The organism is Streptomyces sp. NPDC088923, from assembly GCF_044749745.1.
GTDB lineage: Bacteria > Actinomycetota > Actinomycetes > Streptomycetales > Streptomycetaceae > Streptomyces.
Genome location: NZ_JBIVIO010000001.1, coordinates 1 through 57,671 on the forward strand (window position 1 = coordinate 1; position 57,671 = coordinate 57,671).

Genomic DNA, 57,671 nt, shown 5'->3' on the forward strand with positions numbered 1-57,671 from the left:
CGCCGTCGGTGTTGTTCTGGAGGGCGAAGAGGACCTGGAAGAGCGGGTGACGGCCAAGCGACCGGGCCGGGTTCACCTCCTCGACAACCCTCTCGAAGGGAACGTCCTGGTGCGCGTACGCCCCCAGCGACGCCTCCCGCGTCCGCTCCAGCACCTCCAGGAACGTCGGCTCACCCGAGAGATCGTTCCGCACCACCAGCGTGTTCACGAAGAAACCCACCAACGCGTCCAGCGCCTCATCCGTACGCCCCGCGATCGGCGTCCCCACCGGCACGTCGTCCCCGGCGCCCATACGCGACAACAACACCGCGAACGCACTCTCCAGCACCATGAACAACGTGGTACCCGTCCGCCCCGCCAACTCCCGCAAACCAGCGTGCGTCACCGCATCCAGCTCCACCGCGAGATGATCCCCACGAAAAGTCGCCGCCGCCGGACGCACCCGGTCCACCGGCAACGTCACCTCCTGCGGCAGCCCCCCCAACACCCCCCGCCAATACGACAACTGCCGCACCTGCCGACTACCCGGATCATCCTCCGACCCCAGCAACTCCCGCTGCCACAACGCGTAATCCGCGTACTGCACCGGCAACGGCTCCCACCCCGGAACCCCACCGGCCAACCGCGCCTGATACGCCGCCGAAAGATCACCCAGCAACGGACCGACCGACCACCCATCACTCACGATGTGATGAGCCACCAGAGCCAACGTCCACTCCCCCGGCCCCACCACGAACAACACCGCCCTGAACGGCGGCTCCGCCACCAGATCGAACGGCGCCCGCGCGATCTCCGCAAGTCGGGCGTCGAGCTGGTGTGCCGCACAGGTGACGGTACGCAGTACACCGCCCGTCGTCCGCTCGGGCAGCACCCGCTGCTCGGCCTCTGACCCGTCCTGCGTGGGCACCAGGACCGTACGCAGCGCCTCGTGCCTGTTCAGTACATCGGTGAGCGCCGCGTCGAGCGCGCCCACGTCCAGTTGTCCGGACATCCGCACGGCAAAGGGCACGTTGTATGTGGCGCTGGGGCCTTCCAGCCGGTCGATCACCCACATCCGGCGCTGGGCGAAGGACAGCGGCACCGTGTCGCCGCGTTCGGCGGTCGTGAGGCGGGGCCGGGCGAGGCCCGCGTCCGTCTGGCGCGCGAGGGCGGCGACGGTCGGGTGGTCGAAGACGTCGCGCAGGGAAAGTTCGGCGCCGAAGGTGCCCCGTATCCGGCTCAGCAGCCGGGTCGCCAGCAGCGAATGACCGCCCAGCGCGAAGAAATCGTCATCAATGGTGACCGAGGCCAGCCCCAGCAGATCCGCGAACAACCCGCACAACACCGCCTCCCGCTCACTGCGCGGGGCACGACCCGCCGACAGCCCAGCGAAATCCGGAACCGGCAAAGCCCTCCGGTCCAGCTTCCCGTTCCCCGTCAACGGCAACGCGTCCAGAACCACGAACGCCGCGGGCACCATGTACTCCGGCAACACCCCCGCCACAGCAACCCGCGCCCGGAGAGGCCCGGCGAAGTTCTCGTCGCCGACGACGTAGGCGACCAGTTGCTTCTGGCCAGGGCGGTCCTCCCGTACCACCACGGCGGCGCGGACGACGCCCCGAAGCCGCGCGACGGCGGCCTCCACCTCGCCGGGTTCGATACGGAAGCCGCGGATCTTGACCTGGTCGTCGACCCGGCCCAGGCACTCCAACGCCCCGTCCCCGGTCCAGCGGCCGAGGTCCCCCGTGCGGTACATCCGCTCGCCCGGCGCCCCGAACGGGCAGGCCACGAACCGCTCCGCGGTCAGCCCCGACTGGCCCACATAGCCGTGCGCCAGCCCCTCGCCCGCAAGGTAGATCTCGCCGCTGCGGCCCGGCGCGACCGGCCGCAGTCGCGCGTCCAGCACATACGCCCGTTTACCGGCGATCGCGGCCCCCACGGGGACGGAGGCGCCTTCCGCCTCGCGCGCGCTGACCGGGTGACGCGTCGCGAAGATCATCGCCTCGGCCGGCGCGTACCCGTGGACGAGCCGCAGGCCAGGGCGCGCGGCCAGCAGCCGGGCCAGGTGGGCGGTGGACGGCGCCTCTCCACCGGTCAGCACCCTGCGGACCGTGCCGAACGTCTCCGGGTGCGTATCGACCAGATGGTTGAGCAGGCTCGCGGAGGCGTACATCGTCGTCACCGCGTGCTCTGCCGAGAGCGAGGCGATCAGCTCGGGTTCCGGCCGGGGGCCGGGCTGGAGCACCGCGACGGCTCCGGACAGGAGCGGGCCGAACAGCTCCAGCAGAAAAGCGTCCCAGGAGACGGGCGAAGACTGCAACCACACCTCATCGGGCCCTGGCGCGACGAAGTCCTGGCCGGTCACCGTCGCCGTGATCGCGCGGTGCGGGGCCACCATCCCCTTGGGGGCGCCGGTGGAGCCCGAGGTGAACATGAGGACTGCGGGGTCGTCGGGACGCACGCGGGGCAGAGGCGTCCTCTGCCGCCCGGCGGCGCCTTCTCCCTCGTCCGGGACGGCGGAGGAGTCGACGAGGAGGGGGCCGGGGATGTCCGGCCACCGCCCGGCCAGCTTCGCGTCGGTGACGGTCGCCCGTACCCCGGCCAGTGCGGCCACCGTCGCGAGCCGCTCCGGCGGGTGCTGGAGGTCCAGCATCGTGAACGCCGAGCCCGCCTTCAGTACGGCGAGCACCGCCACGACCAGATCGGTGCCACGGTGCAAGTGGATACCGGTCACAGTGCCGGGGCCGACGCCGTGGCCGACCAGCCGACGCGCGAGCCGGTCCGCCCGGGCGTCCAGTTCCCCGTACGACATCCGCCGGGAACCCGCGACGAGTGCGGTGGCCGCGGGGTACGCGGTCGCCCGCTCCGCGAACAGCTCGTGAACACAGGCACCGGCGACCGCGCGCGTCATTCCCACCATCTCCCCAGGGCTTCAAGGCTTCGTCTCGACTGCCGACCAGCCTGGTACCCGAGGCCGCGCACCAAGGGCAGTCGGCTGGGCAGGACACCGGCAACTTCCGGGCCCCGCCGGGGACACACCCCGCCCGGGACACACCGGGCCCTGGACCGGCGCCGGTCCAGGGCGGTGCCGCTCACCAGCGGCGGGTCTCCCCGAAGAAGTCCGGCATCATCTGGAGCCTGCCGGTCGCCCGGGCCCGTTCCAGTAGCAGATGGCCGACCGCGAGGTCCAGCACGCCAAGGCCGAACGGGGAGAACACCGTCGCCCGACCCGGGTCCGGCGTCACCGCGCCGTTGATCACCTGGGCCAGCGTCCCGGTCACGAAGTCCCGCCCACCGGTGAGTCGTTCGGCGAGGTGCGGCGAGGTCTCGGCCTTCATGCAGTGCTCGATGTCGTCGAAGACGTTGTTCACGTGGAGCAGCAGCTCGGGCGCCAGATCCCGCAGCGAGATGTTCAGCACGAGTTGCCCCGGCCGCAGGGTGGTCCCGGGGCCGATATAAGGCCGCGGCGCGGTCGTCGCCAGGACGAGCAGGTCGGCGTCGAGCGCCTGCTCCAGCGTCGCGGGCGCGGCCCGCGAGCCGTACCGCTCCGCCAGATGCCCGCTGAGCGCGGTGGCGGAAGCCTCGTCCAAGTCGTGGCAGTGCACCCGGGCGAGGGGCACCCCGGCCGCGACCAGGTAGCGACAGATCGTACGGGCGATCACCCCGCCTCCGACCACGCCGACCGAGGCCGGCGCGCGCCCGCCCAGGGCCGTCGCGGCCAGCGCCGCCGAGGCCGCCGTGCGAGCCGCGCTGACCCCGGCGGCCTCCATCATGGCAAGCGGATACCCGGTCTCGTAGTCGTTGAGGATCAGGACCGCCGACGCCCGGGGCAGGCCCGATGCCACGTTCCCGGGAAAGCTCGCGATCCACTTGATACCCGCGCGCCGCACCTCGCCGCCCAGGAAGGCGGGCAGCGCGATGATGCGGCTCTCCGGCTTCTCCTTGAAGCGCAGGAAGTAGCTGTCGGGGTTGACGCTGTCGCCGGACTCATGGGTCAAGTAGGCGCGTTCGACGCAGTCGATGACCTCGCGTTCGCGGCCGTCGAGCAGCGTGACGACATCCTTGCCGCCGAGCACGGAAAAATCTGGCATGGTGGGATTCCTGCCGTCGTAGGGAAACAGAGGCGTTGTTCCACGGGGAACAACGCTCAGACGGCCGCCGTCACCGGCCGGTCGAGAGCGGCGAGAGCGGCGGAGCCGAAGTGCTCCCTGACCCAGTGGTCGTCGTAGATGGAGTCCAGGTAGCCGTCCCCCATGTCGGGGGAGATCGCCAGCACGCGGCTGCCGGAAGCGATGCGGCCGGCGTAACGCTCCACCGCGGCCAGCACCGTCCCCGAGGAGCCACCGAGCAGCAACCCGTACCGGCGCGCGACCGCGCGGCACAGACGTACCGTGTCCGCCTCGTCGATCAGCACCTTGTCGAAGGAGCCGTCGTCGCGGTAGATCTCCGGCCTGCGGCTCGCGCCGAGGCCGGGGATGAAGCGCCGCCCCGGCGGCCCCCCGAAGGTGATCGAGCCCTTGGTGTCCACCGCGACGACAGCCGTGGGCGCCTGTCGCGCGCGCAGATGGGCGAGGAGTCCCATCAAGGTCCCTGAGGTTCCCGTACCGACGAAGAGCCAGTCCGGCGCGCCGAATTCGTCGAGGATCTCCGGCCCGGTGTGCTTGGCGTGCGCGGCGGAGTTGGCGGGATTGCTGTACTGGTTGAGCCAAAGCAGCCGGGGGTCCTCCATCAGCCGCTCCAGGATGTACTCGATCCGAGAGCGCAGGAACCCTCCGCTGCCGTCCCTCCGGTCGACGACGACGAGATCCGCGCCCAGCGCTCTGATGTACTTGACCGTGCGGGCATTGGCATTGGGATCGGTGACCAGAGTGAGCGGATATCCTCGCGCGGCACAGATCGTGGCGAGAGCGATACCGAGATTCCCCGAAGTGGACTCGATGAGGCGGGTGTCGGGGCCGATCCTGCCCGCGGCCTCCGCGCTGTCGATCAGTTCCCTGGCCGGCTTCACCTTGATGGAACCGGCGGGATTGAGCCCTTCGAGCTTCACATAGGTGTCGAAACTCGACTGGAAACCGGGCAGTTCGAGAAAGGAAAGACCTCCGGTGATGTCGGAGATTCGTTCGGCTATCAATGGTTGTCTCCGGTGTCGGCACATTCCGGTGTGACCGGTGGAAAGACCGACCCTGCCAGGGAACCCACCCTCGCCAGGGCAGTCCTCCCGGCAGTAACTCGGCGTCTTACTAGGCCACTTGCTCCATCAAACTGCCTCCTCACCGCCTCGACCCGCGTCCTCCCGCGCTCATAACGTTCGGGCCAACGGCGTTCCGGCCGCACGGCCACCGCGCCGAGAACCGTCAGAACATCCGACCTGAAAAGGGAGACAGCCATGACCGAGTCCCACGCCATCGAGAACACGCAGAGCACCGGGCCCACCGAGAGCGAGACGTTCGAGGCCCTGGTACACAACGAGTACGACCGTCCGCAGACCTGCCTCCTCCCCACCACCCGCTGAGCCGGAGGCCCGCTCCCATGCGCCTGCGCATATCGCCGCTATGCGTCTTCACCTGGCGCGACGGCCAAATGGTCTGCGACGACCCGGTACAGCGCAAGCAGCTGGCTCTGAGCCCGGCTGCCCAGCGGGTACTGCCTCATTTCGCGGACTGGGCGGAGGCGGGCGACGCCGCGGATTCGGTCTCGGTACCGAATCCGCGGCTGGTCCGCGACCTCCACAAGGCCCGCATCCTCGTCGAGGAAGGCTCGCCCGAGCACCGCCTCGCGGATTCGCTCGGCCCCTGGGAGCAATGGGGTACCGCGGCCACCTATTACCACCTGTCGACCAGGACCGCCCGCGATGAGCACTTCCTCACCGCGGCGGAGGACACCGACTGGCTGGTCGGCACCCTGCCGGACCGCCCGCAGCCCCCGGCACTCAAGGAGTACCCGGACGCCGCGCGCCATGTACTGCCGCCCGTGGACCGGCTGAAGCTCGCCGCCGGCGGGCTGAGGTCCGACGGGCTCGTGCCGGACGGGAGCGGGGCTGACAGGACCGCCTCCGACAGGCTCGCGTCCGTCCTGCGGGCCCGCCGCACCACTCGCGCCTTCGACGCCCACCGCGCCATGAGCGAGGAGGAGTTGTCGGTACTGCTGCACTGGGTGGCCGCCCCCCAGCACGAGGTCGGCTCGGCGACGCTGCGGCCCTCGCTGCTGCGGACCAGCCCCTCCGGAGGCGCCCGGCACTCGCTGGAGGTCTACCCGGTCGTCCTCGGCATCGACGGCGTACCGTCCGGGGTCTACCACTACCACCCCACCGCGCACGCCCTCGAACGCCTCGGCGAAGGACCGGTGACCGGCGCGGACGCCGCGGCGTGGTGCGGCGACCAGAGTTACGTGCGCGGTGCCGGAGTTCTGCTCTTCTACACCTCCGTACTGGACCGGGTGGCGTGGAAGTACCGCATGGCACGCACCTACCGGACGCTTTACATGGAGCTGGGCCACTTCAGCCAGACCACCTACCTGGTGGGGACGGCCCTGGGCCTCGGGGTCTTCTTCACCGCGGCCACCCGGGACGCGGCCGTCGAGGAGCTCCTCGGCCTGGACTGGCGCGAGGAGATCTTCCTCGGCCTCAACGGTGTCGGCGTGCCGAGCCCGGAGGAATCCCGGCGCCAGCGCGCGATGCTGGACGGGGGCCCGGCCGCGTTCTCCTTCGCCCGAGACGACTGGGACGGACTGGGCACATGACCCCCTCTTCCACCTCCGCTTCCACCCCCGCCCGGGCTATGAGAGGCGATACCCCGGGCACGGGCGCCCCCGGGATCGAGGCGCGGCTCGACCTCGCCCGGCTGGACCGCAACCTCGCGCGGCTGCACGGACGGGCCGCCGCCCGCGGCGTTCACGTACGGGCTCACGTGAAGGGCCACCGCACCGCCGAGATCGCCCGACGCCAAGTGGCAGCGGGCGCGACCGGGATCGCCGTCACCCAACTCGCCCAGGCTCGCGCGTACGTCGCCGCCGGTATCGACGACGTGGTCATCGCGCACCCCTGGCCCGAGCCATGGCGCTGGGAACTGATCGGCATGCTCGCACGGCACTGCCGCGCGAGCACGCACGTGAACAGCGTCGCGGCCGTGCACGGTCTCGCCGATGCCGCCGAACGGGCCGACGCCGTCCTCGGCGTACGGGTGCAGCTGGGCACCGGGTACGACGCCACGGCGACACCCGACGCCGAGCTCCTGGACATCGCCCGTGCGGTGACCGCGCGCCCGGCGCTGCGTCTCGACGGCGTCACCGCCTACCAAGCGCTCCTCACCGCGGAAGCGGCCAAGGAGCCGGCCGCCACCGGTCGCTCCACCGCCGCGTACGCCGTGCGGACCGCGCGGCTGCTGCGCGCCGCCGGGCTGCCCTGCCCGACGGTCACGGTCGGCGGGACGCCCACCGCCGGCGGCGCCCTCTCGGTGCCCGGGGTCACGGAGATCTGCTCGGGGGCGTACGCCCTGAACGACCTGGGCATGGTGGCTGTCGGCGCCTGCGCGCCCGACGATGTGGCCCTGACGCTGACGGTCACCGATCCGCAGCGGTGCGGGGAGGCGGCCCGGCTCCTCGACGCGCACCCCTACCCCTGGCAGTCCGCGCCGGACCCCTACCGGCCGGCGAGCGCGGTACCGCCCCATCGCCCGCTGAGCCCGCCCCACATCTGCGCGGTGACCCCGGGACTCGCGGCGATGACGGTGTACGCGGACGAGGCGGCGGAGCACGAAGGGTTCACTGGCACATGGCAGCTCCTGAACGAACAGGACCCGGCCCCCGGCAGCACCTCACCGACCGGCCGATCCCCGCGCGAGTCCCCCGCGAGCCCCGCGGGCGGCTGAGCACGCTGCGGATACCGGCCTTCCGGCTCTTCCTCGGCGCCCAGTTCGCGTCCGCGCTGGGGGATTTCATGGTCGCACCGGCCCTCGCCTTCGCCGTCCTCGACCTCACCGGCTCGCCGGGCGACCTCGGCCTGGTCCTGGCGGCGCGGGCCGTCCCCGTCGTGGTGTTCATGCTCCTGGGCGGGGTGCTCGCCGACCGGCTGCCCCGCCACCGGGTCATGATCGCCGCCGATGTGGCCCGGGTGCTCGGCCAGGGCACCGCCGCCGTCCTGGTCCTCACCGGGAGCGCGGCCGTGTGGCAGCTGGTCGTGCTCCAGGCGGTGCACGGCACGGCGAGCGCCCTGTTCACCCCCGCCGTCACAGGTCTCGTACGCGACACGGTGCCCCCGCCCGCCCGCCAGGGGGCCAACGCGCTGCGCGGCATGAGCCAGTCGGCCGCCATGATCGGCGGGCCCCTGCTCGGCACCCTGCTCGTCCTCACCGCCGGCACCGGCTGGGCCATCGCCGCGGACGCCACGACCTTCGCCGTCAGCGCCGCCTGCCTGGCGCTGCTGCGCGCGCCGTGCTCCATCCGGCCGCCCGCCCCCGCCCGCCCCCTGTGGAGCGATCTGCGCGAGGGATGGCGGGAGTTCAGCTCCCGGCCCTGGGTGTGGTCGATGATCGTGATGGCCTCGCTGACCAACATGCTGTACGCGGTCTTCACCGTGCTCGGCCCCGTACTGAGCGAACGGGAGCTGGGTGGCCGCGGGGCCTGGGGCCTGCTCCTGACGGCCTTCGGCGCGGGGGCGATCTGCGGCGGGGCCGCCGCGCTGTGGGTGCGCCCCGTCCGGCCGTTGCGCGCCGGGCTCCTCGCCGTGGCGCTGTTCGCCGCTCCCCCGCTGGTGCTTTCGCAGGCCGGGTCGCCGTTGCCCGCGGCCCTCGCGGTGTTCCTCGGCGGATGCGGTCTGATGCTCTTCAACCCGCTGTGGGAGACGGTCCTCCAGGCGGGAGTGCCCGCCGCGGCGCTCTCCCGGGTCAGCGCGTACGAGTGGTTCGGGTCCTGCGCCGCCCAGCCTCTCGGCCTCGCCCTGGCGGGTCCCCTCGCCGCCCACGCCGGCCTGCGCACCACCCTGCTGGCCACCGGGCTCGGCCAGCTCCTCATCAGCCTCGCCCCTCTCGCCCTGCGCGAGGTCCGTGAATACCCCGCCCCGGACCAGGGCACCGCGACGGAAGGAAACCTCCAGTGACCAGAACGAACGGGGAAGCCCCCGGTGCCGGCCCGGACCGCTCCTGGATGCACGATCTGCGCCGGGGGAGAGTCCCCGGCCCCCGGCTCTCCCAGCAGCGGGTCGTCGACGGTATGGGGCCCGGTACCCGCAGCGTGCACGCCGGCACCCACGAGGATCCGATCACCGGCGCGGTGGGCACCCCGGTGTTCCAGACCAGCACCTTCCGGTTCACCGAGGACACGTACCAGGCCTTCGACCAGGGCCATATCCGGGACGTCCCGATCTACGGGCGCTACGGCAGCCCCAACCAGTGGGCCGTCCAGGAGAAGGTCGCCTCGCTGGAGAACGCGGAAAGCGCCCTCGTGTTCTCCTCCGGCATGGCGGCCATCACCACCACCCTGCTCGCCCTGACCAACCGGGGCGGTCACATCATCTCCTCCCGTGATGTCTACGGGGGCACGTACAACCTGCTGCGCGAGGACATGCACCAGCTGGGCCGGGAGGTCACCTTCACCGACCCGACCGATATCGACGCCGTCCGCGCGGCCGTGCGGGACAACACGCAGGTGCTCTTCTTCGAGGTGCTCTCCAACCCGCTGCTGAAGGCCGCCCCGCTGACCGAGCTGGGGCGCCTCGCGAGGGAGCGGAACCTGCTGCTGATCGTGGACGGCACCTTCCTGCCCCCGGTGTGCCTGCGTGCCCTGGACCACGGAGCCGACTTGGTCGTGCACAGCGCGACCAAGTACCTGGGCGGCCACAGCGACCTCACGGCCGGTGTCGCCGCGGGCTCGCGCAAGTACGTGGACCGGGTCTGGTCGCAGCTCCTCAAGTTCGGCGGCTCGCTCGACGCGCTGACGTGCTTCCTGCTGGAGCGCGGCATGAAGACGCTGGCGCTGCGGATGCGGCAGCACCACACGAACGCCTCCTCGCTCGCCGGCTTCCTCGCGGAACACCCCGCGGTACGCCGCGTCCACCACCCCTCGCGCCCCGATTACCCGTATCCGTGGCTGCGCAAGCTGTGCCGGGAGGGCTTCGGCGGAATGGTCTCCTTCGAGCTGCGCGGCGGGGACGAGGCCGCCCTGAAGCTGCTGGACCGGCTGCGCATACCGGTGGTCGCCACCAGCCTCGGCGGTGTCGAGTCCCTGGTGAGCCTGCCGTTCAACACCTCCCACAGTTTCCTGACCGAGCGGCAGCGCGCCGCCATCGGCATCGCCCCCGGCCTGGTCCGGTTCTCCGCGGGGATCGAGGACACGGCCGATCTCCGGTCCGACCTGGCACAAGCCCTGGACACCCTGTGAGATCCGGCACGACACCGCACACCCACCAAGGGCACGACCGGCACCACAGGAACGACCGGCGCCGGCACCCGCACCGCAGACACTTTCGGACAGGAGACCCATGCGCAACGGCCTGAACATCACCGGTGTCTCGGAGACGGTGCACGAGATCCGCGAGTCGCCCGCCGAAGCCGTCGCCGACTTCGCCGTCTCCGCCCCGGACGTGGCGAGCCCGCCCGGCACGGTCACCAGCAGGACGCTGACCGCGCGCAACGGTACGGTCCGAATGGCCAGGGACTTCCGGCTCACCCACCGCCTCGCCCTCGCCCCGGACACCCCGGCCGCGCCGGGCGCCCTCGCCCCGACCCCGTACGAAGCCGCCCTGGCCTCGCTCGGCGCCTGCGTCCTGGTCACCACCGTCAACGGCTGCACGGCACGGGGCATCACCCTGGGCGGCATCAGCGTCACGGTCCGGGCCGAACTGCCGCTGGCCGCGGACGGCACCCCCGCGCCCGGACGGCCGCTGGAGGACATCGGCTGGCGCTGCGAGATCGACTGCGAGGCCCCCACGGACGTACTCCGCTCCGTGAGCCGGCTGGTGACCGCCTTCAGCCCCAATCACCGCGCCTTCCTCGACGCGGCCCCCCTCACGCCCCCTCTCACGCCCGGGCCGGCCACCGCCCCGGGCGACGGGAGCTGCTCCATCGAAGCGGTGGTCGTCTGGGAGTACGGCTCCGAAGCCGTCTGCCGCACGACGCTCACCGTCGGCGGCGTGCGCCACACCGCCGCCCCGTTTGGTGTGGACCAGGCCAAGCAGATGCTCGGCATCGACAAGGCCCCGAACTCTCAGGAAGTCCTTCTGGCCGCCCTCTCAGCCGAGCTGAGCGGTCTGCTCCCCGAGGTGCCGCCCGGCGCGCTGCTGGCGGCCGGCCGGATCGACACCCAGGGGATGCTCAACATCGTCCGCGAGGTGCCCAGCTCCTTCCACCGGCTACGGCTCAGCACCACCGGTGTGCCGGAGAGCGCTCTGCCCGGGGCGGTGACCCGGGCCGTCCTGCCCGCCACCCTGTCCACCGCCCGGCCGATCGTCGTGGAACTGTGGCACAACGGCGTACGCGCGCTGCGCCACACCAGCACGAGCGAGGACGCGGAAGCTGTCCGCGACGAGCTGACCAACGCCTCCTGAAGCGGACGACGAAACGGAGGGCCGCCGTCACCGGCGGCCCTCCGTCACATCCACGCGTCGTCGCCGTCCCGCTCGGCGGCGGTCTCCTCGCTGAGCAGACAGTCGCCGTCCCGCTCGGCGGCGGTCTCCTCGCTGAGCAGACACCCCACCGCCATCGCGGACCGCCGGGACGCGTCCCGCGCCCGCCGCAGTAACTCCGCCCGCCGCCCGGCGGGTAAGGGATACCGGCTGCTGCGCAGAAGGTGCAGCACTGTCTCCAAGCCGCCGACCAGCGCCACTTCCAGCAGATCCACCGGCAGCCCTGGCTCCGGGACACGGGCCCGTTCGGCGAGCAGGCGCGTGATCTGCTGCTCGGCCCGCGCGAGCAGCTCGGGCTGCTCGCTCACGTGGCGCCGCCGACGCCGGCCGGTCGCAGATCCGTCCAGTGCTCCTCCACATACGCCAGGCAGGCGGACCGGTCGGTGCGCGGAAGCGCCGTGGTCCATCCTTCCGGAACACCGAGAGAGGCCGGCCACAGCGAATGCTGGTTCTGATCGTTGACGAGCACGGTGTATTCGGCCTTGTCGTCCTCGAAGGGGTTGGTCATCTCAGCTCCAGTGCCTGCCGTCACGAGTGGGGAACTTCCCGCAGGCTAATGAGCGGCGCCCCAGCGAAACGGCAGCGCGGAAGGCAGCTCGCAGGCAGTTCCCACGCGAAACCCACACGCGCCCGAGCACCGCCCGTCCTCCCGCCGCGCACGGGAAGGGCGACGCCTTCATCGTCCGCGCCTGCCGCGGCGCGTCGATCGCCCGCACGATCAGGGCCCACGCGTCCGGCGCGCCGGTGAACCAACCCGACCGCGACACGGCGAAGCCCCCCTCGCACACGGCGAGGGGGGCTCTGACCTGCGGTGGACCCTAGGAGAGTCGAACTCCTGACATCCGCCATGCAAAGACGGCGCTCTACCAACTGAGCTAAGGGCCCTGGATGTGCTGCCACCGCCGGAAGCGACGCTGACACCTGGCACAGGATAGCGGTACACCCCCCGGCTTCCGCAAAAGCGATACGGACGGCCGCGCGGGGGCGTCGTTGGGGCTGCCCTCGGCGCGGGCCGCTCCGTAGGATGCGCTCAGGCACGTGGGGCCGGAGCGGGACCGGGGAACGGACCGTCGGCGCACGGCCGGTGGTTCGCCCGTACGAACCGCGCCTGTGGGGAAGCCAAGGGGAGACGCACCATGGACGCAGCACAGCAGGAAGCGGCGGCGAGAGCGGCGACGGCGGGGGAGAGCGCCCGGCTTCCGCAGCCCTCCACGGAGACCGCCCGTCTCCCGCGGGAAGAGGTGCCGGAGACGGCCCGGACACACGAGGACCGTGGCCGCCACCAGGAAATCGCCGCGAAGTCACGGGAGTTGCAGCGCGTCTGGTACGGGGAGCCGCTCGGCACCCTTTTCCGCCGCCTCCTCGACGACCTCGGCCTCAACCAGGCCCGCCTCGCCGCGGTCCTCGGCCTCTCCGCACCGATGCTCTCGCAGCTCATGAGCGGCCAGCGGGCGAAGATCGGCAATCCAAGCGTCGTCCAGCGCGTCCAGCTCCTCCAGGAGCTCGCGGCCCAGGTCGCCGACGGCAGCGTCCCGGCCGCCGAGGCCACCGTCCGCATGGACGAGATCCGCGCCTCGCGCGGCGGCTCCGTGCTCTCGACGGGGCAGACCGGCTCGACGAGCGGCGGAGCCCCCACCGTGCGCCGCGTCGTCCGCGAGATGCAGGCCCTCCTGCGCTCGGTGGCCTCCGCCCAGGACATCGTCGCCGCCGCCGCGCTGATCGCCGACGACCACCCCGAACTCGCCGAACTGCTGCGGGTGTACGGGGCCGGGCGCACCTCCGAGGCCATCGACCACTACGCCACGCACCAGGGCTGAGCCGCCGCGATGGCCGAGATCTTCGCGGGCCGCTACGTCCTCGCCGACCCCATCGGGCGCGGCGGCGCTGGCGCCGTCTGGCGCGCCTGGGACCGGCGCCGCCGCCGCTACGTCGCGGCGAAGGTGCTGCACCGCCGCGACGCGCACACGCTGCTGCGCTTCGTACGGGAACAGGCCCTGCGCATCGACCACCCGCACGTCCTCGCCCCGCGCAGCTGGGCCGCCGACGACGAGCAGGTCCTCTTCACGATGGACCTCGCGCGCGGCGGCAGCGTCGAGCGGCTCGTCGGGGACTACGGGCCGCTGCCGCCCGCGTACGTGTGCGTCCTGCTCGACCAACTCCTCGCCGGGCTCGGCGCGGTGCACGCCGAGGGCGTCGTCCACCGCGACGTGAAACCGGCGAACCTCCTCCTCGAAGCGACCGGGACCGGTCCACCGCACCTCTGGCTCTCCGATTTCGGCATCGCGGTGCACCGCGACGAACCGCGACTGACCGAACCGGACCACGTCGTCGGCACCCCCGGCTGGATCTCCCCCGAACAGCTCCTCGGTGCCGAACCGGACGTGCCCGCCGACCTCTACGCGGCCGGGCTCGTCGCGATCCACCTCCTCACCGGCGGACGCCCCGACGCGCAGGGCCTCGTCTCGGCCTACGCGCGCGGCGTCCCGCCCGCCCCGCGCGACATCCCCGCGCCGCTGTGGGAGGTGCTCGGCCCGCTCCTCCACCCCGATCCGCAGCGCCGCTTCCGTACCGCGACGGCCGTGCGCAAGGCTCTCGCCGAGGCCGCACGGCTCCTGCCGGCCCCGGGCACGGACGAGGAGCCCATCGAGGTCTTCGACCAACTCGGCCCGCCCCCGCCGGGCTTCACCGAGCAAGGCCCGCTCCCGCGCCCCTTCGACCCGGAAGTCCCGTACGCGGAGAGCGCGCCCCCCTCCGCGTACGGGACACCGCAGTCCCCGGCCTCCGGCCCCCTGCCGCACGCGGCCCCGACGACGACCGTGGCCCGCCCCGTACCCCCACCACCCGCGCACCCACCGGCGCCGGGACCCGTACCCCCGCACGCGGACCCGACGGCGCCTGAGCGGCCGCGCGGTGGCGGGCCGCCGGCCAAGGTCGCGGTGCCCGTGCTGCTGCTCGCGCTGCTGTGCTTCGCCGTGGGCTTCTGGGCGCTCACCCAGGCCCCCTGAGCGGTGCTCAGGTGCTCCGCCGCCCGCGCAGCCGCCACGCGCCCAGCCACCCCACCAGCGCGAGACCCGCGGCGAAGGCGCCCACCGCGAGCCACCTCATCCCCTCGCCACCCGACGCCGCGGCCCGCCGCTCCCCCCGGGGCCCGCTCACCTGCGGGTCCCCGCCGGCCTGGAAGATTCCCGGGTCCCCCGCGTACGTGACGGCCTGGCCCGCGCGCCCCTCGTCCCGCACCGCGACCCGCAGGACGATCCCGAGCGGCTCGTCCCCGTAGGCGGCAGCGAGTTCCGGGCTCAGCGAGACCCGCACGACGTAGGTGCCCGGGAAGCGCAGCGCGCGCAGGCCGCCGCCCGCGTAGCGGTTGGCGAAGGCGACGGGGGCACCCGCGTCGAGGTGCGCCGAGGACGGCGCGCCCGCGTAGAAGGCGCCGTCCGAGACGACCTCGGCCCGTACGGGGCTGTCGAGCGAGGCACGCAGCGCCGACGCGACGGTCCCACGGCCCGAGCCGCCCGCGACGGCGCTGCCCAACTCGACCTCCACGAAGGCGCGTCGACCCCAGTCGAGCGGCAGCGCGTAGTACCGGGTCGTGCCGGGACGCAGCCGGTCGCGCCAGGTCCCCGGACCGATGCGCGCCTTGTCACCCAGGTCCGCGGGGCCCTTGCCGCCCGCGCGCTCGCGGGGCGTCCCGCCGGGCGGCGCGGGTGGCGAACTCGTGGCACGCGGCGGGGCGGAGGCCAAGGGAGCGGTGCGCGGCGCGGGCTCGGTGAAGAGCCGCAGGTCGAGCGCCCAGGCGTCGAGCGAGGGCGCCACCTCCTCCGTACCGTGCCCGGTCGTGCGCTCCACGACGACGTAGTACGTGCCGGGCGCCGCGCACCTCCCGGCGGGCCGGGGCGCCTGCTCGACGACCGCGCCCAGGGGGCGTGCCCACAGCGTCCCGGCCGCGTTCGCGTCCGCGCTGTCGCAGTACCCGCCCTCGGGGTCGCGCAGCGTGACCCGCACCCCGTCCCCGTAGGTCAGCCGCGTCCCCGCGGGCGGCACGGCGACGACGGAGGCGTAGGACTCGCCGCCGCCCGGGAGTTCGACGCGGTAGTACAACGCCCCGTCGGCGGGCCGCACGCTGCTGCGGTACGGGGTATCGCCGTCCAGTACGGGCGCCTCCGCGCTCGACGCGACGCCCCGCACCGTCCGCGTGCCGGGAGCGAAGGCGTAGTCGCCGAAGGGGTCCCGCGCCGCAGGTACGGGGCCCGCCCCCGCGAGTACGAGGCTCAGCCCGAGCACCGCGCCCGCGCCCCCGCGCCCCGCCGTCCGTACGCGCCCGCCCCGCATCCGCAGCCCCCGTTCCCCCGGGAGCCCGCGCCCCCACGCCCGGCCCATCCTGCCGCCCCGCACGGCCCGCTGTCCCGCGCGCGTACCGAATTGGCGTGCGTGGGGGGCCCGTTGGGACGGCGGGTGTGCCCCGGCACACCCGGCGGTGTGCCTCAGCGGTCCGGACACGGCGACGGGCCCCGGCCGCCCTCGGCGACTGGAGCCCGTTCAGCAGGAGCGCGACTGCTCAGGAACCCGAGGGAACCGAGTCGGTCGCCTCCGTCCACAGATCCTGCTCGGCGCGATCCGCCTGGATCTGGCGGTACACGAGGAGCCCGCCGATGGCGGCCAGTGCGACCAGGAGAAGCTTCTTCACCGCGCGACCTCGTCCTTCTTTGACGTTCAGGGACCTCTGTCGCCCGACTATACACACCGGCCCATACCACTCGGTGCCCCCTTCGGCACCCCGGACGACGGCCGTTCCCCGGTCCGTCACCGGGCCTCCGTCCGAGTGACGTTCATCAGAAGATCTGCGCGCCACGGGCGTCGCTCCCCCCTGTGACGCCGCCGGTACACATCATGAGGAAGTACGCAAATCGCCCAAGCTGAAAGTGAGCACACCGTGGCTGCCCAGACCTTCTCGACGCTGTGGAAGGCGCTCGTCGGCGCCTTCCTCGCGCTCTTCGCCTTCCTCGGCCTCGCGGCCGCCCCCGCCCAGGCCGCCACCCCCGCGACCCCCGCCCCGCAGCCGCGCGACCTCCCCCGCGAGGAGAGCGGCCCGCAGGGCTTCGCCGTCGCGACGGCCCTCTTCGGGCCACCGCTCGTCCAGGGGCGTTCGCTGCCGCCCACGATGAAACAGCGCATCAGGGCCGAGCAGCACGGCTCCTCGCCCTCCTGCCGCCAGCTCGTCGTCCCGCTCGACCACCCGTACACCACGGGCCCGGCCCCCGCACGGCCCGCCGCACGCGCGGCACTCGGCACACCCCGTACGACAGCCGCGGCGGTGTGCCCCGTCACGGCGACCGAGCAGACCACGACAGCCACCCCCGAGCCGGCCGCGGACACCCTCGCACAGCCGCTGCCCGCCGCCCGCCCCGCCGAGTCGGCGCCGCGGACGGACCCCGCCCCGCACGCGCTCGGCATCCCCGGCCCGGCCGACGCCCTCGACGCCGCCCTGTCCCGCTCCGCCGACGCCCCGCTCACGCTGCCCGGCATCCCGGCCGCCCGCGAGCACCACGACAGCGCGCGGACCCACACGTCGTCCGCCGGTTCCCGCGAGACGGCCCCGCTCGTCGCCTCGGCCCCGTGAGCCGTCCCCGCACGGGCGCGCACGCGCCGCCCCGCCCCGTACCGCGCGAGCACCACGACCCACCCACGGTCGCCCGAAGCCGGAAACCCTCACAGGCACCGCCACCGACACCGGCCCGGCCGCCCGCTCCACCACCAGGCCCCGCACCCGCACCGCCACCGGGGCAAGCCGCCCCGGCCCCGTACGACCCGCGCGGCGTCCCCAGGACCCGCCCGCACCCAGACAGCACCCCCAGCAGAGCCCTGGCCCCTTCAGCGCGCCATCCCTCAGCCCACCCCTGCCTCAGCGCCGCCCCTCATCGCACCCGCTACCGCGCACCCGCTACCGCACACCCACTTCAGCGCACCCGCTTCAGCACACCGCCCACGTCCCCCTGTTTGCCTATCCCTTTGCCGTCTCTGCCCGCCGCGCGCCCAGCGCACCCCGCCGCGCCCTGCGCACCCCGCCCCCGGCCCCTAGGCCGCAGGGGCCATTCGCCGTATCGATCCACGCGATCCCGCGCCCGCCCCGATGCCTCATCCCGCCCCGCCCAGCCCAGCCCCGTCCCGGCACAGCGAAAAGGCCCCCGGTCCTGAGACCGGGGGCCTTTCGTGTCGGTGGGGCTAACAGGACTTGAACCTGTGGCCTCTTCCTTATCAGGGAAGCGCTCTAACCGTCTGAGCTATAGCCCCGCGCGCTCGCGCGCTGACCTCTGAAGATTAGCGCACGAGGCGGCCAGTCCCAAAATCGGTTACTCGTCCTCGGCGAGCGTGAGCTCGACACCGCCGATGAAGCCGGCGGAGAGGTTGTAGATGAAGGCCCCGAGCGTGGCGAGCGCGGTCATCAGGACAACGTCGATGATCGCGATCACCGAGGTGAACATGAGCACGCGCGGCAGCGAGAGGAAGGACTCCAGATCGAAGCCGCCCCCGTCGCTGGAGCTCGTCGCCTCCGAGACCGTGTCGCCGACGGTGGAGAAGACGCCCATCGCGTCCATCACCATCCACAGCACGGCCGAGGCGACGATCGTGCAGATGCCGAGCGCGATGGAGAGCAGGAAGCTCACCTTCATGACCGACCACGGGTCGGCCTTGGCCACCCGCAGCCGTGCCTTGCGCGTGCGCGGCACCGGACGGGCGCCCGTACGCGGCTTGCGCACGCCGCGGCCCGCCGAGCCGCCGCCCGACGTCCCGCCCAGGCCGCCCATCGGGCCCTGGCCGCCCGTGGGCGGCTGGTACGCCTGCGGAGGCTGGTACGGGGCGGCTCCCGCGGACTGCGTGCTCGTCGCCGCATGGCCACCGGCGCCGCCGTGGCGGCCACCACCGGCCGCACTCGGCTGGCCTGTCTGCCCCTGCGGCTGCGGGCCCGCTGGGCCACTGCCGTAGGGATCGGGCCCGCCGCCGTACTGCTGCGCCTGCGGGCCTCGGGTATCGGTCACAGTTCCCCCCTGGGAATCCGGTGCGCGCCGGCGTCTGCCGCTCCCGGAACCACGGGCGCCCTCCGGCGGGGTCCCGCTGGTGCCCGCACCCGTGGTTCCAGTCACGTCCTCACTCCTCGCGCTTATTCGGCCGAGGGCTCCGTGCCCTCCGCCGTGCCCTCGGCCGGGTCCGCCTGGGGCTCCTCGTCAGGACCGTCCGCGTCGACCTCTTCGGCCTCGCGTCCGGCCTCGGCGTTGCGCGCGACGGCCACGACGGCATCGCGCTTGCCCAGGTTGATCAGTTGGACGCCCATGGTGTCACGGCCCGTCTGCCTGATCTCATTGACTCGCGTACGAATCACACCGCCCCCGAGCGTGATGGCGAGGATCTCATCGGTCTCCTCGACCACCAGCGCACCGACGAGCGAACCCCGGTCCTCGACGATCTTGGCAGCCTTGATGCCGAGGCCGCCACGACCCTGGACCCGGTACTCGTCGACGGGACTGCGCTTCGCGTAGCCGCCGTCGGTCGCGGTGAAGACGAAAGTACCCGGACGCACGACATTCATCGAGAGCAGTTCGTCTCCGTCACGGAAACTCATGCCCTTCACGCCCGAAGTGGCACGGCCCATCGGGCGCAGAGTGTCGTCCGTCGCGGTGAACCGGATCGACTGCGCCTTCCGGCTGATGAGCAGCAGATCGTCGTCGGCCGAGACGAGTTCGGCGCCGATCAGCTCGTCATCGCCACCGTCGTCGGTCTCGCGCAGGTTGATCGCGATGACACCGCCGGAGCGGGGCGAGTCGTAGTCCTTGAGCGAGGTCTTCTTCACCAGGCCGCCCTTGGTCGCGAGGACCAGGTACGGGGCCGCCTCGTAGTCCTTGATCGCGAGGATCTGCGCGATCGACTCGTCGGGCTGGAAGGCGAGCAGGTTCGCGACGTGCTGCCCGCGGGCGTCGCGGCCGGCGTCCGGAAGCTCGTACGCCTTTGCCCGGTAGACCCGGCCCTTGTTGGTGAAGAAGAGCAGCCAGTGGTGGGTCGTGGTGACGAAGAAGTGGTCGACGATGTCGTCTTCCTTCAGCTTCGCGCCCCGCACGCCCTTCCCGCCCCGCTTCTGCGAGCGGTAGTCGTCGGTACGGGTCCGCTTGACGTACCCGCTGCGGCTGATCGTGACGACGATGTCCTCCTCGGCGATCAGGTCCTCCATGGACATGTCGCCGTCGAAGGGCACGAGCTGGCTGCGGCGGTCGTCGCCGAACTTGTCGACGATCTGGCCGAGTTCGTCGCTCACGATCTGCCGCTGCCGCTCGGGCGAGGCGAGGATCGCCTTGTACTCGTCGATACGCCGCTGGAGCTCGTCGTGCTCCTGCATGAGCTTCTGCCGCTCCAGGGCCGCCAGGCGGCGGAGCTGCATCTCCAGGATCGCGTTCGCCTGGATCTCGTCGATCTCCAGGAGGCCCATCAGGCCGGTGCGCGCGTCCTCGACGGTGTCGCTGCGGCGGATGAGCGCGATGACCTCGTCGATCGCGTCGAGCGCCTTGAGCAGACCGCGCAGGATGTGGGCGCGCTCCTCGGCCTTGCGCAGCCGGAACCGCGTGCGCCGGACGATGACCTCGATCTGGTGCGTGACCCAGTGCCGGATGAAGGCGTCGAGGGAGAGCGTGCGCGGCACACCGTCGACCAGGGCCAGCATGTTCGCACTGAAGTTGGTCTGGAGGTCGGTGTGCTTGAAGAGGTTGTTGAGGACGACCTTCGCGACCGCGTCCCGCTTGAGGACGACGACGAGCCGCTGCCCGGTGCGCGAGGAGGTCTCGTCACGGACGTCGGCGATGCCGCCGATCTTGCCGTCCTTGACCAGGTCGGCGATCTTCTGGGCGAGGTTGTCGGGGTTGACCTGGTACGGCAGCTCGGTGACGACGAGGCACTGCCGGTTCTGGATCTCCTCGACCTCGACGACCGCGCGCATGGGGATGGAGCCGCGTCCGGTCCGGTAGGCCTCCTCGATGCCCTTGCGGCCGACCACGAGGGCACCGGTGGGGAAGTCGGGGCCCTTGATCCGCTCGATGAGCGCGTCGAGGAGTTCCTCGTTGCCCGCCTCGGGGTGGGCCAGGTACCACTGGGCACCGGCCGCGACCTCACGCAGGTTGTGCGGGGGGATGTTGGTGGCCATGCCGACCGCGATGCCCGCCGAGCCGTTGATCAGCAGGTTCGGGAAGCGCGCGGGCAGGACGTCCGGCTCCTGGGAGCGGCCGTCGTAGTTGTCCGAGAAGTCGACGGTCTCCTCGTCGATGTCCCGCACCATCTCCATCGAGAGGGGGGCCATCTTGCACTCGGTGTACCGCATGGCGGCGGCCGGGTCGTTGCCCGGCGAGCCGAAGTTGCCGTTGGAGTCGACGAGCGGCATGCGCATCGCCCAGGTCTGGGCGAGACGGACGAGGGCGTCGTAGATCGAGGAGTCACCGTGCGGGTGGTAGTTGCCCATGACGTCGCCGACGACGCGGGCGCACTTGTAGAAGCCCTTCTCGGGCCGGTAGCCGCCGTCGTACATCGCGTAGAGCACGCGACGGTGCACGGGCTTGAGCCCGTCCCGCACGTCGGGCAGCGCACGCGAGACGATGACCGACATCGCGTAGTCGAGGTACGAGCGCTGCATCTCGGTTTCGAGCCCGACGGGCTCGACGCGCATCGCGAGTCCTGCGACGCCCTCGTCGGCTCCGGGGATCGGCCCCGTGGGTTCCTCGTCGGGGGTGGGGGTGTTCTCGTCGGCCATGTGCCGTACTGGTCCTTTCGGCCTGCTCGCTATCCAGGGGCTGTCCGGCCCGGTGCTCCGGGCCCGGGCTCCGGTGGCCGGGGGCGCGCGGGCCGCCGGCCACCGGAGGGGGATGCCTAGATGTCGAGGAAGCGGACGTCCTTGGCGTTGCGCTGGATGAACTGGCGGCGCGCCTCGACGTCCTCGCCCATGAGGACGGAGAAGAGGTCGTCTGCCTGAGCGGCGTCGTCGAGGGTGACCTGGCCGAGGACACGGTGGTCCTGGTCCATCGTCGTCACCCGCAGCTCCTCGGCGTCCATCTCGCCGAGCCCCTTGAAGCGCTGCACCGCGCCCTCGCGCAGCCGCTTGCCGTTCTCGCGGCCCAGGGTGATGAGCGCGTCCCGCTCGCGGTCGGAGTAGGCGTAGTCCACGTCGTCCTTGCCCCACTTGATCTTGTAGAGCGGAGGCCGCGAGAGGTAGACGTGTCCCGCCTCGACGAGCGGGCGCATGAAGCGGAAGAGGAAGGTCAGGAGCAGCGTGTTGATGTGCTGCCCGTCGACATCGGCGTCCGCCATCAGGATGATCTTGTGGTAGCGGAGCTTCTCGATGTCGAAGTCGTCGTGCACCCCGGCGCCGAAGGCCGAGATGAGCGCCTGGATCTCCTGGTTGTGGAGGATCTTGTCGACGCGGGCCTTCTCGACGTTCAGGATCTTGCCGCGGATCGGGAGGATCGCCTGGTACATCGGGTCACGCCCGGACTTCGCCGAGCCACCGGCGGAGTCACCCTCGACGATGAAGATCTCGCACTTGGTCGGGTCGTTCGACTGGCAGTCGGAGAGCTTCCCGGGGAGCGAGGCCGTCTCCAGGAGGCCCTTGCGCCGAGTGAGGTCGCGGGCCTTGCGCGCGGCGACACGGGCGGTCGCGGCGGAGATGCCCTTGCGGATGATGTCCGAGGCTTCGTTCGGGTTCCGGTCGAACCAGTCCGCGAGGCGCTCGTAGACGATCTTCTGCACGAAGGTACGGGCCTCGGTGTTGCCGAGCTTCGTCTTCGTCTGGCCCTCGAACTGCGGCTCACCGAGCTTCACGGAGATGATCGCCGTCAGGCCCTCGCGGATGTCGTCACCCGTGAGGTTCCCGTCCTTCTCGCGGAGCAGCTTCTTGTCACGCGCGTACTTGTTGACGATCGTCGTCAGCGCGCCGCGGAAGCCTTCCTCGTGCGTACCGCCCTCGTGCGTGTGGATCGTGTTCGCGAAGGAGTAGACCCCCTCCGTGTAACCGGCGTTCCACTGCATCGCGACCTCGACGGAGAGCAGCTTCTCCTTGTCCTCGGCCTCGACATCGATGACCGAGGGGTGAATGACCTCGCCCTTGCGGGAGTTGAGGTACTTCACGAAGTCGACGATGCCGCCCTCGTAGTGGTACGTGACGGTACGGGCCTCGGGCGGCTCCTCCGCGTCCACGACCTCGGCGCTGTCCGCGCCGACCGTGGCCTTCGCCGACTCGCGCTCGTCGGTGAGCTTGATGGTGAGGCCCTTGTTGAGGAACGCCATCTCCTGGAAGCGGCGCGCGAGGGTCTCGAAGGAGTACTCGGTGGTCTCGAAGACGTCGCCATCGGCCCAGAAGGTCACCGAGGTGCCGTGCTCCTGGGTCGCCTCGCCCTTGTGCAGGGGGGCGATCGGCACGCCGCGCTCGTACTGCTGGGTCCAGATGTGACCGTCGGTCTTCACCTCGACCTCGACGCGCGTGGAGAGCGCGTTGACGACCGAGACGCCCACGCCGTGCAGACCACCGGAGACGGCGTAGCCGCCACCACCGAACTTGCCGCCCGCGTGCAGGACGGTCAGCACGACCTCGACGGCCGGCTTTCCCTCCGAGGGCACGATGCCCACGGGGATGCCTCGCCCGTTGTCGATGACCCGGACGCCGCCGTCCGAAAGGATCGTGACGTCGATCGTGTCGGCGTGCCCGGCGAGGGCCTCGTCGACCGAGTTGTCCACGACTTCCTGGACGAGGTGGTGCAGGCCGCGCTCACCGGTCGAGCCGATGTACATGCCCGGGCGCTTGCGTACCGCGTCCAGTCCTTCCAGGACCGTGATCGCGCTGGCGTCGTAGGAGGCCTCGGGCAGGCTCGATGTTTCACGTGAAACATCGCCGCTCACCGCGTCCGCCTCCGCCTCGGCCGCCGCCGATGTTTCACGTGAAACATCGCTCTGCCCCGGCTCGGGCACAGCGCTGCGGCCGTCCTCGTCCGGGGTTGACGGATTGTTCTCGTTGGGGTTGCCGGAATCGGCCACGAAGCGCCCTTTCTGGCACAGCACAGACCTGAACCCGAAGGACGGGAGCGGCTGCGTCGTTCTGCTCGGCGTTAGTCGGCGGTGCGGTCTCGCGGTGTGCGAGTTGATGCGGGTGGTGCGGTGCTGCTGAAGCGGTACTCACCGAGTGTCGAGGTCTCGTCACTCGTCAAGCCCCCGCCCCGGGAGCGGGATTACTGCTCAGTCTACCGGTAACGCCGACAGTGATGGGGGTTTGCGGGTAGCTGAGTACGCATGTGCCGCCCTCAACCGACCACTTCCGACTCCCCATATGCGGACCGGGGCTCCAGGGGGCTCACAGCGGCACTCAGCGCTTCGGCCCGGTTCCGGGGTGTCAACCACCGGTGACGACTTCGCGCCGTACCCGCCGAAGCCCCGAAGACGCCCAGGTCAGAGCGGTGACCGCCGGGGTGAGCAAGCCCTTTCGGCGGGCGGGCGAGGACGGGCGGTGCGCCCGGAGCGGCACGAGGAGTACGGCGGGGGGCGGCGTGCCCGCGGCGGCTCCCGCGCACGGCGCGCACGGGAGGGGCGGGGGGTGGGCAGGGACACATGAGGCGGATCGGGGGCGGGGAGGACGACCGCGATCCGGCGTACGGCCGGAGGGGGCGGTCGGGGCCCGTACCGGTTTCAGGCGGACGGGGCCTTACCGGTTTCCCGGCGTGCGCGACGCCCGTGCCGGTTCCCCGGCCTGCGCTGCCCGTGCCGGTTTCCCGGCCTGCTGCGCTGCCCGTGCCGGTTTCCCGGCGTGGGGCGTGCGCGGCCGGCCCGTTCCCGGCGTGGGGCGGGAAGGCTCCGTACTGTCGCGGGCGAAGGCCTCAGCCCCAGGTGTCCCTGTCCCCGCGGCTGCCGGGCGCCCGCAGGGGCCCGTAGCGGCGGGAGGGGCTGGAGGGGCCCTCGATGCGCAGCAGGCGCACGGTGTCGTGGCCGAGGGCCTCGTTGAGACGGGCGACGAGTTGAGGGGCGAGAAGGCGCAGCTGGGTGGCCCAGCTGTTGGACTGGCAGCGGACGCGGAGGATCCGCTCCTCCTCGTCGTAGTGCAGCGGCTCGCTGTTGCGCGCGACGTCCTCGCCGACGATCTGCGGCCAGCGGTTCATGACCCCGCCGACGGCCGCGCGGGTCTCCCAGCCGCGATCGGACATGAGCCGGTGGATGGCGGCGCCGAAGGAGAGCGGTTCGCGTCCCTCGCCGCGGGCCCCTCGCCGGTTGCCCCGCCGCTCGGGGCCGCGCGCGTGGACGCCGAGGCCCTGCTCGCGGGCCTGCTTCTGGGCGGCGCGCAGCGCCTCGCGGGCGAGGTCGGCGCCGGACCCCGCGGTCCTTGGCGCGGGCTTCGCGGCGGGCGGTACGGGCTGTTCGGGCACGGCGGCGGCGTCGAGAGCGGGCTGGTGCGCTCCCGAGGACTGCCCCGACGCCTGCCCGCGCGGACGCCCGCCCCTCGCCTGCTCCTCGCTCATACGCGCCGCACCGTCCCCTCGGAGACCGCGTACCTGGCGCCCTTGAGCGGGGCGGGCACGTCCTCGTCGACGGCCGCGGTGACGAGGACCTGCTCGCCGGGAGCGACGTGCTCGGCGAGGCGGTCGCGGCGGCGGGCGTCGAGTTCCGCGAAGACGTCGTCGAGGATCAGTACGGGCTCGCCGCTGCGCTGCCCCTCGGGCCCGGGCGCCGTCTGCGGGGCCCAGGGCTCGGCGCGGAGCAGGTCGTAGGAGGCGAGGCGGAGCGCGAGCGCGTACGACCAGGACTCGCCGTGGCTCGCGTAGCCCTTGGCGGGGAGGTCGCCGAGCTTGAGGAGGAGGTCGTCGCGGTGCGGTCCGACGAGGGTCACGCCGCGCTCGATCTCCTGTTTGCGCATCTCGCCGAGCGCGGCGAGCAGCTGCTCGAAGAACTCCTCGCGGCTGTGCGCGGTACCGGGCGCGGACGGCCGGTACTCCAGGAGGGCCGGTCCGCCGCCGGGGGCGAGTTGCTCGTAGGACTTGTCGACGAGGGGTTGCAGCGCGGCGATGAGGTCGGTGCGCTGGGCGAGGAGTTCGGCGCCCGCGCGGGCGAGGTGCTGGTCCCAGATGTCGAGCGTGGAGAGGTCGAGGGTGCGACCGCCGTGGCGGCGGGCGAGCGCGGCGGACTTCAGCAGGGTGTTGCGCTGCTTGAGGACGCGCTCGTAGTCGGAGCGGACTCCGGCCATCCGGGGGTGGCGGGCGGTGAGGAGTTCGTCGAGGAAGCGGCGCCGCTCGCCGGGGTCGCCCTTGACGAGGGCGAGGTCCTCGGGGGCGAAGAGCACGCTGCGTACGATGCCGAGCACGTCGCGCGGCCTGACCTGCGAGGAGCGGTTGATCCGGGCCCGGTTGGCGCGGCCCGGGTTGATCTCCAGCTCGACGAGCTGGCTGCGCTCGCCCTGCGTGACGGCGGCGCGCACGAAGGCACGCTCGGCGCCGGCGCGGACGAGGGGCGCGTCGGAGGCGACGCGGTGGCTGCCGAGGGTCGCGAGGTAGCCGACCGCTTCGACGAGATTGGTCTTGCCCTGCCCGTTGGGGCCCACGAAGGCGGTGACGCCCGGTTCGAGGCTCACCTCGGCACGCTCGTACGAGCGGAAATCGGCCAGCGACAGGTGCGTGACGTGCATGGGCTGAGCGGGCTCCTCGACTCCCGGCGCGGGACTCACCGGCGCGGGGCGGCGCGCGTCACGTCGACCGTGCCGCACACCGCCCCGCGTGGCGTCCTACTTGCTGTTCTTCTCGACCGCGTGGCCGCCGAACTGATTGCGCAGCGCGGCGATCATCTTCATCTGCGGCGAGTCGTCCTGGCGCGAGGAGAAGCGCGCGAAGAGCGAGGCCGTGATGGTGGGCAGCGGTACGGCGTGGTCGATCGCGGCCTCGACCGTCCAGCGGCCTTCGCCGGAGTCGGCCGCGAACCCGCGCAGCTGCTCCAGGTGCTCGTCCTCGTCGAGCGCGTTGACCGCGAGGTCGAGGAGCCAGGAGCGGATGACGGTCCCCTCCTGCCAGGAGCGGAAGATCTCCCGCACGTCGGTGACCGAGTCGGCCGCCTCCAGGAGCTCCCAGCCCTCGGCGTACGCCTGCATCATGGCGTACTCGATGCCGTTGTGGACCATCTTCGCGAAGTGGCCCGCGCCGACCTTGCCCGCGTGGACGGAGCCGAAGTCGCCCTCGGGCTTGAGGGCGTCGAAGACCGGCTGCACCTTGGCGACGTTCTCGTCGGTGCCGCCGTACATCAGCGCGTAGCCGTTCTTGAGGCCCCAGACGCCGCCGGAGACTCCGCAGTCGACGAAGCCGATGTCCTTGAGGCCCAGCTCGACGGCGTGCTTCTCGTCGTCCGTCCAGCGGGAGTTCCCGCCGTCGACGACGACGTCGCCCGGCTCCAGGAGCGCGGCGAGCTCGTCGACCGTGGACTGGGTCGCGGCACCGGCCGGAACCATGACCCACACGACGCGCGGACCCTTGAGGCTGCTCACCAGCTCTTCGAGGCTGCCGACGTCCGAGACGTCCGGATTCCGGTCGTAGCCGATGACGGTGTGGCCTGCGCGGCGGATGCGCTCGCGCATGTTGCCGCCCATCTTGCCGAGGCCGATGAGACCGAGCTCCATCACTGTTCCTTAGGTCGCGTGCTGGCTTTCGTACCGGTGTCCGAGCCTACTGCCGGGGGGCCGTGCACACCTGTGGGCTCAGCCGCTCAGCCGTACCGGCATGATCAGGTACTTGTAGGCGTCGTCGGCCTCGGCGTCGACGGCCGGGCGACCGCTCAGCAGGGCCGGCTTCGTCGAGGTCGTGAAGGAGAGCTGGGCGACCGGCGAGTCGATGGCGCTGAGCCCGTCGAGCAGGAAGGTCGGGTTGAAGGCGATGGAGATGTCATCGCCTTCGAGCTGCGCGTCGACGCGCTCCACAGCCTGTGCGTCGTCGCTGGAACCGGCCTCCAGGATCAGCACGCCCTGCTCGAAGCTGAGCCGCACCGGGGTGTTCCGCTCGGCGACGAGGGCGACGCGCTTGACGGCCTCGACGAAGGGCGCGGTCTCGATGACGGCGACCGAGTTGAACTCGGTGGGGAAGAGCGTGCGGTACTTCGGGAGGTCGCCCTCCAGGAGCCGCGTCGTGGTGCGGCGGCCCGCGCCCTCGAAGCCGATGAGGCCCTCGCCCGAGCCGGAGCCGGAGAGCGCGATCGTCACGTTGTCGCCGTTGGTGAGCGACTTGGCGGTGTCGAGGAGGGTCTTCGCCGGGACGAGCGCGACGGCGGAGATCTCGGCGTCCTCGGGCTTCCACAGGAACTCGCGGACCGCGAAGCGGTAGCGGTCGGTGGAGGCGAGGGTCACGGTGTCGCCCTCGATCTCGATGCGCACGCCGGTGAGGACGGGGAGGGTGTCGTCGCGGCCCGCGGCGATGGCGACCTGCTGAGCGGCGGAGGCGAAGACCTCACCGGGCACGGTGCCGGTCGCGGAGGGCATCTGCGGCAGCGCCGGGTACTCCTCGACGGGGAGCGTGTGGAGCGTGAAGCGGGACGATCCACAGGTGACCGTCGCCCGTACACCGTCTGTGGAAATCTCCACGGGGCGGTTGGGCAGGGCGCGGCAGATGTCGGCAAGGAGGCGCCCGGAGACGAGGACGGTGCCCTCCTCCTCCGTCTCGGCCTCGACGGAGACCCGCGCCGAGACCTCGTAGTCGAAGCCGGAGAGGCTCAGGGTGCCCTCCTCCGCCTTCAGCAGCAGGCCCGCGAGGACCGGAGCCGGCGGGCGAGCCGGGAGGCTGCGTGCCGCCCACGCCACTGCCTCCGCGAGTACGTCGCGTTCCACCCGGATCTTCACCTGAGCCCGCCTCCTGCGTGATTCCTGCTCGTCTGCCGCCGCTCGCCTGCTTCTCGCGGCAGCCGCTCTGTCTGGCGCCCGCTCCGCTCGGGGACCGGGACCGTGTCGCCCCCGGCTCGGGAAGCGAGGTGTCCCTCGGCCCTCGGCGGGGAAGGACGTCGGTGTCCAGTCTGACGTACCGCACTGACAGCTGGTGCCCTCGGTCGTCAAATCGGCCTCGGAGCTCTTCGGAGGCCTCGGAGCGAGTTGTGCACAGGCCCCGCTTCGAAACGAATTCCCAGCTCTCTCTAGTCGTTAGTAGTAGTAGGGCCTGTGGATACCGTGGATAACCCCGTTTTCGCAGCTCAGAGCAGGTTTTTTATCCCCAGGTCCTGGGGACGGCGCCTGGGGAGAACCCGGGGTAACTGTGGACAGCCGAAAGTTGTGCACAGGGCGTCCACAAGAGAGGCCGACTTGTCCCCAGCTGCGTCCCCAGATCCGCGACGGTTTCCCACAGGGGGTCTGTCAGCTTCGCTGTGACGCCTTTCACTCGCGGCGGTGAGGGGGCGTGTTCTGTTGCCGAACAGTGGACAGCCCTGTGGAGAAGCTGTGCACAACCACTCCCTGCCTGTGGGCAGCCGCCCGAACCCGGTGGACAAGCCTCCCGGACGGCCTGTGGACAAAAAGTTCTCCACAGCCTGTGGATAACGGTTTTCCACTAATCCCCAGCCACCTGACCAGCCAGGACCGTGTCCACACAGCCTCCCCTGTGGACAGGATCTGGACAACTCCGCTGTCCCCACCATGTGGAGGAAAAAAAGTCGCCGAATCTGTGGACAACACCCGTAACCGGGCGAGGAATCGAACAGGGAGGGGGTGGGGGGAGAGGTGCGGAGGGGCGATGCGGGGGAGGGGGGAGGTGGGGATGAGGGGGACGCGGGTGCGGGTGGGGGTGTTTTGGAGACGTGTTGGGGGTGTGGGGGGCGGTGGTTTCTGGGTGGTTGGGGAATTGGGGGAGGCGTGTGACGGGGGGTGGGGAGCGGGGGGCGCGGGGGGCGTGAGGGGGGATCAGGGGGTGGGGCGGGGTGGGTGCTGGTGGTGCGGCTCTGCGAGGGCGGGGCGGGGCGTTTCTGCCGGCCGAGGGAGCGGGGGTGGGGGTGCGGGGTTGGGTGGGGCTTCGACGGGCGGTCAGGCGACGGAGGGCTGGGGGAGGGCGAGTCGTGGTGGGCCGGGCGGGTGGCAGTGGGCGTTGAACCGGCGACAGGTGAGGGCGGGCGGGGCCGTCTGGACGAGGTGGGGCTAGCGGGCCCGTGCCGAGGGGGTAGCGGGTCCATGCCGAAGCTGGACCGCCCTATGCGGGCTGTTGCCGGGTCTGGGTGGCCTCCGGCTCGGCGGGCGCGTGCACTTGCAGAGGAGCAGTTGGTGGGGGGCTCGGGCTGCCGACTGCCGCTCAGGATGTGCGCGGGGCGCGGCCGCCCGAGGGTGTCGTACGGGCGTCGCTGCGTGCTGCGGTCGTTGGCTCAGGGCGGGGAGGCACGTGGGGCGGGTGCGCGCGGAGGCGGCAGGAGCGGGGGCGTGTCAGGTGAGGTGCGCTCACTGCGTCACGCAACCCGCATGGTGAGCCGCTGGGGGGCTTGGTCGCGCGGGCCTGGTCGGCGGTACGCATCCGTGCGCGGGGCGGAGGGGACTCGTACAGCCGCGCCCTTCTGCCGCCCGCTGCGCGGCAGGGCAGCCCGGTGCAATCACGTCCACTGCCGCAATCACGTCAACTACTGCAAGCGGGGCGCCTGCTGCGCGTGCGGCACTGGCTGCAAGCGGGGCACCGGGTGCACGTACGGCACTGGCTGCACACGTACGGCACCCCGCTGGAAGCAGGGGCCACCCCACTGCAAGCAGCCAGCCACTGCGCAGCGGACAGCCCCCACCCGCCCTGGGGGGCTCCCCTGCATCCATTATTTCGCGGATCGCAAGCCGCCCCCGACCACGCCCCCCAATCTGTGGATAACCAAGCCCCAATAAAAAATCCCGTCACTCTTCCTGGTGACGAGATTTCAGCGAACCGAGCGAGACCACAGATCATCCGACCGGAACCCAGCCGAGTCGCACCACGCGTCGGCCCCCCAGCTACGCGAGCCAACGGCCCACGCCATCGAACAAGTCGCGCACCACCGACAACTCCGCGCCCCCAGCTCGCGAACCACCCACCGACCCGCCCTGGGCCCCCAGGACCTGCCCCGCCCGACCCCAAGGCCCGCCCCCCCGCTGCTCCCCCAACGGCCCCCCACCGGCTCCCCGACTACCCGTTCTTGATCCGGTTCGTCAGCTCCGTGACCTGGTTGTAGATCGAGCGTCGCTCCGCCATGAGCGCCCGGATCTTCCGGTCGGCGTGCATGACGGTCGTGTGGTCGCGACCGCCGAACTGCGCGCCGATCTTCGGCAGCGAGAGATCGGTCAGTTCGCGGCACAGGTACATCGCGATCTGCCGCGCCGTGACCAGGACCCGGCTGCGCGAGGAGCCGCACAGGTCCTCGACGGTCTGGCCGAAGTAGTCGGCGGTCGCCGACATGATCGCGGAGGCCGTGATCTCCGGCGAGGCGTCCTCGCCGCCGGGGATGAGGTCCTTGAGCACGATCTCGGTGAGGCCGAGGTCGACGGGTTGCCTGTTCAGCGAGGCGAAGGCGGTCACCCGGATGAGCGCGCCCTCCAGCTCACGGATGTTCCGCGAGATGCGCGAAGCGATGAACTCCAGGACCTCGGGCGGGGCGTTGAGCTGCTCCTGCACCGCCTTCTTGCGCAGGATCGCGATGCGGGTCTCCAGCTCCGGCGGCTGGACATCCGTGGTCAGTCCCCACTCGAAACGGTTCCTGAGCCGGTCCTCAAGCGTCACCAACTGGCGCGGCGGACGATCGGAGGAGAGCACGATCTGCTTGTTCGCGTTGTGCAGCGTGTTGAAGGTGTGGAAGAACTCCTCCTGCGTCGACTCCTTGTCCGCGAGGAACTGGATGTCGTCGACGAGGAGGATGTCCATCTCGCGGTACCGCTTGCGGAAACTGTCGCCCTTGCCGTCCCGGATGGAGTTGATGAACTCGTTCGTGAATTCCTCGGAACTCACGTACCGCACCCGCGTCCCGGGATACAGGCTGCGCGCGTAATGACCGATCGCGTGCAGGAGGTGCGTCTTGCCGAGGCCGGACTCGCCGTAGATGAAAAGCGGGTTGTACGCCTTCGCGGGCGCCTCGGCCACCGCGACCGCCGCCGCGTGCGCAAAGCGGTTCGACGCGCCGATCACGAACGTGTCGAAGAGGTACTTCGGGTTCAGCCGCGCGGTCGGCTCGCCAGGGCCCGCCGCGGGCGCGGGCTGCGCGGCCAGGGGCCCCGGCGCCCCGCTCGGCGCCAGCGAAGGTCCGCCCTGCGAGGGCAGCGGTACCCCGGCGGGACCACGCTGCCGCCCGGGCCCCGGCCGCGCGGGCTCCTCGCCGCGCTCCCGCTGCTCACCGGCGCCGTGCTCCTCGTACCCGCGTGTCTCCTCGCGCGGACGCTGCTCCTCGTAGCCGCGCCCGTACCCACCGCGCCCGCCCGGCTTCTCGTACACCCCTCGCTGCTGCTCGTACGGGGAGGCGGGCCGCTCCTGCTCGTACCGCTCCGCGGATTCGTACCGCTCGCCCGGCTCGTAGCGTTCGCCGGACTCGTACCGGTCGCCCGCGTCGAAGCGCTCGGGACGATCACCGCGCTCGGCGCGTTCCGGCTGTTCGTACCGTTCGTCGCGGCTCTCGCGCCCGTCCTGCTTCTCGTACGGGGAGCGCTCGGCCGGCGCCTGCCGGTAGTCGCCGCGGCCGCCCTGGCCGTACGTGTCGGACTCCGGGTAGCCGAGGCGCTGCTGCTGCCAGCCGTAGTCCTCGTGCACGCGCGGCCAGGAGCCGGGCGCCTGGTACTCGTGGTAGACGGGGCGAACGGTGGGGCCGCGCTCGATCGGCGGCTCGTAGAGCGTCTGGGGCTGGATCTCCTCGTACCGGCCCTGCTCCTCGTACCGCGGCTGGGCCGGCTCCTCGAAACGGGGGCGCGGCACCTGGACCGGCTCCTCGTAGCGAGGCGCCGCGGGAGCGTCCCCCATCGACTCGTCGACCGTGATCGCGATGCGGATGGGACGCCCGCACTCGCGGCTGAGCGTCTCGCTCACGACCGGAGCGAGACGGCCCTCCAGGACCGTCTTGGCGAACTCGTTCGGCACCGCGAGCAGCGCCGTGTCGGCGACGAGCGCGAGGGGCTGGCAGCGCCGTACCCAGTGCTCGTCCTTGCCCTCGACCCCCGGAGCCCTGCTGTCGGGGCCGTCGCCGAGCAACTGGTCCACCACGCGCGGCCACACTGCGGCAAGATCGGCGGGTACATCAGCCACAGGGCACGCTCTCTCACACGGTTCCGGCGCACTCCGTGGAGTGGTTCCGGGGCGGGTTCACACAGGTCGGATCGGGGTGGATCAGTGGCTGGGGCTCCGCCGCGGCATCCGGAAAGGCTTCCGGGCGGCGGCGTGGCACAAGGCACGAGGGTTCCAGTCCAGCCACGGTAGTCATCGGGGCCTGTACGGTTCAAGTTGTTGTCCACAGCCTGTGCACAGTGTCGCGCACCCGGGCGGGTTTGACCGGAAGAGCCCCGCCCGCGTACCGTGCACAGGTCGAGTTGTCGATGGCTGCTGCCGCCTGCCTCCGATGGGCATGGATCGCAACCGAACTTCACGATTCCGATGAGTCGCGGTCCGGGTGATCAATACAAAGCGGTGCACTCGGTGCGTTGAACGAGCTACTCGTGGGCGCACGGTGACAGCCAGGGCGACGCCCGCCACCTATCGATCTTTACTGGAGCCCCCGAGTGAGCAAGCGCACCTTCCAGCCGAACAACCGTCGTCGCGCCAAGACCCACGGCTTCCGGCTGCGGATGCGTACCCGTGCCGGCCGCGCGATTCTCGCGTCCCGCCGCAACAAGGGTCGCGCCCGTCTGTCCGCCTGATTCTGTACAGGTCATGACGCCGTGCTGCCTTCTGACAACAGGCTGAGGCGGCGCGAGGACTTCTCGACCGCAGTACGCCGAGGACGCCGAGCGGGTCGCCCGCTGCTGGTAGTCCATCTCAAAAGCGGTTCCACGGACCCGCACGCCACCGGGGAGAGCACTCCCCCGGTGCGTGCGGGTTTCGTCGTGAGCAAGGCGGTCGGCAAGGCCGTCGTGCGCACCTCGGTGAAGCGGAAGCTTCGTCACCTCATACGGGACCGCCTTTCGCTCCTCCCCCCCGGTAGCCTGGTGGTCGTACGCGCGTTGCCCGGGGCGGGCGACGCGGATCACGCCCAACTGGCCCGAGACCTCGACGCCGCCCTGAAGCGGCTGCTGGGAGGGGGCACCCGATGAAGTACCCACTGCTCGCGCTGATCAAGCTCTACCAGTGGACCATCAGCCCCTTGCTGGGGCCGGTGTGCAAGTACTATCCGTCGTGCTCCCACTACGGCTTCACGGCCATCGACCGCCACGGTGCGATCAAGGGGACGGCATTGGCCGCCTGGCGCATCCTGCGCTGCAATCCCTGGTCGCACGGCGGGGTCGATTACGTACCACCGCGCAAGCGCCCCCGATGGCACGAGGCGCTGCGTGCTGCCTGGCGGTCGCGGTCCCAGGGACCCGCCGCCACGCCTGTGTCTCCCGAGGGCGGTACGCCCCCCGAGGGTGGTGCCCCGGCCGGGGTCAGTGCCCCGGACTCATCCAGCCCGGTCGCCGAGACCCCGTCCCCCGCTCAAGGAGCCTGATTAGTGGACACGATTGCCAGTTGGTTCAGTTTCATCACGACACCCGTCTCCTGGGTGATCGTGCAGTTCCACACGCTGTACGGATGGATCTTCGGCCCTGACACCGGCTGGGCCTGGGGCCTGTCCATCGTGTCCCTCGTGATCATCATCCGGATCTGCCTGATCCCGCTCTTCGTGAAGCAGATCAAGGCGACCCGCGCGATGCAGACGCTGCAACCCGAGATGAAGCGCATCCAGGAGCGCTACAAGAGCGACAAGCAGCGCCAGAGCGAAGAGATGATGAAGCTGTACAAGGAGTCGGGTACCAACCCGCTCTCCTCGTGCCTTCCGATCCTCGTGCAGTCCCCGTTCTTCTTCGCGCTCTACCACGTGCTCGACGGCATCGCGTCGAACAAGAAGATCGGCGTCATCAACGACAAGCTCCTCGACTCCGCACAGCAGGCGCACATCTTCGGTGCCCCGCTGGCCGCGAAGTTCACGAGCGGCGCCGACTCCCTCGGTGCCGACCTCACCACGGTGCGCATCGTCACCGCGTTCATGATCGTCCTGATGTCGGCCTCGCAGTTCTTCACGCAGCGCCAGCTGATGACGAAGAACGTCGACACCTCCGTGAAGACCCCGTTCATGCAGCAGCAGAAGATGCTCATGTACGTCTTCCCGGTCATGTTCGCCGTCTTCGGCATCAACTTCCCCGTCGGCGTTCTCCTCTACTGGCTGACCACCAACGTGTGGACCATGGGCCAGCAGATGTACGTCATCCGCCAGAACCCGACCCCCGGCTCCAAGGCCCAGGCCGCTTACCTGGAGCGCCAGCTCAAGCACCTCACCCACACCGGCCAGGTCCGCACCAAGCGGGACCGCACCGCGATCAAGGCGATCGTCTCGAAGGGCCGGGAGCGCAACGAGGCCGAGCGGAAGTTCATCAACGGACTGAGCAAGGCGGGCTTCGCGGCCCAGCCCGACGGCAACATCGCGAAGGGCGAGAGCGCGGTCGCGACCCTTGAGGGCGACGAGACCACCGGTGGCACCGGGCCCCGGCGCCAGCAGCCGAAGAGGCAGTCGAAGTCCCAGCGGCAGTCCGGCACCGCCGCTGCCGGCGGCTCGGCACCCGATACGGGCGCGGACTCCTCCGGCACGGACAAGGGCGCCGCGGCGGGCGGCTCCGGCGCGACCGGAGCCAAGCAGGGTGGCAACCGGCCCGCGCAGAAGAAGAGCCCGGGCAAGAACACGGGTGGCGGCTCCACCGCCGCGAAGCCCGCGGGGGGCGGCAAATCCGGTGCGTCCGGGTCCGGCTCCCAGGCCAAGCAGGGTCAGCGCAAGGGCGGTCCACAGCGCCCCAAGCACCCGTCCTCCAAGAAGTAAGAAGGAGTCCAGCTCGTGACGGAAGGCACTACCTCCGCCGCTCCCGAGGAGGCCACCGACGGTGGCGACTCGCTCAGCCGTCTGGAGCAGGAAGGCGAGATCGCCGCGGACTACCTCGAAGGTCTGCTCGACATCGCCGACCTCGACGGTGACATCGACATGGACGTCGAGGCCGATCGCGCCGCGGTCTCGATCGTCAGCGACAGCGGCCGGGACCTGCAGAAGCTCGTCGGCCGCGACGGCGAGGTCCTGGAGGCTCTCCAGGAGCTGACCCGGCTCGCCGTGCACCGGGAAACCGGTGACCGCAGTCGGCTGATGCTGGACATCGCGGGCTACCGCGCGAAGAAGCGCCAGGAGCTGAGCGAGCTGGGCGCCGAAGCCGCCGCCGACGCCAAGAGCAGCGGTGAGCCGGTCCGACTGCGTCCCATGTCGCCCTTCGAGCGCAAGGTCGTGCACGACGCGGTCAAGGCGGCGGGGCTGCGCAGCGAGTCCGAGGGCGAGGAACCGGAGCGGTTCGTCGTCGTCCTGCCCGCCTGAGTCCGCAGGTACGGACACGACGGGTATCTCCGTACCGGTCGCGTCCGTACGACCGGAGCCCCGCTCCCAGGGCGCCCCGGCCCCGCAGCACCCGTGTCCGGCCCCGTCTGACCACAGGCGGGGCCGGATTGCGTCAGGTGTCCCCGGCGCCCTGTCCCTCTTTTTCCTTTCCACTTTTCACGAAGCTGTTCCAGGAACGAGCCCCGGCCACCGCGGCCGGGCGCGAGAACGCGGTACGGAAGGACGGTCCCCGTGACGGAGGCAGCACAGCTCCCCCCGGCCCCGGAGGTAGCCAGGCAGGTCTTCGGCGAGAGCTTCGCCGACGCGGTCCGGTACGCGGAACTCCTCGCCGACGCGGGGGTACGCCGGGGGCTCATCGGCCCGCGCGAGGTGCCGAGGCTCTGGGAGCGGCACCTCCTCAACTGCGCGGTGCTCTCCGAGGTCGTCCCCGAAGGGGTCACCGTCTGCGATGTGGGTTCGGGCGCCGGGCTTCCGGGCATCCCGCTCGCTCTGGTCCGCAGAGACCTCAAGATCACCCTTCTTGAGCCGCTCCTCCGGCGCACGAACTTCCTCACCGAGGTGGTGGAACTGCTGGGCCTCGACCACGTGACGGTCGTCCGGGGACGGGCCGAGGAGGTGCTCGGCACGCTCCAGCCCGTTCACGTCGTGACCGCCCGCGCCGTGGCTCCGCTCGACCGCCTCGCCGGCTGGGGCGTCCCGCTCCTGAGGCCGTACGGCGAGATGCTCGCGCTCAAGGGCGATACCGCGGAGGAGGAGGTGCGTAACGCGGGTGCCGCGCTCAGCAAGCTCGGCGCTGTACGCACCTCTGTCCTGCACGTCGGCGAGGGCTTGGTGGACCCGCTCTCGACCGTCGTGCGTGTCGAGGTGGGCGAGAGCCCCGGCGGGGTGCGCTTCGCGGCGAAGCGAGCGAAGGCGGCGCGGACGGGGAGGACGAGCCGGAGGCGACGCTGAGGGGCCCCGGCTGAGAAGGGCTTACCGCGCGAGGCGCTTGTTGGCTGAGAAGGGGCGGGGGCGATGTTTCACGTGAAACATCGCCCCCGCCCCTTCTCAGCGGTTAACGGGGCGGACGTGCCAGGTGGTTCGGACAACCGGACCGGCAGAAGCCTCTCCGCTCGTCCGTTGCGGCCCTCCGTTTGGGCCGACCGGTGGTGAGTACGCCCGGCGGGGTGTAGGGGGGCCGGGGCACGCGTGGGTGACGGAGTGTCTGCCTGGCACCGAGCGAGGGGCTCGGCATCGTGTTTCACGTGAAACAGCGCTCGTTGCTTCAGGGCATCATCAGCCGGGGCCGCTCGGCGGCCGAACCGCGCGAACGCAGGCCCCTGGGGAAAACTTCGGGGAAGTCCGCACAGCGCTCACTCGGAAGAGTGGCGGGATTTTCGGAAAGGGCGAGTCTATCCACAGAAGACAGGACCTCACTGGTTGCAGGGGCTCCCGGCATGGGAGGCTCTGTTCAACGCGAGCCTGAAGTCGAGGAGGGTGAATCCTTGCGGTCCGATGCCCCTATCGCAGGACCGATGACCGAACCGGTCCCCGGTCCCCGTACCGAAGCAGAGGGCGATGTTTCACGTGAAACATTGCCGTCCGCTCAGAACATCCCGGCCGTCCCCGGTGGTCAACGCGCTGCCGCGGAAGCCCTCGGACGTAGCGCCGAGGGAATGCCGCGTCCGGAACAGACCCGGATCATGATCGTGGCGAACCAGAAGGGCGGGGTGGGGAAAACCACCACCACCGTCAATCTCGCCGCATCCCTCGCCCTGCTCGGCTCGCGTGTTCTTGTGATCGACCTCGATCCACAGGGGAACGCCTCAACCGCCCTGGGGATCGACCACCACGCCGAAGTCCCTTCCATCTACGACGTGCTGGTGGAGAGCAAGCCGCTCTCCGATGTGGTGCAGCCGGTACGGGATGTCGAAGGTCTCTTCTGTGCCCCCGCCACCATCGATCTCGCCGGCGCCGAGATCGAACTCGTCTCGCTGGTGGCTCGGGAGAGCCGTCTCCAGCGGGCGATCCAGTCGTACGAGCAGCCGTTGGACTACGTGCTCATCGACTGCCCACCCAGCCTCGGCCTGCTCACCGTGAACGCACTGGTGGCCGGAGCCGAGGTACTCATCCCGATTCAGTGCGAGTACTACGCCCTGGAGGGCCTTGGGCAGTTGCTGCGCAACGTCGAACTGGTGCGGGGACATCTCAATCCCACGCTCCACGTCTCGACGATCCTGCTGACGATGTACGACGGCAGGACGCGCCTCGCCTCACAGGTGGCCGATGAAGTACGCAGCCACTTCGGAGCGGAGGTGCTGCGGACGAGCATTCCTCGCTCGGTCCGTATCTCCGAAGCTCCCAGCTACGGCCAGACCGTACTGACTTATGACCCGGGCTCCAGCGGCGCCCTCTCCTACTTCGAAGCGGCTCGCGAGATCGCGCTTCGGGGAGCGGGTGTCTTCGAAGTCCCGGAGTCCGCCCCTGGCACGGGCGCAGAGACCGAACAACACAGCATGGTGGAGGGGACACAGTGACAACACAACGCAGGGGGCTCGGGCGTGGGCTCCAAGCCCTCATCCCGACGGCCGCGTCGGCCGAGAAGGCGGCCGCCGCTACGGCGACACGGCCGGACGGGCCCCGCGTGCCGGCGGCCGGCGGACCTGTACTGGGTGAACGGGGCGTGGCAGCGGCCAAGCTGACGGCGCCCGTCGAGAGCGATGTTTCACGTGAAACATCGGAGAGCGGGCAGCGCGGCGGACTGCCTCCGGCGCCGGAGGGCGCCTTCTTCGCGGAGCTGCCGCTCGATCAGATCATCCCGAACCGCGATCAGCCGCGAGGGATCTTCGATGAGGTCGCCCTGCGCGAACTCATCGACTCGATCAAGGAAGTGGGGCTGCTTCAGCCCGTCGTCGTGCGCCAGCTCGACGAGGAGCAGTTCGAGCTCATCATGGGTGAGCGCCGTATGCGGGCCAGTAAGGAGGCCGGCCTCACGACGATCCCCGCGATCGTCCGGGCCACGGAGGACGATCGGCTGCTCCTGGACGCGCTGCTGGAGAACCTGCACCGCTCCCAGCTCACGCCGCTCGAAGAGGCGCACGCCTACGAGCAGTTGCTCAAGGACTTCAACTGCACCCATGAGGAACTGGCGAAGCGGGTGGGCCGTTCGCGCCCGCAGGTGACGAATACGCTGCGTCTGCTCAAGCTCTCGCCGTCCGTGCAGAAGAAGGTGGACGCCGGGGTGCTCTCCGCCGGCCACGCGCGAGAGCTGCTGTCGGTGGAGGATTCCGCCGAGCAGGACAAGCTTGCCGAGCGCATCATCAGGGAGGGGCTCTCCGTCCGCTCCGTGGAGGAGATCACCCACCTCATGCGCTCGCATCCCGGCCCGGCGAAGAGTGCGCCGAAGCCGCGTGCGGGCTCGGTGACCTCGCCGGCGCTCAGTGAGCTGGCCGGTCGGCTCTCGGACCGTTTCGAGACGCGCGTGAAGGTGGATCTGGGGCAGAAGAAGGGGAAGATCGTCGTTGAGTTCGCCTCAGTGGACGACCTCCAGCGCATTCTCTCCCAGCTTGCCCCGGACGAGGGTTCGCTCTTCTCCACGCAGCCCCGGGCAAAGGACGAGAAGGACGAGAAGGACGAGGGCGAAAGCTGATCCATTCCGCTCGGGGGCCGATGTTTCACGTGAAACATCGGCCCCCGATGTGTGTGGTGAGTGAGAGGGGCTCTTTGCCCGCACGCGGTGTCGACCCAGTGGCGTCATGGATACGATGCGACCGGGTCCGGCGTTTCGGGTGTCGGTGAGCATCGCCGCGACTGCGGGCGGTTGACCGGAGCGTCGGCCCAAGGAAGTGAGGAACTGCCTTCATGGGGCGTCGCCTGGTACCTCTCACTCTGGACAACCTTGCCGATCTGCCGACGCCATGCCGCGAGTGCGTCTTCTGGGAACTCGACTCGGTACGTGGCGAGGAGGCCGTGGCCCAGGGCACCGCAGCGCAGGAGAAGGAGGCCTGGCTCTCCAGCGTTCTTCTGGAGTGGGGGTCCTGCGGCCGGCTCGTCTACGTGGACGACGTCCCTGCGGGGTTCGTGCTCTACGCACCTCCCGCTTACGTGCCCCGCTCCACGGCCTTCCCGACGAGCCCCGTGGGCCCGGACGCCGTACAGCTCATGACTGCCCGCATCCACCCGGGCTATCAAGGTCAGGGCCTGGGGCGGGTACTCGTGCAGACGGTCGCCAAGGATCTGTTGCGGCGCAACTTCAAAGCGATGGAAGCCTTCGGGGACACCCACGGGGCTTCCGCCTCCTGCCTCCTGCCCGCAGAGCATCTGCTCGCGGTGGGCTTCAAGACGGTACGAGCACACCCGACGAGGCCGCGACTACGCCTGGAGTTGCGGTCCACGGTCTCCTGGAAAGAAGACGTGGAACACGCGCTCGACAGGCTCCTCGGCGCGGTCCAGAAAGAGCCGACTCTGCGGCCGCTCTGACCCTCGATGTTTCACGTGAAACATCGGGGCCCATGTTTCACGTGAAACATGGGCCCCGATGTGGGCGTTCCCGCGTGCGAGCACGCCGCGTGGAACTCAGGCGGTCGGCGTCACGAAGGCATCGAGATCGCGCAGGATCGCGGCCTTCGGCTTCGCGCCGACGATCGTCTTCACGACCTCGCCGCCCTGGTAGACGTTGAGGGTCGGAATGGACATGACGCCGTACTTGGTCGCCGTCTCCTGATTGGCGTCGATGTCGAGCTTCACGATCTCGATCTGCTCGCCATACTCCTTGGCGATGGCCTCCAGGGACGGGGCGATCTGGCGGCAGGGGCCGCACCACTCGGCCCAGAAGTCGACGAGGACGGGCTTGTCGCTCTTGAGTACGACCTCTTCGAAGTCGGCGTCAGTGACGCTCTTCAGGTTGCCAGCCACAGTGGGCTCCTTCATTCCAACGGGGGGTGGGGTGGAGGGAACCGGGTCAGACGGCGGCCGTCTGCTCCGGAGCCGGGGTCTTCTCGGGCTCGGCGGTCTGCTCCGAGTCCGAGAGGGCGGCCAGGTAACGCTCGGCGTCGAGTGCGGCGGAGCAACCCGTGCCGGCAGCGGTGATGGCCTGCCGGTAGGTGTGGTCCACGACATCGCCCGCGCCGAAGACACCGGCCTGGTTGGTGTGGGTCGAGGGGGCCTGGACCTTGAGGTAGCCCTCGTCATCGAGGTCGAGCTGACCACGGAAGAGATCGGTCCGCGGGTCGTGCCCGATGGCGATGAAGAGGCCGGTGACGCCGAGCTCGCTCTGCTCGCCGGTCTTGAGGTTGCGCAGGGTCAGGTGGGAGAGCTTCTGATGGCCGTGGATCTCGGCCACCTCGCTGTCCCAGACGAAGGAGATCTTCGGGTCGGCGAAGGCACGCTCCTGCATCGCCTTCGAGGCGCGCAGGGTGTCCCGGCGGTGGACGATGGTGACGGACTTGGCGAAGCGCGAGAGGAAGGTCGCCTCCTCCATCGCGGTGTCGCCGCCGCCGATGACGGCGATGTCCTGGTCCTTGAAGAAGAAGCCGTCGCACGTCGCGCACCAGGAGACGCCGCGCCCGGACAGCTCGTCCTCGTGCGGCAGGCCGAGCTTGCGGTGCTGGGAGCCGGTGGTCACGATGACGGCCTTGGCGCGGTGCACGGTGCCCGTCGTGTCCGTCACGGCCTTGATCTCACCCGTGAGGTCGACGGAGACGATGTCGTCCGGAATCAGCTCAGCACCGAAGCGTTCGGCCTGGGCGCGCATGTTGTCCATGAGCTCCGGACCCAGGATGCCTTCCTGGAAACCGGGGAAGTTCTCGACCTCGGTCGTGTTCATCAGCGCACCGCCAGCCGTGACCGCGCCCTCGAAGACCAGCGGCTTGAGCGACGCGCGCGCGGTGTACAGGGCGGCCGTGTAACCGGCGGGGCCCGAGCCAATGATGATCACGTTTCGCACGTCACTCACGGCTTGCTTCCTCGTCTCTGCCGACTGCGTCCACTACTGAGGGAAGGGCTCTCGGCGCCTTCATCCCACCCAACCGATCCTACGGGCCGGACATTCCCGTCCGGCCCGTGGCTCACGGTCGCCAGGGGTACAGGGGCAACGGCAGCACCGCGGCCGGCGCGGATACGCGGAGGAGAGAGGCACCTCGGGGCCTCACCGCGGATAGGAGGAGGAGTGGAGTACTTCGCCCTTGGCCGCGGTGCGCAGTGTGGCGCAGGCGGCGTCCACGATGTACGCGGTGACCTGTGCGGTGTCGCGGGCATGGGGGAGCACGACGAGGTACGCCTCCCGGCCTCGGTACATCCCCTTCTCCACACCGAGGGCCGTCTCCTGGCGTCCTATCCCCTGTGTCACACACCGCGGCACCACAGGCGTGGCCGCGCGCAGGGGCGTCTCGATGCCCGTCTCGTTCTGCGGCCGCTGGGGACTCGCCGTGGCGCTGCTCGCGCTCCTCGGGCTGTTCGCCGAGGCATTCCCGTTGTCCTGGAGCAGCGCGCTCACTTCCTTCTTCAGCGGGCTGCCGGAGAAGACCAGGGACTGCTGGCTCTGCTGGGCGGAAGGAGTCCGCTCCTCCTCACCCGGCCCGAGCGAGGAAAGGAGCAGTGAGCCGGCTCCCAGCGCGAGCACGGTAGCCGTGCCGCCCCAGAACAGGCGGCGCCTCGATCGCTCCCTCGTCCCCGCCCGTCCGGGCCCGGAGGGGGCGGGCCGTGCGGGCGTGGGCCGGGTGCGACGTGATGTTTCACGTGAAACATCACGTGGCGGAGGCGGTGGCACGGAAGTGCGGCCAGTGGATGTTTCACGTGAAACATGGGCGTCGGGCGAGGACGCCGTGCCGGATGTTTCACGTGAAACATCGCTCCTGGCTCCGGCGCCCGCCCCGACGCATGTTTCACGTGAAACATCGGTCTCCTCCGCCACCGCGCGAAGCGCTGCGTCGATCCCCGCGCTCACGTCCACGGGCAGGGGCGGCGGTGCGGGGAGGGCCCCGAGCAGCATGCGGATCTCCGCCAGCGAGGAGTAGATCTCGGCACAGTCGGAGCAGTCCGTCAGGTGTTCGCGCAGCGCGGTGCTGTGCTGGGGCGGCAGAAGGTCTTCGGTGAGGTCGGCGAGTTCCTCCGGGGAGGGGTGCTCGGTCGGTTCTGTTCGCGTGGTCATGCTCGCCCACCTCCGTCCTGTGCCGTCGTGGGGTCCTGGGGATGTGCTTGCGGTGGGACGGGAGTGCCCCCCTCCTGGTTCCCCTTGAGGGACGCCTTTCGGCCGGACGGGGGGGCGGTCGCCGGAGGCGGCGGCCCGCTTGGCTCCTTGCGCGGGGCGGGGGGCCTCCCCGATCTCGTCGCCCCGGTGCGGAGATGCGTGAGCAGGGGCAGAAGACGGGCTCGGCCGCGGGCGCATCGGCTCTTGACGGTCCCCGGGGCCACGTCGAGGATGCGGGCGGCCTCGGCGACGGGATAGCCCTGCATGTCGACGAGGACGAGGGCGGCGCGCTGTTCGGCGGGGAGGGTGCGCAGGGCGGCGAGGAGTTCGCGGTGCAGATCGGCACGTTCGGCCGGAGCCTCGGCGGATTCCTCGGGGCGGAGCAGGTGTTCCAGGCGGACGGTGTCCTCGACGGGTGAGGTGTGCCGAGCCTCGGCCTTTCGCGCGCGGTCCAGGCAGGCGTTGACGGTGATGCGGTGGAGCCAGGTGGTCACCGCGGACCGGCCGCCGAAGGTGTGGGCGGCACGGTAGGCCGAGACGAAGGCGTCCTGAACGGCGTCGGCAGCGTCCTCGCGGTTGCCGAGGGTGCGCAGGGCGACGGCCCACAGTCGTTCGCGGTGGCGCCGCACGAGCTCGCCGAAGGCTTCGTGCTCGCCCGCGACGTGCCGGGCGAGCAGATCGTGGTCGCTGAGTTCCTGGTACCGGCCTTCGTCCACGCTGCCCTCCCCCGGCGGACGTCGCCTCGAACCTAGCCCATGAACGTCACATCGGTAATGGCTTGCTTGTATCCGGCGCCGCTGTAGCCGTCCTTGGCCGCGTACGGCATGGCGGTGATCCACATGACGACGTACCGGGCCTTCACGGGCTTGTCGGCCTTGATGGTGAGCTTGGAGCCGCTGGTGGTGTTGTCCGCGATCTTCTTCATCCCGGAGAGCGGGGCGGAGGAGGAGAGCGAGTCGGCGGCGTAGAGCGTCACGGTCGTGTGATCACCCGGGTACAGCATGTCTATCGTCGCCGTGGAGAGGTTTTTCTCAGCCCCGAGGTCGTAGGTGATGCCCACGCCCTTCTTGAAGGCCGGGTTCATGTCCGGGCCGTCCTCGTAGGACTTGGTGCGCCAGTAGCTGTCGCTCTTGCCGTCGTAGGTGAGCGGCACCTGGTCGGTGTGCTGCGGGGTGCCGTCCGGGTAGTACTCGACCGCGTCCTTGACGGGGAGCTGCTTGGGGGCGGGGGCGGCCTTCTTGCCGGAGCCCTTCTCGATCGTCGATTCGCTCTGCGGCTTCTCGGGACTCTTGTCGAGGAACGTGTCCGCGAGCTGCCAGCTACCGAGGCCGAGGGCGGCGATGAGCAGCGCGGACACGCCCCACTTGAGCGCGCGCCCGGTGCGCCCCTGGAGCGGGGGCGGCGGGGCGGGCGGTGCCTGGGGCGGTGTGGGGCCCGCGGGCGGACGGCCGTAGGGGTTCTGCGGGAAGGCGGGAGCCTGGTACTCGGGCGGAGCGGTGTACGCCGGCTCGGGCGGGCGGATGCGGGGCAGTTCGTCGACCGCGGCGGCGAGCTCTGCGGGCGTGGTGCAGGGCGGCTCCTGCCGCGAGGCCGTGGCGCCCTCGTTGGCGAGCGCGCGCACGGCCAGCTCTGACAGTCCCCGGTGGACCCCGGCACGTACCTGGTCGGGCGGGAGCACGCCGACGCCCTTGGGCAACCCCGAGAGGCCGTACGCGTCGTCCTCGTACGGCCAGCGCTGCGTGAGGGAGGCGTACAGGAGGGCGCCGATGGCCTCGGTGTCGGTGCGGCCGGGGTCCTCGCTCGTGACGCCGCGCAGCGCGGCGTTCACGGCGAGCCCGCGGATGCGGTACTGGCCGCTCGACGTGCGGAGGACGGAGCCCGGATTGAGCCGGAGGTGGGAGAGCCCGGCCCGGTGGGCCGCCGCCATCGCCTGCGAGACGTGGCAGACCATCTCGTACGCCTCATGTGCCTCAAGCGGTCCGGTGGCGAGGAGCGTGGTCAGCTCGGTGGCGTCGGGGAGCCACTCGTGGACGACGTAGACGAGGTCGTTGTCCTCGACGGCGTCCAGGACCTGCACGAAGCGCGGGTCGGTGAGGAGCGCCGTGGAGCGGGCCGCCGCGAGGACCTCGCGGGCACGGGGGTGGTCGCTGGGCAGGAGGTGGACGCCGACGGCACGGCGGAGTTTCTCGTCCACGGCACGCCAGCTGCTGAAGCCGTCGAGCCGGGTGAGGCACTCCTCCAGGCGGTAGCGTCTGGCCAGCTTGTGGCCGCTGTGCAGCTCGGGAGGCGCGGCGGCGGGCTCCGCCTCGGCCTTCTGGACGGGCTCCGCCTCGGCCTTCCGGGCGGGCTCCGCCTCGGCCTTCCGGGCGGGCTCCGCCTCGGCCTTCCGGGCGGGCTCCGCCTCGCCCTTGGCTTCCTCGCTGTGCTCTGTGTCCTCGTGCTCGGTGGCCCGCTCGGGGGCACCGGCCTTCGCGTCGGCCGTGGCCTGCTCCGCCTGAGCGGTCTGCGGTTCCTCACCGCTCTCCCGGGCCACGTCGACGGCAGACGTGCTGCGTTCCGCCACCGTCGTCCCTGCCTCCCCATCCGTTGCGCGCCTGTTGTGGCGCCGAACCAATTGTGCCCACGGACCGACGTAATGCACGACACGCGGCGAGCGCCGAGGGTTGTGCCCGTTTAGCGGCCGAGCCGTCCGCGCACCATACCGATCATGGAGTTGAGCTCTGCGATCCGCATCCTCCGAGCTGCCACGTAGAAGACCCCGAGCAGGGCGATTCCGCCCACGACCAGGGAGACCAGCGCGCCGCCCGCCCCGTTGCCCAGCGCCTTGAGAAGGGCGTAGGCGAGGCCGCCGCCGACGAGGGCGGCCGGGATCGACGCGCCGATGAGCCGCGCGTAGGTCCGTACGACGTGCGCTCCGTCGAGATCGCCGCCCAGCCGCTTGCGCAGCCGTCGCCAGGCGATGCCCACGCCGACGACGTAGGCGAGCCCGTAGGAGCCAGCCATCCCCGCGACCGCCCACCGGGCGGGGAGGACGAGGAAGCACAAGCCGGAGGCCGCCGCGTTGGTCACGGCGACGATCACGGTGTTGTAGAAGGGGGTGCGGGTGTCCTCGTACGCGTAGAAACCGCGCAGGACGACGTACTGCACCGAGTACGGGATGAGACCGAGGCCGAAGGCCATCAGGACGAAGCCGATGCCGCGCGCGCCCTCACTGCCCGAGCCCGCGTAGAGCAGCAGTGTGGTCGGCACGCCGAGGGCGAGGAACGCGAAGGCGCACGGCACGATCGCGACGGCGGAGGTGCGCAGCCCGTACGAGATGTCCTCACGGACCGCCGCGGCGTCGCCGTCCGCCGCGGCGCGCGAGATGCGCGGCAGGACGGCGGTCATGACCGAGACCGTGATGATCGCCTGCGGCATCTGCCAGAGCAGCAGCGCGTAGTTGTACGCGGTGATGCCGGTGCCGGTGACGCCGTGCTTCTCGGCGGCGTGCCCGGCGGCGGTCGCGAGCTGGGTGACGACGACCATGCCGAGCTGGTTGGCGAGGACGAAGAGGAAGGTCCACTTGGCGAGGCCGATCGCCTTGCCGAGGCCGTGGCCGCGCCAGTCGAAGCGCAGCCGCAGCTTGAAGCCGGCGTCGCGCAGGTAAGGGACCATCGCGAGCGCCTGCACGACGAGGCCGAGCAGGGTGCCGATGCCGAGGAGCCGGACCCCGTCCGGGGTGACGTTCCCCGCGCTGACTCCGGAGGACGTGTAGCCGCCGAAGACCCAGATGAACGCGCCGAACGTGGCGATGATGACGATGTTGTTGAGGACCGGGGTCCACATCATGGCGCCGAAGCGGCCCCGCGCGTTGAGGATCTGCCCGAGGACGACGTGGATGCCCATGAAGAACATCGTCGGCAGGCAGTAGCGGGCGAATTCGATCGCCACCGCGCGCTGCGCCGGGTCGTTGGCGATCTCCGTCGACATGAGCCGGATGAAGAGGGGCGCCGCCAGGACGCAGACGAGGGTGACCGCGGCCATGAGCGAGACGACGAGGGTCAGAAGCCGGTTGGCGTAGGCCTCGCCGCCGTCGTCGTCGTTCTTCATCGCGCGGACGAGCTGCGGGATGAAGACGGCGTTGAGGGCGCCGCCGCCGACGAGGACGTAGATCATCGTCGGCAGGGTGTTGGCGACCTGGTAGGTGTCGTTGAGCGTGCCGACGCCGATCGCGCCGGCGACGACGAGGGTGCGCAGGAAGCCGGTGATGCGGGACACGATCGTGCCCGCGGCCATGAGCGCGCTGGACTTCAGCAGGCTCGTGGCGCGGTTGGCCTTGGCGGGCGCGGCGGCGGGTGCCTCGGGCTCCGGTTCCGGCACCGGTGGCTGTGCTGCCGGTGCGCTGTTGCCCTGCTGGTCGCGGTAGAGGTGGGCGAAGGCGTTCTGCTCCTCGCCGGGGCGCCCGCCGATGATGCGGTCGACGCCGACGAACTTCGTCGTCCGAGGATCGTCCCCGTACGGCAGGCGCTGCGAGGGGCCTTCGGGCTCGGGGGCGGGCGTCCGCGCCCACAGACGGGGGTCGGGGCCTTGGGGAGCGGGGGGCGGGGGGCTGTGGAGCGGGCCGTTCTCCTGGTAGGTGCCGGGCGGTGGCGGGGGGTGCGCCGCACGGTCGTAGTACGCCTCGGTGACGGGGTCCTGGGCGTAGGGGTTCTGGCCGCTGTAGGGGTCCTGCTGGTACGCGTCCTGGAGGTAGGCGTCCTGCGGATGCGGAGGCTGGGCGGCCTGCCGCGGCGGCGGGTACTGCTGGGGGGCTGACCCGGGGTACGGCTGTGCCGGGCCGGGCTGCGCGGCGGGGTCGTCCTGCCCCGGCGGCTGCTGCCCTTCCGGGGCGGGGCCGCTCGCGCCCTGCCCGCGGTCACCGTCGTACGGCGCGTTCATGGTCTACCCCACCTCATCGTCCCCTGGCCCGGGAGCCACGACATTGCTCAACGGTCCACTCTCTCACCCGTACCGGAGCCCTCGATGTTTTCGCTTCCGGTGTCGGGGCCCGCCGAGGAGCCCTCCGCGGGGTTCTCCGCGGGGGGCCGCGGGGCGTCCGTGGCGGGGTCCTGCGGCGTGTCCTCGTCCGCCGGGGCGGGGCCGCCGTTCCCGGGGCCCTGAGGGCCGGGGGCGGTGTCGCCGCCGCCGGTGCCGTCCTCGTGCGCGCGGCGCTTGCGCTGGGTGTACATCCGGAGCCCCGCGAGGACGAGGAGCAGGACACCACCGGCGATGATCAGCATGACGGTCGAGGTGACCTCGGTGGCGTCCACACTGAACTCGACGGGCTGGCCGTAGGGCCGGTTGTCGTCGGTGACGAGTTGTGCCTGCACCTGCACGGGTCCGTTGGCGTTGATCGTCGTGTCGAACTTCACCGTCTGGCTGTGCCCGGCGCCGATCTTGATCGCGCGTTCCTCCCAGGGGCCCTCGCCGATCTTGAGGCGGGTGGGCTTGGTGGAGGTGAGCCGTACCTTGAGGTGGCCCGCGTCCTGGAGCAGGTTGTTCTGGACCGTGACCGGGATGGTGGCGCTGTGGCCCGAGAGCTTCGCGTCCGTCTTCGGGATGAGGCGCACCTGGCGGACGAGCGAGTCGAGGTAGCTGCGTACGTCCGTGCGGTACGTGGCCGCCTGACCGGCCCGGCCGCGCCACGAGGTGGCGACGGCGCGGTCCATGGCGAGACCGAAGGGCGTGATGACGCGCTCGGGGCTCTGGAGGATCTCCTGGAAGCTGTCGAGCCCCTTCTGCGTGGTGTGCAGCGAGGTGAAGGCGGCGGTGGGCAGTTCCTGCTTGCGCAGCGACTTCGGGTACGCGGAGCGCGCGGGTACTCGGGTGTTCGCCTGCGGGTCGGCCTTGGTCTTCGCCGCGTCGTCGAGTTCCTGGGAGAGCGACCAGCGCCCGCCCTGGAGGGCGCGCACCGCGGTCGCCATCGCCTCGGCCTGGGCCGTCGTGGGCATGCGCTGCGGTGCGACCACGACCGTGCGCTGCTTCTGCTCGTCCTGGCGGGTGAGGGCCAGGCTCTGGGCGAGGAAGCGCTGCACCGCGAGCGTGGCGCTCTGCGGCGAGTCCATGGAGCCCTCGAAGGCGGTGGAGAGGCGGGTGTCGGTGACGATCGCCGTGACACCGCCGCCGATGGGCCGGGCGGCGGAGGGCGTGTACAGGAGACTGTCGGGCTCGCTCAGGCTGTCGCCGCGGCTGATGACCTTCGTCGCTCCGGCCGAGGTGGCCACGTCGACGATCGAGCGGTCGATGGCTCCGTCCACGGGCCAGGCGTAGTCCGTGCTCACCTTGAGGTCGAGATCGGCGTCGGGGATCGACAGGGTGGTGCTCCGGCCGATGTCCGTGGCGGTCTTGAGCCGGGCGAGGGTCGTGGGGATCTTGGCGCCGTTGTGCGCGATCGAGGCGAGGTCGGGGTCGCCGTAGGGCAGGGCGACGACGGACTGCCCGGTCAGGGCCTTGCCGAGCGCGTTGAGCCAGTTGGTGGCGGCGTCCTGGTTCTTCTTGGGCCCCGCGACGGTCTTGCCGTCCTTGGCGGCGAGCCGGTAGCCGTTGGCCATGTCGGAGACGGTGTTGACGAGGTCGGGGTCGATCACCCAGGTGACGTCGAGGCTCTTGCCGAGCGACACCATCCGGTCGAGACGGCCGCCGGGAAGGATCTCCTTCGCCAGGTCGTCGTTCTCGAAGACGTTGTTCTGGTCGTCGTCGCCACCGCCCACGGTGCGGGCGCCGATGTGCGCGGTCGAGATGAGCGGCCACAGGACGGTCGTCCGGGACTGGCGGGCGGTGGGCTCCGGCTGCCAGGGCAGGTACGTGCGCTCGATCCCGAGGACCTGCTCCTGCCACGGCACGCTGCTGGTGCGGCCGTCGAAGGAGACGCCGATCTGGTAGACGCCGTCGGCGCCGAGCTGGAGGTCCTTGACCGGTACGGAGAGGGTGAAGGACTCCTTCTCCTTGGGCTTCAGCTTGTCGACCTGGTGGTCGTACTTGTCGGCGATCTCGTTGCCGTCGAGCCCGGGGGTGTATCCGGAGCGCTTGTCGGCGATGTCGATCGCGCTGCGGCTGCCGAGCAGCTGCCCGACACGCAGGGCGACGTGCGCCTCGGTGATGGTCTGCTTGCTGCGGTTGGTGAGTGTCCCGGTCACCGTGACGGTGTCCCCGGCCTCGGGTGCCTCGGGCGTCAGCCCGGTGAGCTGGATGTCGACCGTACGGGAGCCCGTGGGCTCGGCGGCGGCGGGCTGTCGCGGGGTGTCCGCCTGGGCGGGCGTGAGGTGGGCGAGGAGCCCGAGAAGGGGTACCGCCGCCGTGACCGCCATCACTCGTCGCAGCCGTCGCCGGGCAGGGGAGGGGCAGGGGGTTCGATGGGTAACTGCCGCCTCGGCCACGCGCTCGCCCGTCCTCGTCGTCGTCAGTGGTCGGTGGTTGTCGCTTGATGCGTCCACGCATGGTAACGAGGCCGGCTGGGCCGAAGTGCCGCGGAGTGGGCTGGGCGATCTTGTGAAGGCCGCGGGCCGGCGCTCCGGCGCGATTCGGAGGGGGAGGCGGGGCCACGTACCCTCTCCTGTTGTGCCGAACGCCAACCATGACCCCAGCAGTGCACTGAGCCAGGTGCAGCAGCGCGCGGTGAGCGAGCTGTTGCGTGTCTCGCCCGTCGCGGACGAACTCGCCCGTCGTTTCGAGGAGGCCGGTTTCACGCTGGCGCTGGTCGGGGGTTCGGTACGGGATGCCTTGCTCGGCAGGCTGGGCAACGACCTCGACTTCACCACCGATGCTCGTCCCGAGGACGTGCTCGCGCTCGTACGGCCCTGGGCGGACGCGGTGTGGGAGGTGGGCATCGCCTTCGGCACGGTCGGCTGCCAGAAGGCGGCGCGCGTCGGTGAGGAGGAGCAGAGCTTCCAGATCGAGGTCACGACGTACCGCTCCGAGGCGTACGACCGCGGTTCCCGCAAACCGCAGGTCTCCTACGGCGACTCGATCGAGGAAGACCTCGTCCGGCGGGACTTCACCGTCAACGCGATGGCGGTGTTCCTGCCCGAGAAGCGGTTCGTGGACCCGCACGGCGGTCTGGGTGATCTCGCCGCCAAGGTGCTGCGGACGCCGGGCACCCCCGAGGCGTCCTTCTCGGATGATCCGCTGCGGATGCTGCGTGCGGCGCGCTTCGCCGCGCAACTCGACTTCGAGGTGGCTCCCGAGGTGGTCGCCGCGATGACGGCGATGGCCGAGCGCATCGACATCGTCTCGGCGGAACGAGTCCAGGGCGAGCTGAACAAGCTGCTGCTCTCGGCCCATCCCGTGAAGGGGCTGCGGCTCCTCGTCGACACCGGGCTCGCCGAGCGAGTGCTTCCCGAGCTGCCCGCCCTGCGCTTGGAGAGCGACGAGCACCACCGTCACAAGGACGTCTACGAGCACTCGCTCACCGTGCTGGAGCAGGCGATCGACCTGGAGGAGGACGGCCCCGACCTCACGCTGCGCATCGCCGCCCTCCTCCACGACATCGGCAAGCCGAAGACGCGCCGCTTCGAGGGCGACGGCCGGGTCTCCTTCCACCACCACGAGATCGTGGGCGCCAAACTCGTCAAGAAGCGGCTCGCGGCGCTCAAGTACTCGAACGAGCTGATCCGGGACGTCTCCCGCCTCGTCGAGCTGCACCTGCGCTTCCACGGCTACGGGACCGGGGAGTGGACCGATTCCGCGGTACGGCGGTACGTGCGTGACGCGGGCCCGTTGCTCACGCGCCTCCACAAGCTCACCCGTTCCGACTGCACGACGCGCAACAAGCGCAAGGCCAACGCCCTGGCCCGGGCCTACGACGGCTTGGAACAGCGGATCGAGGAATTGCAGGAGCAGGAGGAGCTGGACGCGATCCGGCCCGATCTCGACGGCAACGAGATCATGGCGCTCCTCGACGTCTCCCCCGGCCCCGTGATCGGCAAGGCGTACGCCTTCCTCCTCGATCTGCGCATGGAGAAGGGGCCCCTCGGCAAGGAGGCGGCCGGCGAGGCGCTCAAGGAGTGGTGGAACGCCCAGCAGCAGTGAGTACGCGAGTGGTCGCGCAATGTTCCACGTGAAACATCGGGGAGCCCGGGCTACGGCGACTCCGCGCGATGTTTCACGTGAAACATCCTCGGATGCCCCATAGATGTTTCACGTGAAACATCCCCCTCCTCAGCTCGCCCGTGCCGGTACGCGGAGTGCGCGTCCGGCGAGCGCCGCCACGCCCGCGTAGATCACCGCGACTCCCAGGACGAGCACGACGGAGCGCCCGTCCCCGGGGAGTACCAGGGCGGAGGCTCCCGCGGCGCCGACGAAGGCGACGTTGAAGAGCACGTCGTACACCGAGAAGACCCGTCCCCGGTAAGCGTCCTCGACCTCGGACTGCACCACGGTATCGGTGGCGATCTTCGCGCCCTGGGTGATGACGCCGAGGAAGAAGGCGAGCGCCATCATCAGCGGCTCGACGAAGAACGGGCCCGCGAGCCCGACGAGCACCGCAGCGAGGGCCGCGCAGCCCGCGATCCAGCCGAGCGGGCCGAAGCGGCGGATCGCCCACGGGCTCAGCAGCGCCGCCACGAAGAATCCCACCGCCGAGAGGCCGAGGGCGAGCCCGAGCAGGGCGAGGCCGTCCTCCTCCGTGGTCGACCACGCGTACCGGCAGAGCATCAGCACGGTGACGGTGAGCGCCCCGTAGCAGAAGCGCAGGAGGGTCATCGCGGCGAGCGAGCGCGCCGCGGGACGGCGGGCGGGGGCGGCGAGGTGACGCAGGCCCTGGAGGAGCCCCTGTGCGGACGCCGCGAGTGCGGCGCGTACGTGGGCGCGGGGGCGTTCCTCCAGACCCGGACCGAGCGCGTCGACCGGGATGCGGAGCGAGGCGAGCGCGGCGGCGAGGTAGAGCGCCGCGCCCAGCAGCAGGACGGCGGCGTCCGAGTCCCAGCCGAGGAGCCGGACAAGGAAGGCCAGACCACCGCCCGCCGTGGCGGCGAGAGTCCCGGCGGTCGGGGAGAGCGCGTTGGCCACGACGAGGCGGGGGCCGTCGACGACCCGGGGCAGCGCGGCGGAGAGGCCGGCGAGGACGAAGCGGTTGACCGCGGTGACGCACAGGGCCGCCACGTAGAAGAGCCAGTCGGGGATGCGGGCGAGGATCAGCACGGCCGTGAGCGAGGCCAGCAGCACGCGCAGCAGGCTTCCGTACCAGAAGACCTGACGGCGCCGCCAGCGGTCGAGGAAGACGCCCGCGAAGGGACCCACGAGGGAGTACGGGAGCAGCAGGACGGCCATCGCGGAGGCGATCTGGCCCGGGGTGGCCTGTTTCTCGGGGGAGAAGACGACGTAGGTGGCGAGACCGACCTGGAAGACACCGTCCGCGGCCTGGGAGAGCAGCCGCACGGCGAGCAGGCGGCGGAAGCCTCCCAGCTTCAGCAGGAGACGGAGATCGGGGACGACAGCCATGCGGCACAGCTTCACACGCGTGGTACGGGTCGCCGCGCACAGGTACGGCGAAGGGGCCCGTACCGGTGCGGTACGGGCCCCTTCTGGACACGCGGTTCCCGGCGCTCACCCCGGCAGGGGCGGCGAGCCGGACGGGGTGTCAGCCGCTCAGCGCTCGACCTCGCCGCGGATGAACTTCTCGACGTTCTCGCGGGCCTGGTCGTCGAAGTACTGGACCGGCGGGCTCTTCATGAAGTACAAGGTGCGTCCCCGCCCGAATCATTTCCAAACTGCGAGGTCAGGCAGGGAATTCGTGCGCTGGATGACGCGCCGCATGATGCCACTGGGGGAATTCTGGGTGATCTTTTCAGCGTGTGCGAGGAGGAGCCGGTCGAGGGTGGGCGCCGCCGAGCGGGGGGAGAGCCGGAGCCGCTCGGTGAGGGACTGCTCCCACAGCATCGTCAGCCCGCGCATCAGGTCCGCGCGCATCTCCGGGAGGACGTGCGAGTAGATGCCGGGCACGGACCGGTCCACGTGCCCCATGCGCTCGTCCTTGAGGACCTTCGGCGTGCCCAGCCAGTCCATCCAGCTCTTACCGATGTGCCGCCCGAGGTGCGGTGTCCACCCCCGCAGGATGGGCGCCCAGCAGCCGCTCGCCCGCTCCCCCGAGTAGCGTCCCCGCAGGACCACGCCGGGGAACTCAGAGTCCACGTCGACGGGCACCGGGTAGGCCGGGTCGTGCTCTCCCCGGGACGGGAACCACCCCGTGGCCGCGGGGGTGGAGATCGCGTGCCGCCAGTCGCTGCGGGCGCTGTGCGGCCCGTACTTGGGCGGCCCGCCCACGCCCAGCTCCTCCTCGGCCGCGAGCACCAGGTCGCGCCGCCGCGCGCTCACGAGGTGCGGGGCCGTGTGGACGCGGGAGACGACGGCGCGGGAGACGCCCGCCGCGCGCGCCACCTCGTCGCGCGTGGGCCCTGGCAGCGGGCGCCGGTCCACGAAGAGCGTGGCCTGTTGGTGGCACTCGCAGGGCGCCGGGGGGCGGCGGCGCATCTGCTCCAGGACGAGCGCCTGCATGAACGGCGGCGTATCCACCCACCGGCGCGAATCATCTTTCGGCGCCGCCCAGTCCCACGTGCCGTCCCGCCGCTGGTACAACTGCCACTCGATGCGCTGGCGCGGGCCGCGCGCGTGCACGTGCGTCGTGGTCATCCCGATGCTCTCGCCCCAACGCTTCATCATGTAGACGAGGTCGAGGACCTGGACGAACTCATCATCCCGGCGGGCGAGGATCGCCGAGCGTTCGGCGATGAGCAGCACGCCGAGCGGTGACGTCGTGGGCTTCTCGGGCCCCCGGTTGTCCGTGCGCCCCTCGCGGCCCGAGCGCCGGCCCCGACGCGCCGAGGGCTTCGCCGCAGGGTTCGAGGTGAGCGGCACCCCGGCCGCGATGGCGTCCTCCAGGATCAGGTGGAGGACGGCGCGGTACGTCTCCACGCTCGACGCCGCGTACCCGGCGGCACGCTCGGCCTGCATCCAGGCCCGTACCGCCTCGGCCGTGATGTCCGTGAGCACGACGTCCCCGACGGCGGGCAGGATGTGGGATTCGATGTGGTCGCGGTAGTTGTCGAGCGTGGACGCGGCCAAGTCCTGCTCGGCGAACCACGTCTGGACGTACTCGGCCAGTGTGGGTTGTGTGCGCCGGTCGACGTACGGCTTCCGCGACTCGGCGAGCGCGGCCTCCGCGCGGTCCGCGGCTTGCTTCGCGTCCCGGCGCCGCGAGTACTTGATCACGGCGCCGGTCGAGTCCTTCACCGTCGCGTACCGGCCGGGGGCGACCTTGTACCGCCCCCGGTAGTAGACGCTGCGGACGTCCCCGCGCTTCTCCCCGTATCCCACGACCCCCGCCTTCCTGGGGTACCGCCTGGGTCAGCGGGTCGGTACCCGGTCGAGAGGGGGCACCGGCACCGGCCCGAGACCGAGCGGCACCGTCTCCCCCTGCCACAGCTGAAACCACGTGCGCGGCCGGATCACGCCAGCCGCAAGCGTGTTGAGCGCGGCAACCTCGTCCGGCAGGAACAGCCCCCTGTTGAGGACGAAGCGGACGCCCCCGCGCGTCTCCGTCGCGTATCCCGGCACCGGCAGGTCCGTCGCCGAGAGCTGATATTCGATCACCGCGCCCCCTCGCATCGTGACTCACCGTGAGCACAGTGCTCGTGTGGCATATGCACACGGTGCAACTCTCGTCACTCTACAAGCGCAATCGGACACACGGGAGGGCGAATTTGTTCGATCACCCGTTCGAGTTCGAACGACGTGCGCGCTCGTCCGCCTCGATCATCGCTCGCCACCGCCTCTGGTCGCCCGGCGTCATCCCCGCCAGGTGCGCCACCACCACGCGCACGTCATCCGGGAAACCGCCCAGCTCCGTTGCTTCGTAGTCGAGGAACTGTGCAGCCGCCGCCGCTTTGACCACCTCGACTGGGCGGCCGACAGCAGCAGCGATTCCCCGTAGCTGCTCCCGGTCGGGGGCCTTCGAGATGTTGTTCGTGCTGAGCTTCTGGAGATATGGCTTCGACACGGGGTGTCCTGCGGCTGCGGCTCTCTCTGCCAGTGCGTTCAGTGAGGTCGTGCGCTTGCCGCCCGCGCCCTCATCAAGCGCGGCGCGGACGAGCTGGCTGAGCTGGTCGCGGTCCAGATCGCGTGTAAGCCGATCCGGGATATCGGGGCCGGCCGCCCGCCGAGCCTCCTGCTCCCGGGCCCTCTCTGCTTCCATGCCTGCCTCTCCCGCGCGCATCGGACAACCGTGTGTATCAGTGGGCGCCCCGCTGTTCTGGAAAAGATCCAGGTCGGAGCGCACAACCATTCCGGATCGTAGCTGTTCCGTATCAGGAAGAGCGTAGCGCTCGGGGATAGCGCACGAAAACTGCACATCAGGCCACGCCCGCTCCTGACCGAATCGGTCTCGTTTGTAGACGAAAGGGGGCCGCTCATGCTTAGCTGTTCCCGTTCGTAGCCGAAACGGTCGCGAAACGGAGACACCCGCATGGCCCGCTACACCCTCCTCTCCCGGGACGCACTGCGCTGGATCACCCAGCACCCCGGGCGAGGCGAGCCGTACACGGTGCGGGCCCTCGCCAGCGCAGCAGCCGTACCGCAGGGCACTGTCGGCCACCTCCTCACGGGGCGGATGACGTCGCTCACGGAGGCGCAGGCGCGAGCCTTGGCCGCCGCACTCGGCGTCGGCGTGCGGGTCCTCTTCGACCCCGCGCCGTCTACAAACGAGAACACCACCGAGCACACCCGCGCACGAGAGGAGAGCACCTCATGGAGCGACGCCCCCAGATCCCACCCCCGGGACTGATCTACGTCGAGGACACCCCGGACGGGCCCGGCATCGCCACCCGGCTCGGCATCCGCCCCGGCACCTACCGCCGCTGGCGAATGCAGGGCACCGGCCCGCACGCCTGGAAGATCGGCAAGCGCGTCGTGAGCAGGCCCGAGCTGGTCGACGCGTACCTGCGCGGCCTGGAGCACGGCGGGCAGACGAGGGCCGCCGCGTGAGCGCCCTGCCCCGCCTGCACACCGCCGACGAGGTCGCCGCCGCGCTCGGCGTGTCCGCCTGGTGGGTGCAGGAGCAGGCGCGACGGGGCCGCGTACCGGTCACCCGCGCCGGGGGCCGGGTCCGCTTCACGGACCGGCAGTTCCAGCAGCTCCTCGCGCTCCTGGAGCAGCCCGCCGCCCCGCCCATCACCCGCACCACCGCCGGACGCCGCGCACCGGCCGCCCGCACGGACGCCACCGCGCCCACCGCGCCGGTCGTACAGCTCGTCGCCCGCACCCCGCGCCGCAAGCGCACCGCGTAACGAAAAGCGGGGCCGCCCGGACGGCTATCCGGGACGAGCCCCTCGGACACCTCAACCACCCAAG

48 protein-coding genes and 2 tRNA genes are annotated in these 57,671 nt (G+C 71.0%); 22 read left to right on the forward strand and 28 right to left on the reverse strand.

Annotated features, from left to right (window positions below; translation table 11 throughout):
• From ACIP4O_RS00005 to sbnA, 3 genes are all read right to left on the reverse strand, one after another.
• Window positions 1–2,890, reverse strand: a 2,890-nt coding sequence (locus ACIP4O_RS00005; RefSeq protein WP_401569524.1) for an amino acid adenylation domain-containing protein, incomplete at its 3' end; no start/stop codon positions are given.
• A gap of 181 nt (window positions 2,891–3,071) precedes the next feature.
• A complete protein-coding gene (gene sbnB / locus ACIP4O_RS00010; RefSeq protein WP_401569527.1) occupies window positions 3,072–4,070 on the reverse strand; it encodes a 2,3-diaminopropionate biosynthesis protein SbnB in 999 nt (332 codons plus the stop codon).
• Window positions 4,071–4,126: 56 nt separating this feature from the next.
• The gene (gene sbnA, locus ACIP4O_RS00015; RefSeq protein ID WP_401569530.1) at window positions 4,127–5,110 is read right to left on the reverse strand and encodes a 2,3-diaminopropionate biosynthesis protein SbnA; all 984 of its coding nucleotides are present in this window, start codon (window positions 5,108–5,110) and stop codon (window positions 4,127–4,129) included.
• Window positions 5,111–5,365: 255 nt separating this feature from the next.
• On the opposite strand from sbnA, the gene ACIP4O_RS00020 reads away from it, so the two are divergent.
• The 6 genes from ACIP4O_RS00020 (at window position 5,366) to ACIP4O_RS00045 (ending at window position 11,515) form a co-directional block, all read left to right on the forward strand.
• The gene (locus tag ACIP4O_RS00020) at window positions 5,366–5,491 is read left to right on the forward strand and encodes a hypothetical protein (protein WP_401569532.1); all 126 of its coding nucleotides are present in this window, start codon (window positions 5,366–5,368) and stop codon (window positions 5,489–5,491) included.
• Between the two features lie 17 nt (window positions 5,492–5,508).
• The gene (locus ACIP4O_RS00025) at window positions 5,509–6,717 is read left to right on the forward strand and encodes a SagB/ThcOx family dehydrogenase (RefSeq protein ID WP_401569535.1); all 1,209 of its coding nucleotides are present in this window, start codon (window positions 5,509–5,511) and stop codon (window positions 6,715–6,717) included.
• A 38-nt stretch (window positions 6,718–6,755) separates the two neighbouring features.
• Window positions 6,756–7,844: an alanine racemase gene (locus ACIP4O_RS00030; protein ID WP_401569538.1), complete on the forward strand. Its 1,089-nt coding sequence runs from the start codon at window positions 6,756–6,758 to the stop codon at window positions 7,842–7,844.
• A complete protein-coding gene (locus tag ACIP4O_RS00035; protein ID WP_401569540.1) occupies window positions 7,748–9,070 on the forward strand; it encodes an MFS transporter in 1,323 nt (440 codons plus the stop codon). Before ACIP4O_RS00030 ends, ACIP4O_RS00035 begins: the two co-directional genes overlap by 97 nt.
• A complete protein-coding gene (locus tag ACIP4O_RS00040; RefSeq protein WP_401569542.1) occupies window positions 9,067–10,350 on the forward strand; it encodes a trans-sulfuration enzyme family protein in 1,284 nt (427 codons plus the stop codon). The genes ACIP4O_RS00035 and ACIP4O_RS00040 overlap by 4 nt, the downstream gene beginning before the upstream one ends.
• 100 nt (window positions 10,351–10,450) lie before the next feature.
• The gene (locus ACIP4O_RS00045; protein ID WP_401569545.1) at window positions 10,451–11,515 is read left to right on the forward strand and encodes an OsmC family protein; all 1,065 of its coding nucleotides are present in this window, start codon (window positions 10,451–10,453) and stop codon (window positions 11,513–11,515) included.
• Between the two features lie 44 nt (window positions 11,516–11,559).
• Here ACIP4O_RS00045 and ACIP4O_RS00050 read toward each other — a convergent pair whose 3' ends face one another.
• From ACIP4O_RS00050 to ACIP4O_RS00060, 3 genes are all read right to left on the reverse strand, one after another.
• Complete coding sequence (locus ACIP4O_RS00050) at window positions 11,560–11,901, reverse strand: hypothetical protein (RefSeq protein WP_401569548.1); 342 nt, start codon at window positions 11,899–11,901, stop codon at window positions 11,560–11,562.
• Entirely contained in the window at window positions 11,898–12,101 is a 204-nt protein-coding gene (locus ACIP4O_RS00055) for an MbtH family protein (RefSeq protein ID WP_401569551.1), read from the reverse strand. The genes ACIP4O_RS00050 and ACIP4O_RS00055 overlap by 4 nt, the downstream gene beginning before the upstream one ends.
• Window positions 12,102–12,405: 304 nt before the next feature.
• Window positions 12,406–12,478: transfer RNA gene (locus ACIP4O_RS00060), tRNA-Ala, on the reverse strand.
• Between the two features lie 251 nt (window positions 12,479–12,729).
• On the opposite strand from ACIP4O_RS00060, the gene ACIP4O_RS00065 reads away from it, so the two are divergent.
• Both ACIP4O_RS00065 and ACIP4O_RS00070 read left to right on the forward strand, forming a co-directional pair.
• On the forward strand, window positions 12,730–13,410 hold the full coding sequence (locus ACIP4O_RS00065) for a helix-turn-helix domain-containing protein (protein ID WP_401569553.1): 681 nt from the start codon (window positions 12,730–12,732) through the stop codon (window positions 13,408–13,410).
• A 9-nt stretch (window positions 13,411–13,419) separates the two neighbouring features.
• Window positions 13,420–14,598 carry a serine/threonine-protein kinase gene (locus ACIP4O_RS00070; RefSeq protein ID WP_401569556.1) on the forward strand — a complete coding sequence of 393 codons (1,179 nt, stop codon included), beginning with the start codon at window positions 13,420–13,422 and terminating at the stop codon, window positions 14,596–14,598.
• Between the two features lie 7 nt (window positions 14,599–14,605).
• Here the strand turns inward: ACIP4O_RS00070 and ACIP4O_RS00075 are convergent, their stop codons facing one another.
• Together ACIP4O_RS00075 and ACIP4O_RS00080 are read right to left on the reverse strand one after the other, a co-directional pair.
• Window positions 14,606–15,922 (reverse strand): hypothetical protein, encoded by a 1,317-nt coding sequence (locus ACIP4O_RS00075; protein WP_401569559.1) that lies wholly within the window; start codon window positions 15,920–15,922, stop codon window positions 14,606–14,608.
• A gap of 226 nt (window positions 15,923–16,148) precedes the next feature.
• A complete protein-coding gene (locus ACIP4O_RS00080; protein WP_007824483.1) occupies window positions 16,149–16,277 on the reverse strand; it encodes a DLW-39 family protein in 129 nt (42 codons plus the stop codon).
• Window positions 16,278–16,523: 246 nt separating this feature from the next.
• On the opposite strand from ACIP4O_RS00080, the gene ACIP4O_RS00085 reads away from it, so the two are divergent.
• Window positions 16,524–17,210 carry a DUF6344 domain-containing protein gene (locus ACIP4O_RS00085; RefSeq protein ID WP_401569562.1) on the forward strand — a complete coding sequence of 229 codons (687 nt, stop codon included), beginning with the start codon at window positions 16,524–16,526 and terminating at the stop codon, window positions 17,208–17,210.
• Window positions 17,211–17,807: 597 nt separating this feature from the next.
• Here the strand turns inward: ACIP4O_RS00085 and ACIP4O_RS00090 are convergent.
• The 9 genes from ACIP4O_RS00090 to dnaA form a co-directional block, all read right to left on the reverse strand.
• Window positions 17,808–17,881: transfer RNA gene (locus tag ACIP4O_RS00090), tRNA-Ile, on the reverse strand.
• 59 nt (window positions 17,882–17,940) lie between these two features.
• Window positions 17,941–18,732, reverse strand: coding sequence for a DUF3566 domain-containing protein (locus ACIP4O_RS00095; protein ID WP_401569565.1), 792 nt, complete (start codon window positions 18,730–18,732; stop codon window positions 17,941–17,943).
• A gap of 17 nt (window positions 18,733–18,749) precedes the next feature.
• Complete coding sequence (gene gyrA / locus ACIP4O_RS00100; protein ID WP_401569568.1) at window positions 18,750–21,374, reverse strand: DNA gyrase subunit A; 2,625 nt, start codon at window positions 21,372–21,374, stop codon at window positions 18,750–18,752.
• 116 nt (window positions 21,375–21,490) lie between these two features.
• Window positions 21,491–23,671 (reverse strand): DNA topoisomerase (ATP-hydrolyzing) subunit B, encoded by a 2,181-nt coding sequence (gene gyrB, locus ACIP4O_RS00105; RefSeq protein WP_361332727.1) that lies wholly within the window; start codon window positions 23,669–23,671, stop codon window positions 21,491–21,493.
• A gap of 809 nt (window positions 23,672–24,480) precedes the next feature.
• A complete protein-coding gene (locus tag ACIP4O_RS00110; protein WP_401573736.1) occupies window positions 24,481–25,023 on the reverse strand; it encodes a DUF721 domain-containing protein in 543 nt (180 codons plus the stop codon).
• A gap of 89 nt (window positions 25,024–25,112) precedes the next feature.
• The gene (gene recF / locus ACIP4O_RS00115) at window positions 25,113–26,276 is read right to left on the reverse strand and encodes a DNA replication/repair protein RecF (protein ID WP_401569571.1); all 1,164 of its coding nucleotides are present in this window, start codon (window positions 26,274–26,276) and stop codon (window positions 25,113–25,115) included.
• Window positions 26,277–26,372: 96 nt separating this feature from the next.
• Window positions 26,373–27,254: a phosphogluconate dehydrogenase (NAD(+)-dependent, decarboxylating) gene (gnd, locus tag ACIP4O_RS00120; protein WP_401569574.1), complete on the reverse strand. Its 882-nt coding sequence runs from the start codon at window positions 27,252–27,254 to the stop codon at window positions 26,373–26,375.
• 78 nt (window positions 27,255–27,332) lie between these two features.
• Window positions 27,333–28,463 (reverse strand): DNA polymerase III subunit beta, encoded by a 1,131-nt coding sequence (gene dnaN, locus ACIP4O_RS00125; protein WP_010268730.1) that lies wholly within the window; start codon window positions 28,461–28,463, stop codon window positions 27,333–27,335.
• Between the two features lie 2,275 nt (window positions 28,464–30,738).
• Complete coding sequence (gene dnaA, locus ACIP4O_RS00130) at window positions 30,739–32,835, reverse strand: chromosomal replication initiator protein DnaA (protein WP_401569576.1); 2,097 nt, start codon at window positions 32,833–32,835, stop codon at window positions 30,739–30,741.
• Between the two features lie 470 nt (window positions 32,836–33,305).
• On the opposite strand from dnaA, the gene rpmH reads away from it, so the two are divergent.
• The 9 genes from rpmH (at window position 33,306) to ACIP4O_RS00175 (ending at window position 40,606) form a co-directional block, all read left to right on the forward strand.
• The gene (rpmH, locus tag ACIP4O_RS00135; protein WP_009067336.1) at window positions 33,306–33,443 is read left to right on the forward strand and encodes a 50S ribosomal protein L34; all 138 of its coding nucleotides are present in this window, start codon (window positions 33,306–33,308) and stop codon (window positions 33,441–33,443) included.
• 21 nt (window positions 33,444–33,464) lie between these two features.
• The gene (rnpA, locus tag ACIP4O_RS00140; protein WP_361332737.1) at window positions 33,465–33,836 is read left to right on the forward strand and encodes a ribonuclease P protein component; all 372 of its coding nucleotides are present in this window, start codon (window positions 33,465–33,467) and stop codon (window positions 33,834–33,836) included.
• Window positions 33,833–34,228, forward strand: coding sequence for a membrane protein insertion efficiency factor YidD (yidD, locus tag ACIP4O_RS00145; RefSeq protein WP_401569579.1), 396 nt, complete (start codon window positions 33,833–33,835; stop codon window positions 34,226–34,228). The genes rnpA and yidD overlap by 4 nt, the downstream gene beginning before the upstream one ends.
• Before the next feature lie 3 nt (window positions 34,229–34,231).
• A complete protein-coding gene (yidC, locus tag ACIP4O_RS00150) occupies window positions 34,232–35,590 on the forward strand; it encodes a membrane protein insertase YidC (protein ID WP_401569582.1) in 1,359 nt (452 codons plus the stop codon).
• Window positions 35,591–35,605: 15 nt separating this feature from the next.
• Window positions 35,606–36,127, forward strand: a complete 522-nt coding sequence (locus tag ACIP4O_RS00155; protein ID WP_361332745.1) for a R3H domain-containing nucleic acid-binding protein — start codon at window positions 35,606–35,608, stop codon at window positions 36,125–36,127.
• 252 nt (window positions 36,128–36,379) lie between these two features.
• Window positions 36,380–37,099 (forward strand): 16S rRNA (guanine(527)-N(7))-methyltransferase RsmG, encoded by a 720-nt coding sequence (gene rsmG, locus ACIP4O_RS00160; RefSeq protein ID WP_401569585.1) that lies wholly within the window; start codon window positions 36,380–36,382, stop codon window positions 37,097–37,099.
• 485 nt (window positions 37,100–37,584) lie between these two features.
• Complete coding sequence (locus ACIP4O_RS00165) at window positions 37,585–38,664, forward strand: ParA family protein (protein ID WP_164291870.1); 1,080 nt, start codon at window positions 37,585–37,587, stop codon at window positions 38,662–38,664.
• Entirely contained in the window at window positions 38,661–39,776 is a 1,116-nt protein-coding gene (locus ACIP4O_RS00170) for a ParB/RepB/Spo0J family partition protein (RefSeq protein ID WP_401569589.1), read from the forward strand. Before ACIP4O_RS00165 ends, ACIP4O_RS00170 begins: the two co-directional genes overlap by 4 nt.
• 212 nt (window positions 39,777–39,988) lie before the next feature.
• Window positions 39,989–40,606, forward strand: a complete 618-nt coding sequence (locus tag ACIP4O_RS00175) for a GNAT family N-acetyltransferase (protein WP_401569592.1) — start codon at window positions 39,989–39,991, stop codon at window positions 40,604–40,606.
• A 96-nt stretch (window positions 40,607–40,702) separates the two neighbouring features.
• Here the strand turns inward: ACIP4O_RS00175 and trxA are convergent, their stop codons facing one another.
• From trxA to ACIP4O_RS00210, 7 genes are all read right to left on the reverse strand, one after another.
• Entirely contained in the window at window positions 40,703–41,041 is a 339-nt protein-coding gene (trxA, locus tag ACIP4O_RS00180) for a thioredoxin (RefSeq protein WP_007824528.1), read from the reverse strand.
• Window positions 41,042–41,087: 46 nt separating this feature from the next.
• The gene (gene trxB, locus ACIP4O_RS00185; protein WP_401569594.1) at window positions 41,088–42,080 is read right to left on the reverse strand and encodes a thioredoxin-disulfide reductase; all 993 of its coding nucleotides are present in this window, start codon (window positions 42,078–42,080) and stop codon (window positions 41,088–41,090) included.
• Between the two features lie 192 nt (window positions 42,081–42,272).
• Complete coding sequence (locus tag ACIP4O_RS00190; protein WP_401569597.1) at window positions 42,273–42,746, reverse strand: hypothetical protein; 474 nt, start codon at window positions 42,744–42,746, stop codon at window positions 42,273–42,275.
• A gap of 524 nt (window positions 42,747–43,270) precedes the next feature.
• On the reverse strand, window positions 43,271–44,029 hold the full coding sequence (gene sigM / locus ACIP4O_RS00195; protein WP_401569599.1) for an RNA polymerase sigma factor SigM: 759 nt from the start codon (window positions 44,027–44,029) through the stop codon (window positions 43,271–43,273).
• Window positions 44,030–44,061: 32 nt separating this feature from the next.
• Entirely contained in the window at window positions 44,062–45,876 is a 1,815-nt protein-coding gene (locus tag ACIP4O_RS00200) for a serine/threonine protein kinase (RefSeq protein ID WP_401569602.1), read from the reverse strand.
• 110 nt (window positions 45,877–45,986) lie between these two features.
• Entirely contained in the window at window positions 45,987–48,230 is a 2,244-nt protein-coding gene (murJ, locus tag ACIP4O_RS00205) for a murein biosynthesis integral membrane protein MurJ (RefSeq protein ID WP_401569605.1), read from the reverse strand.
• Between the two features lie 47 nt (window positions 48,231–48,277).
• The gene (locus ACIP4O_RS00210; RefSeq protein WP_401569608.1) at window positions 48,278–50,638 is read right to left on the reverse strand and encodes a DUF6049 family protein; all 2,361 of its coding nucleotides are present in this window, start codon (window positions 50,636–50,638) and stop codon (window positions 48,278–48,280) included.
• A gap of 250 nt (window positions 50,639–50,888) precedes the next feature.
• On the opposite strand from ACIP4O_RS00210, the gene ACIP4O_RS00215 reads away from it, so the two are divergent.
• Complete coding sequence (locus tag ACIP4O_RS00215) at window positions 50,889–52,358, forward strand: CCA tRNA nucleotidyltransferase (RefSeq protein WP_401569611.1); 1,470 nt, start codon at window positions 50,889–50,891, stop codon at window positions 52,356–52,358.
• Between the two features lie 129 nt (window positions 52,359–52,487).
• On the opposite strand, the gene ACIP4O_RS00220 is transcribed toward ACIP4O_RS00215, so the two are convergent.
• From ACIP4O_RS00220 to ACIP4O_RS00235, 4 genes are all read right to left on the reverse strand, one after another.
• Window positions 52,488–53,768: an MFS transporter gene (locus tag ACIP4O_RS00220; protein WP_401569614.1), complete on the reverse strand. Its 1,281-nt coding sequence runs from the start codon at window positions 53,766–53,768 to the stop codon at window positions 52,488–52,490.
• Between the two features lie 258 nt (window positions 53,769–54,026).
• Complete coding sequence (locus ACIP4O_RS00225; protein ID WP_401569617.1) at window positions 54,027–55,640, reverse strand: LacI family DNA-binding transcriptional regulator; 1,614 nt, start codon at window positions 55,638–55,640, stop codon at window positions 54,027–54,029.
• A gap of 30 nt (window positions 55,641–55,670) precedes the next feature.
• Window positions 55,671–55,916 (reverse strand): hypothetical protein, encoded by a 246-nt coding sequence (locus ACIP4O_RS00230; protein ID WP_401569619.1) that lies wholly within the window; start codon window positions 55,914–55,916, stop codon window positions 55,671–55,673.
• A gap of 118 nt (window positions 55,917–56,034) precedes the next feature.
• Entirely contained in the window at window positions 56,035–56,517 is a 483-nt protein-coding gene (locus ACIP4O_RS00235) for a hypothetical protein (protein ID WP_401569622.1), read from the reverse strand.
• Between the two features lie 270 nt (window positions 56,518–56,787).
• Between ACIP4O_RS00235 and ACIP4O_RS00240 the strand changes: the two genes are divergently transcribed.
• From ACIP4O_RS00240 to ACIP4O_RS00250, 3 genes are read left to right on the forward strand one after another with little or no spacing between them, the layout of a single operon-like run.
• Window positions 56,788–57,105 carry a hypothetical protein gene (locus ACIP4O_RS00240; protein ID WP_401569624.1) on the forward strand — a complete coding sequence of 106 codons (318 nt, stop codon included), beginning with the start codon at window positions 56,788–56,790 and terminating at the stop codon, window positions 57,103–57,105.
• Window positions 57,069–57,305, forward strand: coding sequence for a hypothetical protein (locus ACIP4O_RS00245; protein ID WP_401569627.1), 237 nt, complete (start codon window positions 57,069–57,071; stop codon window positions 57,303–57,305). The genes ACIP4O_RS00240 and ACIP4O_RS00245 overlap by 37 nt, the downstream gene beginning before the upstream one ends.
• Entirely contained in the window at window positions 57,302–57,607 is a 306-nt protein-coding gene (locus tag ACIP4O_RS00250) for a DNA-binding protein (RefSeq protein ID WP_401569629.1), read from the forward strand. Before ACIP4O_RS00245 ends, ACIP4O_RS00250 begins: the two co-directional genes overlap by 4 nt.
• Window positions 57,608–57,671 lie beyond the last annotated feature (64 nt).

Bases quoted from the DNA above. Each gene is read 5' to 3' on its own strand.
- sbnB (WP_401569527.1), bottom strand. From the start codon at position 4,070: ATGCCAGATTTTTCCGTGCTCGGCGGCAAGGATGTCGTCACGCTGCTC.
- ACIP4O_RS00020 (WP_401569532.1), top strand. From the start codon at position 5,366: ATGACCGAGTCCCACGCCATCGAGAACACGCAGAGCACCGGGCCCACC.
- ACIP4O_RS00025 (WP_401569535.1), top strand. From the start codon at position 5,509: ATGCGCCTGCGCATATCGCCGCTATGCGTCTTCACCTGGCGCGACGGC.
- ACIP4O_RS00030 (WP_401569538.1), top strand. From the start codon at position 6,756: ATGAGAGGCGATACCCCGGGCACGGGCGCCCCCGGGATCGAGGCGCGG.
- ACIP4O_RS00035 (WP_401569540.1), top strand. From the start codon at position 7,748: ATGGCAGCTCCTGAACGAACAGGACCCGGCCCCCGGCAGCACCTCACC.
- ACIP4O_RS00045 (WP_401569545.1), top strand. From the start codon at position 10,451: ATGCGCAACGGCCTGAACATCACCGGTGTCTCGGAGACGGTGCACGAG.
- ACIP4O_RS00055 (WP_401569551.1), bottom strand. From the start codon at position 12,101: ATGACCAACCCCTTCGAGGACGACAAGGCCGAATACACCGTGCTCGTC.
- ACIP4O_RS00065 (WP_401569553.1), top strand. From the start codon at position 12,730: ATGGACGCAGCACAGCAGGAAGCGGCGGCGAGAGCGGCGACGGCGGGG.
- ACIP4O_RS00070 (WP_401569556.1), top strand. From the start codon at position 13,420: ATGGCCGAGATCTTCGCGGGCCGCTACGTCCTCGCCGACCCCATCGGG.
- ACIP4O_RS00075 (WP_401569559.1), bottom strand. From the start codon at position 15,922: ATGCGGGGCGGGCGCGTACGGACGGCGGGGCGCGGGGGCGCGGGCGCG.
- gyrA (WP_401569568.1), bottom strand. From the start codon at position 21,374: ATGGCCGACGAGAACACCCCCACCCCCGACGAGGAACCCACGGGGCCG.
- recF (WP_401569571.1), bottom strand. From the start codon at position 26,276: ATGCACGTCACGCACCTGTCGCTGGCCGATTTCCGCTCGTACGAGCGT.
- gnd (WP_401569574.1), bottom strand. From the start codon at position 27,254: ATGGAGCTCGGTCTCATCGGCCTCGGCAAGATGGGCGGCAACATGCGC.
- yidD (WP_401569579.1), top strand. From the start codon at position 33,833: ATGAAGTACCCACTGCTCGCGCTGATCAAGCTCTACCAGTGGACCATC.
- ACIP4O_RS00165 (WP_164291870.1), top strand. From the start codon at position 37,585: ATGGGAGGCTCTGTTCAACGCGAGCCTGAAGTCGAGGAGGGTGAATCC.
- ACIP4O_RS00175 (WP_401569592.1), top strand. From the start codon at position 39,989: ATGGGGCGTCGCCTGGTACCTCTCACTCTGGACAACCTTGCCGATCTG.
- murJ (WP_401569605.1), bottom strand. From the start codon at position 48,230: ATGAACGCGCCGTACGACGGTGACCGCGGGCAGGGCGCGAGCGGCCCC.
- ACIP4O_RS00210 (WP_401569608.1), bottom strand. From the start codon at position 50,638: ATGGCGGTCACGGCGGCGGTACCCCTTCTCGGGCTCCTCGCCCACCTC.
- ACIP4O_RS00220 (WP_401569614.1), bottom strand. From the start codon at position 53,768: ATGGCTGTCGTCCCCGATCTCCGTCTCCTGCTGAAGCTGGGAGGCTTC.
- ACIP4O_RS00235 (WP_401569622.1), bottom strand. From the start codon at position 56,517: ATGGAAGCAGAGAGGGCCCGGGAGCAGGAGGCTCGGCGGGCGGCCGGC.
- ACIP4O_RS00240 (WP_401569624.1), top strand. From the start codon at position 56,788: ATGGCCCGCTACACCCTCCTCTCCCGGGACGCACTGCGCTGGATCACC.
- ACIP4O_RS00245 (WP_401569627.1), top strand. From the start codon at position 57,069: ATGGAGCGACGCCCCCAGATCCCACCCCCGGGACTGATCTACGTCGAG.